General features: G+C 57.4%; 55 protein-coding genes (1 of these 55 cut by a window edge). 24 read left to right on the top strand and 31 right to left on the bottom strand.

Features of this window, described 5'->3' with window-relative positions; translation table 11 throughout:
* Positions 1 to 26: 26 nt before the first annotated feature.
* Genes dnaA through gyrB form a run of 4 tightly spaced genes read left to right on the top strand, consistent with a single transcriptional unit; the run spans position 27 to position 6232 of the window.
* On the top strand, positions 27 to 1544 hold the full coding sequence (gene dnaA, locus K3169_RS00005; RefSeq protein ID WP_099270342.1) for a chromosomal replication initiator protein DnaA: 1518 nt from the start codon (positions 27 to 29) through the stop codon (positions 1542 to 1544).
* Between the two features lie 38 nt (positions 1545 to 1582).
* Positions 1583 to 2686 carry a DNA polymerase III subunit beta gene (gene dnaN, locus K3169_RS00010; RefSeq protein ID WP_027901577.1) on the top strand — a complete coding sequence of 368 codons (1104 nt, stop codon included), beginning with the start codon at positions 1583 to 1585 and terminating at the stop codon, positions 2684 to 2686.
* 20 nt (positions 2687 to 2706) lie between these two features.
* Positions 2707 to 3810 carry a DNA replication/repair protein RecF gene (gene recF / locus K3169_RS00015; RefSeq protein ID WP_122708562.1) on the top strand — a complete coding sequence of 368 codons (1104 nt, stop codon included), beginning with the start codon at positions 2707 to 2709 and terminating at the stop codon, positions 3808 to 3810.
* Between the two features lie 4 nt (positions 3811 to 3814).
* Positions 3815 to 6232: a DNA topoisomerase (ATP-hydrolyzing) subunit B gene (gene gyrB / locus K3169_RS00020; protein ID WP_255876950.1), complete on the top strand. Its 2418-nt coding sequence runs from the start codon at positions 3815 to 3817 to the stop codon at positions 6230 to 6232.
* A 69-nt stretch (positions 6233 to 6301) separates the two neighbouring features.
* On the opposite strand, the gene K3169_RS00025 is transcribed toward gyrB, so the two are convergent.
* A complete protein-coding gene (locus K3169_RS00025) occupies positions 6302 to 7273 on the bottom strand; it encodes an AraC family transcriptional regulator (protein WP_263269404.1) in 972 nt (323 codons plus the stop codon).
* A 106-nt stretch (positions 7274 to 7379) separates the two neighbouring features.
* On the opposite strand from K3169_RS00025, the gene K3169_RS00030 reads away from it, so the two are divergent.
* On the top strand, positions 7380 to 8291 hold the full coding sequence (locus tag K3169_RS00030) for an alpha/beta fold hydrolase (RefSeq protein WP_263269405.1): 912 nt from the start codon (positions 7380 to 7382) through the stop codon (positions 8289 to 8291).
* 351 nt (positions 8292 to 8642) lie between these two features.
* Here the strand turns inward: K3169_RS00030 and K3169_RS00035 are convergent, their stop codons facing one another.
* The 4 genes from K3169_RS00035 to glyQ are packed head-to-tail and all read right to left on the bottom strand — an operon-like array spanning position 8643 to position 13030.
* Positions 8643 to 9413, bottom strand: a complete 771-nt coding sequence (locus K3169_RS00035; protein ID WP_122708559.1) for a lysophospholipid acyltransferase family protein — start codon at positions 9411 to 9413, stop codon at positions 8643 to 8645.
* A 46-nt stretch (positions 9414 to 9459) separates the two neighbouring features.
* Positions 9460 to 10011, bottom strand: coding sequence for a D-glycero-beta-D-manno-heptose 1,7-bisphosphate 7-phosphatase (gene gmhB / locus K3169_RS00040; protein WP_122708558.1), 552 nt, complete (start codon positions 10009 to 10011; stop codon positions 9460 to 9462).
* A 14-nt stretch (positions 10012 to 10025) separates the two neighbouring features.
* Positions 10026 to 12080, bottom strand: a complete 2055-nt coding sequence (glyS, locus tag K3169_RS00045; protein WP_027901571.1) for a glycine--tRNA ligase subunit beta — start codon at positions 12078 to 12080, stop codon at positions 10026 to 10028.
* A complete protein-coding gene (glyQ, locus tag K3169_RS00050) occupies positions 12077 to 13030 on the bottom strand; it encodes a glycine--tRNA ligase subunit alpha (RefSeq protein ID WP_020292021.1) in 954 nt (317 codons plus the stop codon). Before glyQ ends, glyS begins: the two co-directional genes overlap by 4 nt.
* A gap of 80 nt (positions 13031 to 13110) precedes the next feature.
* Here glyQ and K3169_RS00055 point away from each other — a divergent pair, with 80 nt between their 5' ends.
* Positions 13111 to 13662, top strand: coding sequence for a DNA-3-methyladenine glycosylase I (locus tag K3169_RS00055; protein ID WP_027901570.1), 552 nt, complete (start codon positions 13111 to 13113; stop codon positions 13660 to 13662).
* A 38-nt stretch (positions 13663 to 13700) separates the two neighbouring features.
* Entirely contained in the window at positions 13701 to 14588 is an 888-nt protein-coding gene (locus K3169_RS00060; RefSeq protein ID WP_087269473.1) for a lysophospholipid acyltransferase, read from the top strand.
* Between the two features lie 111 nt (positions 14589 to 14699).
* On the opposite strand, the gene trkA is transcribed toward K3169_RS00060, so the two are convergent.
* From trkA to def, 4 genes are all read right to left on the bottom strand, one after another.
* Entirely contained in the window at positions 14700 to 16073 is a 1374-nt protein-coding gene (gene trkA, locus K3169_RS00065) for a Trk system potassium transporter TrkA (RefSeq protein WP_027901568.1), read from the bottom strand.
* A gap of 175 nt (positions 16074 to 16248) precedes the next feature.
* Complete coding sequence (gene rsmB, locus K3169_RS00070) at positions 16249 to 17565, bottom strand: 16S rRNA (cytosine(967)-C(5))-methyltransferase RsmB (RefSeq protein WP_263269410.1); 1317 nt, start codon at positions 17563 to 17565, stop codon at positions 16249 to 16251.
* Entirely contained in the window at positions 17562 to 18521 is a 960-nt protein-coding gene (gene fmt / locus K3169_RS00075; RefSeq protein ID WP_263269411.1) for a methionyl-tRNA formyltransferase, read from the bottom strand. Before fmt ends, rsmB begins: the two co-directional genes overlap by 4 nt.
* A 138-nt stretch (positions 18522 to 18659) precedes the next feature.
* On the bottom strand, positions 18660 to 19166 hold the full coding sequence (gene def / locus K3169_RS00080) for a peptide deformylase (protein ID WP_027901565.1): 507 nt from the start codon (positions 19164 to 19166) through the stop codon (positions 18660 to 18662).
* Positions 19167 to 19305: 139 nt separating this feature from the next.
* On the opposite strand from def, the gene K3169_RS00085 reads away from it, so the two are divergent.
* From K3169_RS00085 to K3169_RS00095, 3 genes are all read left to right on the top strand, one after another.
* Positions 19306 to 20331, top strand: a complete 1026-nt coding sequence (locus K3169_RS00085) for a LysM peptidoglycan-binding domain-containing protein (RefSeq protein WP_263269412.1) — start codon at positions 19306 to 19308, stop codon at positions 20329 to 20331.
* A gap of 123 nt (positions 20332 to 20454) precedes the next feature.
* Positions 20455 to 21567, top strand: coding sequence for a DNA-processing protein DprA (dprA, locus tag K3169_RS00090; protein WP_263269413.1), 1113 nt, complete (start codon positions 20455 to 20457; stop codon positions 21565 to 21567).
* A gap of 37 nt (positions 21568 to 21604) precedes the next feature.
* On the top strand, positions 21605 to 22162 hold the full coding sequence (locus tag K3169_RS00095; RefSeq protein WP_231674865.1) for an L-threonylcarbamoyladenylate synthase: 558 nt from the start codon (positions 21605 to 21607) through the stop codon (positions 22160 to 22162).
* Between the two features lie 336 nt (positions 22163 to 22498).
* Here K3169_RS00095 and K3169_RS00100 read toward each other — a convergent pair whose 3' ends face one another.
* Positions 22499 to 23476 carry an NADPH:quinone reductase gene (locus tag K3169_RS00100; protein WP_263269414.1) on the bottom strand — a complete coding sequence of 326 codons (978 nt, stop codon included), beginning with the start codon at positions 23474 to 23476 and terminating at the stop codon, positions 22499 to 22501.
* Between the two features lie 173 nt (positions 23477 to 23649).
* Between K3169_RS00100 and hemF the strand changes: the two genes are divergently transcribed.
* Both hemF and aroE read left to right on the top strand, forming a co-directional pair.
* Positions 23650 to 24567, top strand: a complete 918-nt coding sequence (gene hemF / locus K3169_RS00105; protein ID WP_099270209.1) for an oxygen-dependent coproporphyrinogen oxidase — start codon at positions 23650 to 23652, stop codon at positions 24565 to 24567.
* A gap of 163 nt (positions 24568 to 24730) precedes the next feature.
* Positions 24731 to 25552, top strand: a complete 822-nt coding sequence (gene aroE, locus K3169_RS00110; protein WP_231674863.1) for a shikimate dehydrogenase — start codon at positions 24731 to 24733, stop codon at positions 25550 to 25552.
* Here the strand turns inward: aroE and K3169_RS00115 are convergent.
* The 3 genes from K3169_RS00115 to betC all read right to left on the bottom strand — a co-directional run bounded on the left by K3169_RS00115 (position 25549) and on the right by betC (position 29888).
* Entirely contained in the window at positions 25549 to 27117 is a 1569-nt protein-coding gene (locus tag K3169_RS00115; protein ID WP_263269415.1) for a SulP family inorganic anion transporter, read from the bottom strand. The two genes, aroE and K3169_RS00115, sit on opposite strands and share 4 nt — an antisense overlap.
* Before the next feature lie 304 nt (positions 27118 to 27421).
* Positions 27422 to 28348: a choline ABC transporter substrate-binding protein gene (gene choX / locus K3169_RS00120; RefSeq protein WP_231674861.1), complete on the bottom strand. Its 927-nt coding sequence runs from the start codon at positions 28346 to 28348 to the stop codon at positions 27422 to 27424.
* 34 nt (positions 28349 to 28382) lie between these two features.
* Positions 28383 to 29888 (bottom strand): choline-sulfatase, encoded by a 1506-nt coding sequence (gene betC, locus K3169_RS00125; protein ID WP_263269417.1) that lies wholly within the window; start codon positions 29886 to 29888, stop codon positions 28383 to 28385.
* Between the two features lie 115 nt (positions 29889 to 30003).
* Here betC and K3169_RS00130 point away from each other — a divergent pair, with 115 nt between their 5' ends.
* Both K3169_RS00130 and K3169_RS00135 read left to right on the top strand, forming a co-directional pair.
* The gene (locus tag K3169_RS00130; RefSeq protein WP_099270213.1) at positions 30004 to 30954 is read left to right on the top strand and encodes a choline sulfate utilization transcriptional regulator; all 951 of its coding nucleotides are present in this window, start codon (positions 30004 to 30006) and stop codon (positions 30952 to 30954) included.
* Between the two features lie 216 nt (positions 30955 to 31170).
* Positions 31171 to 31503, top strand: coding sequence for a DOPA 4,5-dioxygenase family protein (locus tag K3169_RS00135; protein ID WP_122708552.1), 333 nt, complete (start codon positions 31171 to 31173; stop codon positions 31501 to 31503).
* 163 nt (positions 31504 to 31666) lie between these two features.
* Here the strand turns inward: K3169_RS00135 and K3169_RS00140 are convergent, their stop codons facing one another.
* The 3 genes from K3169_RS00140 to trpB form a co-directional block, all read right to left on the bottom strand.
* The gene (locus K3169_RS00140; RefSeq protein WP_263269419.1) at positions 31667 to 32176 is read right to left on the bottom strand and encodes an RcnB family protein; all 510 of its coding nucleotides are present in this window, start codon (positions 32174 to 32176) and stop codon (positions 31667 to 31669) included.
* A gap of 123 nt (positions 32177 to 32299) precedes the next feature.
* A complete protein-coding gene (gene trpA / locus K3169_RS00145; protein ID WP_027901552.1) occupies positions 32300 to 33112 on the bottom strand; it encodes a tryptophan synthase subunit alpha in 813 nt (270 codons plus the stop codon).
* The gene (gene trpB, locus K3169_RS00150; protein ID WP_027901551.1) at positions 33109 to 34338 is read right to left on the bottom strand and encodes a tryptophan synthase subunit beta; all 1230 of its coding nucleotides are present in this window, start codon (positions 34336 to 34338) and stop codon (positions 33109 to 33111) included. Before trpB ends, trpA begins: the two co-directional genes overlap by 4 nt.
* A gap of 124 nt (positions 34339 to 34462) precedes the next feature.
* Here trpB and K3169_RS00155 point away from each other — a divergent pair, with 124 nt between their 5' ends.
* On the top strand, positions 34463 to 35362 hold the full coding sequence (locus tag K3169_RS00155) for a LysR family transcriptional regulator (protein ID WP_263269422.1): 900 nt from the start codon (positions 34463 to 34465) through the stop codon (positions 35360 to 35362).
* A 16-nt stretch (positions 35363 to 35378) separates the two neighbouring features.
* Here K3169_RS00155 and K3169_RS00160 read toward each other — a convergent pair whose 3' ends face one another.
* Entirely contained in the window at positions 35379 to 35705 is a 327-nt protein-coding gene (locus tag K3169_RS00160; RefSeq protein WP_027901549.1) for a YqjD family protein, read from the bottom strand.
* A gap of 166 nt (positions 35706 to 35871) precedes the next feature.
* On the opposite strand from K3169_RS00160, the gene K3169_RS00165 reads away from it, so the two are divergent.
* Together K3169_RS00165 and K3169_RS00170 are read left to right on the top strand one after the other, a co-directional pair.
* Entirely contained in the window at positions 35872 to 36087 is a 216-nt protein-coding gene (locus K3169_RS00165) for a dodecin (protein WP_263269424.1), read from the top strand.
* Positions 36088 to 36236: 149 nt separating this feature from the next.
* Complete coding sequence (locus K3169_RS00170; protein WP_027901547.1) at positions 36237 to 36461, top strand: DUF1161 domain-containing protein; 225 nt, start codon at positions 36237 to 36239, stop codon at positions 36459 to 36461.
* A gap of 191 nt (positions 36462 to 36652) precedes the next feature.
* Here K3169_RS00170 and K3169_RS00175 read toward each other — a convergent pair whose 3' ends face one another.
* On the bottom strand, positions 36653 to 37654 hold the full coding sequence (locus K3169_RS00175; RefSeq protein WP_231674856.1) for an LLM class flavin-dependent oxidoreductase: 1002 nt from the start codon (positions 37652 to 37654) through the stop codon (positions 36653 to 36655).
* 244 nt (positions 37655 to 37898) lie between these two features.
* Here K3169_RS00175 and K3169_RS00180 point away from each other — a divergent pair, with 244 nt between their 5' ends.
* A complete protein-coding gene (locus K3169_RS00180; protein ID WP_231674855.1) occupies positions 37899 to 38330 on the top strand; it encodes an OsmC family protein in 432 nt (143 codons plus the stop codon).
* 122 nt (positions 38331 to 38452) lie between these two features.
* Here the strand turns inward: K3169_RS00180 and K3169_RS00185 are convergent, their stop codons facing one another.
* Positions 38453 to 39112, bottom strand: a complete 660-nt coding sequence (locus K3169_RS00185) for a hypothetical protein (RefSeq protein WP_176560676.1) — start codon at positions 39110 to 39112, stop codon at positions 38453 to 38455.
* A 171-nt stretch (positions 39113 to 39283) separates the two neighbouring features.
* Here K3169_RS00185 and K3169_RS00190 point away from each other — a divergent pair, with 171 nt between their 5' ends.
* On the top strand, positions 39284 to 39517 hold the full coding sequence (locus K3169_RS00190) for a DUF1161 domain-containing protein (protein ID WP_027901543.1): 234 nt from the start codon (positions 39284 to 39286) through the stop codon (positions 39515 to 39517).
* A 3-nt stretch (positions 39518 to 39520) separates the two neighbouring features.
* Here the strand turns inward: K3169_RS00190 and K3169_RS00195 are convergent, their stop codons facing one another.
* Positions 39521 to 39877 (bottom strand): hypothetical protein, encoded by a 357-nt coding sequence (locus tag K3169_RS00195; protein WP_176560683.1) that lies wholly within the window; start codon positions 39875 to 39877, stop codon positions 39521 to 39523.
* A 150-nt stretch (positions 39878 to 40027) separates the two neighbouring features.
* Between K3169_RS00195 and K3169_RS00200 the strand changes: the two genes are divergently transcribed.
* Positions 40028 to 41092, top strand: a complete 1065-nt coding sequence (locus K3169_RS00200; protein ID WP_263269425.1) for an aminopeptidase — start codon at positions 40028 to 40030, stop codon at positions 41090 to 41092.
* A 103-nt stretch (positions 41093 to 41195) separates the two neighbouring features.
* Here K3169_RS00200 and K3169_RS00205 read toward each other — a convergent pair whose 3' ends face one another.
* The 5 genes from K3169_RS00205 to dadA all read right to left on the bottom strand — a co-directional run bounded on the left by K3169_RS00205 (position 41196) and on the right by dadA (position 45430).
* A complete protein-coding gene (locus K3169_RS00205) occupies positions 41196 to 41618 on the bottom strand; it encodes a c-type cytochrome (RefSeq protein ID WP_263269426.1) in 423 nt (140 codons plus the stop codon).
* 171 nt (positions 41619 to 41789) lie between these two features.
* Complete coding sequence (locus K3169_RS00210) at positions 41790 to 42338, bottom strand: cupin domain-containing protein (RefSeq protein ID WP_027901539.1); 549 nt, start codon at positions 42336 to 42338, stop codon at positions 41790 to 41792.
* A 270-nt stretch (positions 42339 to 42608) separates the two neighbouring features.
* A complete protein-coding gene (gene alr, locus K3169_RS00215) occupies positions 42609 to 43679 on the bottom strand; it encodes an alanine racemase (RefSeq protein ID WP_263269427.1) in 1071 nt (356 codons plus the stop codon).
* Positions 43680 to 43803: 124 nt separating this feature from the next.
* Complete coding sequence (locus K3169_RS00220; RefSeq protein WP_122395700.1) at positions 43804 to 44157, bottom strand: RidA family protein; 354 nt, start codon at positions 44155 to 44157, stop codon at positions 43804 to 43806.
* Positions 44129 to 45430, bottom strand: a complete 1302-nt coding sequence (gene dadA, locus K3169_RS00225; RefSeq protein ID WP_263269428.1) for a D-amino acid dehydrogenase — start codon at positions 45428 to 45430, stop codon at positions 44129 to 44131. Before dadA ends, K3169_RS00220 begins: the two co-directional genes overlap by 29 nt.
* Before the next feature lie 157 nt (positions 45431 to 45587).
* On the opposite strand from dadA, the gene K3169_RS00230 reads away from it, so the two are divergent.
* Positions 45588 to 46076 (top strand): Lrp/AsnC ligand binding domain-containing protein, encoded by a 489-nt coding sequence (locus tag K3169_RS00230; protein WP_027901535.1) that lies wholly within the window; start codon positions 45588 to 45590, stop codon positions 46074 to 46076.
* Positions 46077 to 46186: 110 nt separating this feature from the next.
* Here the strand turns inward: K3169_RS00230 and K3169_RS00235 are convergent, their stop codons facing one another.
* Both K3169_RS00235 and K3169_RS00240 read right to left on the bottom strand, forming a co-directional pair.
* Positions 46187 to 47182, bottom strand: a complete 996-nt coding sequence (locus K3169_RS00235) for an IS110 family transposase (RefSeq protein ID WP_122808477.1) — start codon at positions 47180 to 47182, stop codon at positions 46187 to 46189.
* A 514-nt stretch (positions 47183 to 47696) separates the two neighbouring features.
* Positions 47697 to 48050, bottom strand: a complete 354-nt coding sequence (locus K3169_RS00240) for a YkgJ family cysteine cluster protein (RefSeq protein ID WP_231674851.1) — start codon at positions 48048 to 48050, stop codon at positions 47697 to 47699.
* A gap of 144 nt (positions 48051 to 48194) precedes the next feature.
* Between K3169_RS00240 and K3169_RS00245 the strand changes: the two genes are divergently transcribed.
* Positions 48195 to 49508, top strand: a complete 1314-nt coding sequence (locus K3169_RS00245) for an NAD(P)/FAD-dependent oxidoreductase (RefSeq protein ID WP_263269431.1) — start codon at positions 48195 to 48197, stop codon at positions 49506 to 49508.
* A 161-nt stretch (positions 49509 to 49669) separates the two neighbouring features.
* On the opposite strand, the gene K3169_RS00250 is transcribed toward K3169_RS00245, so the two are convergent.
* Positions 49670 to 49903 (bottom strand): DUF1127 domain-containing protein, encoded by a 234-nt coding sequence (locus K3169_RS00250; RefSeq protein ID WP_099270222.1) that lies wholly within the window; start codon positions 49901 to 49903, stop codon positions 49670 to 49672.
* A gap of 174 nt (positions 49904 to 50077) precedes the next feature.
* Between K3169_RS00250 and K3169_RS00255 the strand changes: the two genes are divergently transcribed.
* On the top strand, positions 50078 to 51496 hold the full coding sequence (locus tag K3169_RS00255) for a PLP-dependent aminotransferase family protein (protein ID WP_095093169.1): 1419 nt from the start codon (positions 50078 to 50080) through the stop codon (positions 51494 to 51496).
* A gap of 95 nt (positions 51497 to 51591) precedes the next feature.
* Here K3169_RS00255 and K3169_RS00260 read toward each other — a convergent pair whose 3' ends face one another.
* Positions 51592 to 51825: a DUF1127 domain-containing protein gene (locus K3169_RS00260; protein WP_263269433.1), complete on the bottom strand. Its 234-nt coding sequence runs from the start codon at positions 51823 to 51825 to the stop codon at positions 51592 to 51594.
* 270 nt (positions 51826 to 52095) lie between these two features.
* Here K3169_RS00260 and K3169_RS00265 point away from each other — a divergent pair, with 270 nt between their 5' ends.
* A complete protein-coding gene (locus tag K3169_RS00265) occupies positions 52096 to 53682 on the top strand; it encodes a phospholipase D family protein (RefSeq protein WP_263269434.1) in 1587 nt (528 codons plus the stop codon).
* Here K3169_RS00265 and K3169_RS00270 read toward each other — a convergent pair.
* Positions 53679 to 54827, bottom strand: a complete 1149-nt coding sequence (locus K3169_RS00270) for an MFS transporter (protein ID WP_122395706.1) — start codon at positions 54825 to 54827, stop codon at positions 53679 to 53681. The two genes, K3169_RS00265 and K3169_RS00270, sit on opposite strands and share 4 nt — an antisense overlap.
* Before the next feature lie 301 nt (positions 54828 to 55128).
* Positions 55129 to 56209, bottom strand: the 3' portion of a protein-coding gene (locus tag K3169_RS00275; protein WP_263269435.1) for an aldehyde dehydrogenase. Its footprint extends 413 nt past the window's final position; 1081 of the gene's 1494 nt are visible here — the last part of the coding sequence; its start codon lies off the right edge, out of view; the stop codon is at positions 55129 to 55131.

Genomic DNA, 56209 nt, shown 5'->3' on the forward strand with positions numbered 1-56209 from the left:
ACCGGCTTTTAACCTAGGGGATGTCCGTGTCATTGGAACTTTGGCAGCAGTGCGTAGAGCTTTTGCGCGATGAGCTGCCTGCCCAGCAATTCAACACTTGGATCCGTCCGCTACAGGTTGAAGCCGAAGGCGACGAGTTGCGTGTCTATGCACCGAACCGTTTTGTTCTCGACTGGGTAAACGAAAAGTACCTCGGTCGTTTGCTTGAACTGTTAGGTGAGCACGGTCAGGGGATGGCGCCTGCGCTTTCTCTATTAATAGGCAGCAAGCGCAGTTCAGCTCCCCGCGCAGCCCCGAACGCCCCATTGGCTGCAGCGGCTTCGCAGGCAATGGCCGCGAGCCAGCCTGTTAGCCAGGCTCCTGCACCCGCTCAAGTGGCTGCTCCAGCGCCGGTACAGCAGCCATCACAGATTAACGACGAACCCTCTCGTGACAGTTTCGATCCAATGGCGGGTGCCAGTTCCCAACAGGCCCCTGCTCGTGCTGAACAGCGCACGGTTCAGGTAGAAGGCGCGCTAAAGCACACCAGCTATCTGAATCGCACCTTCACGTTCGAGAACTTCGTTGAGGGTAAGTCCAACCAACTGGCCCGGGCTGCGGCCTGGCAGGTAGCTGACAACCCCAAGCATGGTTACAACCCGCTCTTCCTTTATGGTGGCGTTGGTCTGGGTAAAACTCACTTGATGCACGCTGTGGGTAATCATCTTCTAAAGAAGAACCCGAACGCGAAGGTTGTGTACCTGCATTCGGAGCGTTTTGTGGCCGACATGGTCAAAGCGTTGCAGTTGAACGCTATCAACGAGTTCAAACGTTTCTATCGCTCAGTCGATGCGTTGCTGATCGACGATATTCAGTTCTTTGCCCGCAAGGAACGGTCCCAGGAAGAGTTTTTCCACACCTTCAATGCTCTGCTCGAAGGCGGTCAGCAGGTCATTCTGACCAGCGACCGTTATCCGAAGGAAATTGAGGGGCTTGAGGAGCGCCTGAAGTCGCGATTCGGCTGGGGCCTGACAGTTGCTGTCGAACCTCCGGAGCTTGAAACCCGCGTCGCGATCCTGATGAAAAAAGCGGATCAGGCAAAGGTAGATCTGCCTCATGATGCAGCGTTCTTCATTGCACAACGCATTCGCTCCAACGTGCGTGAGCTTGAAGGCGCGCTAAAGCGTGTTATCGCTCACTCGCACTTCATGGGTCGTGATATCACTATCGAGCTGATCCGCGAGTCGTTGAAGGACCTGTTGGCATTGCAGGACAAACTGGTGAGTGTGGATAACATTCAGCGCACCGTTGCCGAGTATTACAAGATCAAGATATCCGACCTGTTGTCCAAGCGTCGTTCTAGATCTGTGGCCCGGCCGCGCCAGGTGGCGATGGCATTGTCGAAGGAACTGACTAACCACAGTCTGCCGGAAATCGGCGATGTGTTTGGTGGCCGTGATCACACAACTGTTTTGCACGCCTGCCGAAAGATTAATGAATTGAAGGAATCCGACGCGGATATTCGCGAGGACTACAAGAACCTGCTGCGTACACTGACCACTTGATGACATCAGCGCAGCTTATTAAGGCAAGGGACTAGACCATGCATTTCACCATTCAACGCGAAGCCCTGTTGAAACCCCTGCAGTTGGTCGCCGGCGTTGTTGAACGCCGCCAGACCCTGCCGGTGCTCTCCAACGTGCTTCTGGTCGTCGAAGGGCAGCAGCTCTCGTTGACCGGCACTGATCTTGAAGTCGAACTCGTTGGTCGTGTTCAACTTGAAGAACCTGCTGAACCGGGCGAGATCACTGTCCCTGCCCGCAAGCTGATGGACATTTGCAAAAGCCTGCCAAACGACGTGCTGATCGATATCAAGGTTGATGATGCAAAATTGATCGTCAAGGCTGGTCGTAGCCGCTTCACGTTGTCGACATTGCCAGCCAATGACTTCCCGACTGTTGAAGAAGGTCCTGGTTCGCTGACCTTTAACTTAGTTCAAAGCAAGCTGCGTCGTTTGATCGAGCGCACTAGCTTCGCCATGGCTCAGCAGGATGTTCGTTATTACCTCAACGGTATGCTGCTGGAAGTTAGCGCGGGTGTGCTTCGCGCCGTCGCTACCGACGGTCACCGTTTGGCCATGTGCTCCATGACCGCTGATATCGAACAGGCTGATCGTCACCAGGTAATCGTGCCGCGTAAAGGCATTCTGGAAATGGCTCGCCTGCTGACTGAGCAAGATGGCATCGTGAGTATCGTCCTGGGTCAGCATCACATTCGTGCGACCACTGGCGAGTTCACGTTCACCTCCAAGCTGGTTGACGGTAAATTCCCGGACTACGAGCGTGTGCTGCCCAAGGGTGGCGACAAGCTTGTATTGGGTGATCGTCAGGCATTGCGTGAGGCGTTCAGCCGTACGGCGATTCTGTCCAACGAGAAATACCGCGGAATCCGTCTGCAACTGGCCAGCGGTCAGCTGAAAATCCAGGCGAACAACCCTGAACAGGAAGAAGCTGAAGAAGAGATCAGCGTCGACTATAACGGCGCTTCGCTGGAGATCGGTTTTAACGTCAGCTATCTGCTCGACGTACTGGGCGTGATGACTACCGAGCAGGTTCGTTTGATTCTGTCTGACTCCAACAGCAGCGCGTTGGTACAGGAATCGGATAATGACGACTCCGCTTACGTAGTTATGCCGATGCGCCTGTAACCATGTTCAGCAGAAGCTAGATGTCTCTTAGTCGCGTCTCGGTCACCGGGGTGCGCAATCTGCACCCGGTGACCTTCTCCCCCTCCCCCCGTATCAACATCCTTCACGGCGATAATGGCAGTGGCAAAACCAGCGTGCTGGAAGCCATCCATTTGCTTGGCCTCGCCCGTTCATTTCGCAGCGCTCGACTGTTACCGGTTATCCAGTACGAACAACCCGCGTGTACGGTTTTTGGTCAGGTCGATCTGGTTGAAGGTGGGCAAAGCAATCTGGGTGTTTCCCGTGATAGGCAGGGGGATTTTCAAATACGTATAGATGGGCAGAACGCTCGTAGCGCTGCGCAACTTGCTGAAACTCTGCCTCTGCAACTTATCAACCCGGACAGTTTCCGTCTTCTCGAAGGCGCGCCGAAGATTCGCAGGCAGTTTCTGGACTGGGGAGTGTTCCACGTGGAACCTCGTTTTATGGCCACTTGGCAGCGCCTCCAGAAGGCCCTCAAGCAGCGTAACTCGTGGCTTCGGCATGGTACACTTGACGGCGCTTCGCAAGCGGCATGGGACCGGGAGCTGTGCCTGGCCAGCGATGAAATTGATGAGTATCGGCGGTCATACATCAAGGCCTTAAAACCCGTTTTCGAACAGACTCTAAGTGAGCTGGTTGAACTCGAAGGTTTGACCCTGAGTTACTACCGTGGATGGGACAAGGAAAAAGACTTGAGCACTGTGCTCGCCTCTTCCCTCCATCGCGATCAACAGATGGGCCATACGCAAGCAGGACCACAGCGAGCTGATTTGCGACTTAGATTAGGCGCGCATAATGCGGCAGATATCTTGTCGCGTGGTCAGCAGAAACTGGTGGTGTGCGCACTGCGTATTGCTCAAGGGCATCTCGTTAGCCAGGCTCGTCGTGGCCAATGTATTTACCTGGTTGACGATCTACCGTCTGAACTGGATGACCAGCATCGCCGCGCGCTTTGCCGCTTGCTTGAAGACTTACGCTGCCAGGTTTTTATCACCTGTGTAGACCACGAATTATTGAGGGACGGCTGGCAAACGGAAACGCCAGTCGCTTTGTTCCACGTGGAACAAGGCCGTATCACCCAGACCCACGATCATCGGGAGTGATTGCATGAGCGAAAACCAAACGTACGACTCCTCCAGTATCAAGGTACTGAAAGGACTAGATGCCGTACGCAAGCGTCCCGGAATGTACATCGGTGACACTGACGATGGCAGCGGTCTTCACCACATGGTGTTTGAGGTTGTTGATAACTCGATCGACGAAGCACTGGCTGGCCACTGCGATGACATCACTATCACCATCCACCCGGACGAATCCATTACGGTCCGCGACAACGGTCGCGGTATTCCGGTAGACGTGCACAAAGAAGAAGGCGTGTCGGCAGCAGAGGTCATCATGACCGTGCTCCACGCTGGTGGTAAGTTCGACGACAACTCCTACAAAGTATCCGGCGGCCTGCACGGCGTGGGTGTTTCTGTAGTTAACGCCTTGTCCGAATTACTGCTGTTGACTGTGCGTCGTAGCGGCAAGATCTGGGAGCAAACTTACGTTCACGGTGTTCCACAGGAGCCGATGCGTATTGTGGGTGACAGCGACACGACCGGCACCGAGATCCACTTCAAGCCTTCCGCTGAAACCTTCAAGAACATCCACTTCAGCTGGGATATTCTGGCCAAGCGGATTCGTGAGCTCTCCTTCCTGAACTCCGGTGTTGGCATCGTCCTTCGAGACGAGCGCAGCGGCAAGGAAGAGCTGTTCAAGTATGAAGGTGGTTTGCGTGCTTTCGTTGAATACCTGAACACCAACAAGACTGCGGTCAATCAGGTATTCCACTTCAATATTCAGCGCGACGACGGCATTGGCGTCGAGATCGCTTTGCAGTGGAACGACAGCTTCAACGAGAACCTGTTGTGCTTCACCAACAACATCCCACAGCGTGACGGCGGTACTCACCTGGTGGGATTCCGCTCCGCGCTGACGCGTAACCTCAACGCCTACATTGAGCAGGAAGGTCTGGCCAAGAAGCACAAGGTGGCGACCACTGGTGACGATGCGCGCGAAGGTTTGACTGCGATCATTTCGGTGAAAGTACCGGATCCGAAGTTCAGCTCGCAGACCAAAGACAAGCTGGTTTCTTCCGAGGTTAAAACTGCAGTAGAGCAAGAGATGGGTAAATACTTCTCTGACTTCCTGCTGGAAAACCCGAACGAAGCCAAGGCCGTGGTTGGCAAGATGATCGACGCTGCACGCGCGCGTGAAGCTGCTCGTAAAGCTCGCGAAATGACCCGTCGTAAAGGCGCACTGGATATTGCGGGTCTCCCCGGCAAACTTGCTGACTGCCAGGAAAAAGACCCTGCCCTTTCCGAACTGTACCTCGTGGAAGGTGACTCTGCTGGCGGTTCAGCCAAGCAGGGACGTAACCGTAAAACCCAAGCGATTCTGCCACTCAAGGGTAAGATCCTTAACGTCGAGAAAGCACGTTTCGACAAGATGATCTCGTCGCAAGAAGTAGGTACTTTGATCACCGCCCTGGGCTGTGGTATCGGCCGCGATGAGTACAACATCGACAAGCTGCGTTATCACAACATCATCATCATGACCGATGCTGACGTCGACGGTTCGCACATCCGTACGCTGCTGCTGACCTTCTTCTTCCGTCAGCTCCCAGAACTGATCGAGCGTGGCTATATCTACATCGCCCAGCCGCCGCTGTACAAGGTCAAGAAAGGCAAGCAAGAGCAATACATCAAAGACGACGAGGCCATGGAAGAATACATGACCCAGTCGGCTCTTGAAGATGCGAGCCTGCACCTGAATGAGTCTGCACCTGGTATTTCCGGCGAATCGCTGGAGCGTCTGGTCAACGATTTCCGGATGGTGATGAAGACCCTGAAGCGCCTGTCGCGCTTGTATCCTCAGGAACTGACTGAGCACTTCGTGTACCTGCCTCCTGTCACTCTTGAGCAGCTGTCTGACCATGAAGGCATGCAAGCCTGGTTGGCACTGTTTGACGCCCGTCTGCGTGTTGGTGAGAAGTCGGGTCTGGTTTACAAAGCCAGCCTGCGTGAAGATCGCGAACGTAATGTCTGGCTGCCAGAGGTCGAACTGATCTCCCACGGTCTGTCCAACTACGTGACCTTCAACCGTGACTTCTTTGGCAGTAACGACTACAAGACCGTAACCGCACTGGGCCTGCAGATCAGTACGCTGCTGGAAGAAGGTGCTTACGTTCAACGTGGCGAGCGCAAGAAACAGGTCAGCGAGTTCAAGGAAGCCTTGGCCTGGTTGATGGCTGAAAGCACCAAGCGCCACACCATCCAGCGATACAAAGGTCTGGGTGAGATGAACCCTGATCAGCTGTGGGAGACCACGATGGATCCGTCGGTTCGCCGGATGCTCAAGGTCACTATTGAAGACGCTATCGGTGCAGACCAGATCTTCAATACCTTGATGGGTGATGCAGTAGAACCTCGCCGTGACTTCATCGAGAGCAATGCTCTGGCGGTTTCCAACCTGGATTTCTAAATCAGGTTGTGGCCGGAAACGGCCGTTTTCACTACTCCACGAAAAAGCCAACCTCCGGGTTGGCTTTTTTTATGGCGTTTTATTGGTTGGATGTTCAGGCGGGTTTAGAGCAACAGTTGAGGCGCGGATCGTACCTGGAGACACGCCCACCGAGCGTTTGAACGCACGGCTAAAGGCGGCCAGTGAACCGTAACCTAACTGGCTTGCGATAGTTTCTATTGGCTGCCGCTCGCGACTCAGACTAAGCAGAGCCAGGCGCATCCTCAAATCCGTGAGGTAGCGAAGCGGAGAAACACCAGTAGCATGAAGAAAACTCTGGGCAAAGACAGAGCGTGACTGCCCCGCTTCGCTCGCCAGAGAGGCTACTGTCCAGCTTCTACCGGGGTGTTTGTGCATCATTACAAGGGTTTTACTCAGCCGAGGATCCTGTAACGCACCTAACCATCCTGCTGCACCACCGCATCCATCTGCCACCCAATCCCTTATCACAAGTGCAGCAACCACTTCGGCCAGGCGCACCAGAATCCCCAAGTGGCCGGCTTTTAACATCAATGACTCACGCTCCATAGCGTCCAGCATGGGGCAGATCTCGGGTGACCCCTGTGACAGTGTGCTCGCCAGTAGTACCTCTGGCATGGCAGCGACCAGCGGCTGCATGCCGCCCAGTTCCAACTCCATACAGCAGCTGAAAATAACCGGACCTTGGCAAGCACTACCCTGCTCTCCGCTAAAAGAGTCAAAGGCGAACGGCTTTACGTTGGATACAGGCGTTCTCTCTGAAGACAAAATCGCATGAGGTCCGCCATGAGGTATCAGGACTGCGGTCCCCGTATCCATCCGATACAGGTTGTTGTCAGGGCTACGCAGCCAGACAGGCCCGCGTCCTACGAAGTGAAACTGCGCTCGACCCACTGCGTTAGTGAAACCCACCCCCGGAAAGTCTCGGACTTCTATCCTGCGAAACTGTACGCCCACAAGACGCATGCCTGATAACAATTCGCTGATCAGATCACTTGGATCAGGTTGAATAGGCAAAGCCATTATCACTCCAGGACGATTGATCAATATCTACAGAGCTCAGATCATAGACCGTCCTGTGCGCCCTACCTAGACTCCAATGCTCAACTTTGAGCATTGGAGTCATTTCATGAGTCACCGTTTTTGTGGTCGATTACTAGGCAACGCTTGGGCGATAGTGTTATTGGCAGCACTTTCATCTTTATCTATCGCAGCCGAGAAAAGCTACACGGTAACCGCTCCGGACGGCGTCAGGATCGCCGTTCAGGAGGCAGGTAATCCCGACGGCCCAGCGATCATCTTTATTCATGGTTTACTCGGTAGCCGCCTGAATTGGGAAAAGCAGACGAGCAGTCCGGAGCTGCAACGCTACCGTATGGTGACCTATGACCTGCGAGGCCATGGCCTTTCCGACAAGCCTGACGATTCCAACGCGTATCTCATAGGGCGTCGATCCGCAGATGATCTGGCTGCTGTTCTCAAGGCGACTGGTAGCAAGCACCCGGTGCTCGTTGGCTGGTCGTTGGGGGGAGTGGTTATATCCAATTACCTGGCGGCTTATGGTGACGCTGATCTCGGTGGCATCATGTATGTCGATGGCGTGATCGAGCTTAACGCTGCGTTGATTACCTCACACCCGGAGGTGTATGCAGGGCTGGCGTCTGATGATCTCAAGACACACCTGGAGGCCATACGAACATTCCTTGCCCTATGCTTCCACACCCAACCGGATGCCCCCACTTTCGAATTGTTGCTATCGAATGCTGCGATGGCGTCCTGGACAATGACACGCGCCACTCCGTCCATGACTGTGGCCGCTGCAGAAGGGTTACCCAAGGCGAAGGTGCCCGTCTTGATGCTGTATGGCGCAAAGGACCAACTCGTCAATGCTCAACCTTCTATGGCGCGCGCAAAGCAGTTGAATCCTCGCGTTCAGACAAAGGTATATGAGAACTCAGGCCATGCTCCGTTCCTGGAAGAAGCGTCACGTTTCAATCACGATTTATCGACGTTCATGGCGTCGCCGACATCGAGTAAGTGACGGCATTTAAACCGCAGTCATGGATGGCTTCGCGGCTGGTGCGATCCTCAAGCCAAGGCTTGTATGAGGATATGTTCCACGTGGAACGTGTATTTAGTAGGGACAGTGATTTAGCCGAGAGGGATCGCTTGATAGGGTATGGTCCATCAGAGCCGCGTCAAAAGTCCCTATGAGATGTACCCAAAACCGGACATAAAAAAACCGACCCCAAGAGGTCGGTTCTAGAAGCTCATAAAAACTTATGCACGTTTTTGGCTTTTTAATGAGCATCGGAAATAAGCAGTGAATCCAATGGTTTGCCGCCGTTTTTTGCGAAAAAATCAAAAACAGTGCACAGGTTATCCACAAAAATCAGATAACGGCTTCTTCCTTGCTCGACACCGGTGCGGTGATTGAACCCAAGGCTTTTTGAGTCTCTTCGTTCCAGGTCTGAACTCGATCGTTGAGCGCTGCGATGGCGCGTGGACCTTCGCCCTCTGCATACATCGGTTCGCCGATAACGACCTGAATAGTGCCTGGCTTTTTCGCCCAGCCTTCCTTCGGCCAGTACTTGCCGGCGTTGTGTGCAACAGGCAGCACGGGCAGGTTTGCATTGACCGCCAACGCAGTGCCACCGCGAGAAAACTTGCCGACCTGGCCAAACGGAACACGGGTACCTTCTGGGAAGATCAGTACCCAGACGCCATCCTTGAGCAACTCATCGCCCTTCTTGGCGATTTGTTTGAGTGCTGCTTTTGGGTTCTCACGATCAATTGCGATAGGACGCAGCATGGCCATTGCCCAGCCAAAGAACGGGACATACAGAAGTTCACGCTTGAGCACCTGGCTTAGCGGCGAGAAGTACTGTGACAGGAAGAACGTTTCCCACGTGCTCTGGTGGTTGGAGATGATCACGCAGGGCGTCTTGGGGACATTTTCTGCGCCGGTCACTTCAACCCGGATGTTGAGGAATACGCGCGTCAACCAGATTGCGCAGCGGCACCAGTAAACGTTGATGAAACGATAGCGAGCCTTGAAGGGCAGGAACGGTGCGATAAAGAAGCTTAACGTGCACCACAGCAAAGAGCTGGTGCCTAGCAACAGGTAGAAGAGAACGGTCCTGATTGCCTGGATGATCGACATAGTTGCATTTACCGTACGGGCAAGTGCCCGTTCATCAAGCGTACCGCTAGTTGTTTTGCGGAGCGCTATTGTGGATAAGTTCTGCGGCAACGGCCGCGAGATCGTCAAAAACCAACGTACTGGCGGGCAGCGAACCGGCCAGTGTTTTCTCACCTTTGCCGGTCTTTACCAAAACCGGTTGTGAGTCGACGGCCAGTGCGGCCTTGAGGTCACTGCTGCTGTCACCTACAAACCATAGTCCCGCCAGCTCCACCTGGTAGTGCCGGGCGATGGTCTGCAGCATGCCCGGTTTCGGCTTGCGGCAATCGCAGCCTTCATCGGGCCCATGTGGGCAATAGACGATCAAACCGACCTCGCCCCCCTGCTCCGCCACCAACGCACGTAGACGAGCGTGCATGGCATCCAGAGTCGCGAGGTCGTAATAACCCCGGGCGATGCCGGACTGGTTGGTTGCGACTGCAACCGTCCAGCCGGCCTTACTCAGTTGCGCAATGGCCTCGATCGAGCCGGGAATCGGAATCCACTCCCCCACCGACCTTATGTAAGCGTCGGAGTCATGGTTGATGACTCCGTCCCGATCAAGGATCAGCAACTTCACGATGCGCCCCTTCCTCAGCCCAGCAACGAGATGTCGGCGACACCCAGGAACAAGCCACGCAGACGCGCCAGCAGCGCATATCGGTTGGCCCGTACATTGGCGTCCTCGGCGTTGACCATTACAGCCTCGAAGAAGGCATCAACCGGTTCACGCAGGGCTGCCAGACGCGCGAGGGTTTCGCTGTACTGACGCGCTTCTGCCATTGGCTGCACATCTTGATCTGCTTGCTTGATCGCCGAATAGAGCGAGAACTCGTTAGCGTTATCGAAGTATTTTGGCTCGACGGTCTGGGCAATGTTGCCCTCAGCCTTGCTCAACAGATTCGAAACGCGCTTGTTCACTGCGGCCAACGCGGCAGCTTCCGGCAGTTTGCGAAACGCCTGAACGGCTTGAACACGTTGATCGAAATCCAGCGCCGAGCCTGGTTGCAGGGCACGAACCGACAGATAAACCGCCACTTCAACGCCTTCGTCTTCGTAACGCGCACGCAGGCGGTCGAAGATGAATTCCAGTACCTGATCGGACAGACCGGCAGCTTTGACCTTGGCACCGAACTGACCCACCGCAAATTTCACGGTTTCGATCAGGTCCAGGTCCAGCTGCTTCTCGATCAGAATGCGCAGGATGCCCAGCGCGGCACGACGCAGCGCGTACGGGTCTTTACTGCCGGTTGGCAGCATGCCAATACCGAAGATACCGACCAGAGTGTCCAGCTTGTCAGCGATGGCCACTGCCGAACCGGTCAAGGTCGTTGGCAGTTCAGCGCCAGCACCGCGCGGCATGTACTGCTCGTTCAGCGCCAGAGCTACATCGTCGGTTTCGCCGTCAGCCTTGGCGTAGTAGTAACCAGCGATACCCTGCATCTCAGGGAATTCGCCAACCATTTCCGTGGCCAGGTCGCACTTGGACAACAGACCGGCACGGGCTGCACGTTGAGCGTCGCCACCAATACGTGGAGCAATGAACGCAGCGAGTTTCGAAACACGTTCAGCTTTGTCGAAAACGCTGCCCAACTGAGCCTGGAACACGACGTTCTGCAGACGCTGGTTGAAGGTTTCCAGCTTCTGCTTCTTGTCCTGCTTGAAGAAGAACTCGGCGTCGGTCAGACGTGGACGAACAACTTTCTCGTTACCCAGCACGATCTGCTGCGGGTCTTTGCTTTCGATGTTCGCGACGGTAATGAAGCGCGGCAGCAACTTGCCGTCGGCATCCAGCAGGCAGAAGTACTTCTGGTTGTCCTGCATGGTGGTGATCAGGGCTTCTTGCGGCACTTCCAGGAAGCGCTCTTCGAACGAACACACCAGCGGAACAGGCCACTCAACCAGCGAAGTCACTTCGTCCAGCAGGCTTGGCGGCACGATGGCAGTGCCTTCGTGCTGGGTCGCGAGCTCGTCGACGCGTTTGGTGATCAGTTGGCGACGTTCGTTGAAGTCAGCCAATACGTACGCATTGCGCAGATCGCTCAGGTAGCTGGCTGGCGAGGTGATGCGAACGCTTTCCGGATGGTGGAAGCGGTGACCACGTGATTCCCGGCCTGCGGTTTGAGCCAGGATTGTGCAGTCGATGACCTGATCGCCGAACAGCATGACCAGCCACTGGGTTGGACGCACGAACTCTTCCTTGCGAGCCCCCCAGCGCATGCGCTTGGGGATCGGCAGGTCGTTCAGGGAGTCTTCAACGATAGTCGGCAGCAGGCTCGCGGTGGGTTTGCCTGCGATGCTCTGGCTGTAACGCAGCTTGGGGCCGCTCTGATCAATTTCGCTCAGATCAACGCCGCACTTCTTGGCAAAACCCAGGGCAGCCTGAGTCGGGTTGCCTTCAGCATCGAAAGCCGCCTGACGTGGCGGACCGTCAAGGTTGATGCTGCGATCCGGCTGTTGCGTGGACAGGTCGGTGATCAATACAGCCAGACGACGAGGTGCGCCATACACCTGCTTGGCGCTGTACGTCAGGCCTGCAGACTGCAGGCCTTTTTCGATACCGGCCAGGAAGGCGTCAGCCAACGTGTTGAGCGCTTTTGGCGGCAGCTCTTCGGTGCCCAGTTCAACCAGAAAATCTTGAGCACTCATTGTTGCGCCTCCAGCTTGGCCAGCACTTCATCACGTAAATCAGGTGGAGCCATCGGGAAGCCCAGCTTGGCGCGAGCCATCAGATAAGCCTGGGCAACCGAACGAGCCAGGGTACGAACGCGCAGGATGTACTGCTGACGAGCAGTTACCGAGATAGCGCGACGGGCATCCAGCAGGTTGAAGGTATGGGAAGCCTTCAGAACCATTTCGTAGCTTGGCAGCGGCAACGGCTGATCCAGTTCGATCAGGCGCTTGGCCTCGCTTTCGTAGAAATCAAACAGTTCGAACAGCTTGTCGACGTTCGCGTGCTCGAAGTTGTAAGTCGATTGCTCCACTTCGTTCTGGTGGAACACATCGCCGTAAGTCACGCGGCCGAATGGACCGTCAGCCCACACCAGGTCATAGACCGAGTCAACGTTCTGCAGGTACATCGCCAGACGTTCAAGGCCGTAGGTGATCTCACCGGTCACCGGATAGCATTCGATGCCGCCCGCTTGCTGGAAGTAAGTGAACTGCGACACTTCCATGCCGTTGAGCCATATCTCCCAGCCCAGACCCCAGGCGCCGAGCGTTGGCGATTCCCAGTTGTCTTCAACGAACCGCACGTCGTGGACCAGAGGGTCCAGACCGACATGCTTCAACGAGCCCAGATACAACTCCTGGAAGTTGTCCGGGTTTGGCTTGAGGACTACCTGAAACTGATAGTAGTGCTGCAGGCGGTTCGGGTTTTCACCATACCGGCCGTCAGTCGGACGGCGGCTTGGCTGTACGTAGGCTGCGTTCCAGGTTTCCGGGCCTACGGCGCGCAGAAACGTGGCGGTGTGGAAAGTGCCGGCGCCTACTTCCATATCGTAGGGCTGAAGTACCACACAACCTTGCTCGGCCCAGTATTGCTGGAGGGCGAGGATCAAGTCTTGGAAGGTACGCACGGCTGGCGTAGGCTGGCTCACGAAATTCACCTGTACTGGGGCTGCGATTTAAAGAGCGGGAGTATACCCGATTCAGCAGCACCTCCACCCTTGGAAGCCCTATGCCACGCTGCTATTGGTGCAACGAAGAGCCGATTTACATCGATTATCACGATCACGAGTGGGGCGTGCCGTTGCGCGACGCGCAGAAGCTCTTCGAGTTGCTTTTGCTCGAAGGGTTCCAGGCCGGTCTTTCATGGATCACCGTTTTGAAAAAGCGCGCGCGCTATCGCGAGGTGATGTTCGGTTTTGATGTGCATCGAATCGCGGCCATGACCGACGCTGATATCGAAGTCCTGATGCAGGAGCCAGGCATCATCCGTAACCGTCTCAAGCTCAATGCCGCCCGGCGCAATGCGCAGGCCTGGTTGAAGCTGGACGACCCGGTGGAATTCCTCTGGTCGTTTGTGGGCGGTGAACGGAAGATCAACCACCGCAAGGACCGCAGCGAAGTCCCGGCTATCACGCCAGAGGCCGAGGCCATGAGCAAGGCGTTGAAGAAAGCCGGGTTTACCTTTGTCGGGCCGACCATCTGTTATGCCTACATGCAGTCGAGCGGCATGGTCATGGACCACACCGTGGATTGTGATCGATACGCGGATTTGGTCCGCTGACGGTTACAATGGCCGCCTTGAGTTTTGGGGAGTGATCTGTGGAAAAGTTTAAAGGTGCCCTTATGGTGGGCGCGTTGCGACTGTTTGCCTTGTTGCCCTGGCGCGTTGTGCAGTGGGTGGGTGCGGGCATCGGCTGGTTGATGTGGAAACTGCCGAACCGTTCGCGTGAGGTCGCGCGCATCAACCTGGCTAAATGCTTTCCGGAAATGGACCCTGCCGAGCGCGAGCGTCTGGTCGGTCGTAGCTTGATGGATATCGGCAAGACCCTCACGGAAAGCGCCTGCGCCTGGATCTGGCCTGCTCAGAAGTCGATCGATCTGGTGCGCGAAGTCGAAGGCCTCGACGTACTCAAGGATGCCTTGGCGTCCGGCAAGGGCGTCGTTGGCATCACCAGCCACCTGGGTAACTGGGAAGTGCTGAACCACTTCTACTGCAGCCAGTGCAAACCGATCATTTTCTACCGCCCGCCCAAGCTCAAAGCGGTCGATGACCTGCTGCGCAAACAGCGCGTGCAACTGGGTAACCGCGTGGCGGCCTCCACCAAGGAAGGCATTCTCAGTGTCATCAAGGAAGTGCGAAAAGGCGGCTCGGTGGGTATTCCGGCCGATCCCGAGCCAGCAGAATCAGCAGGGATCTTCGTGCCGTTTTTTGCCACCACGGCCCTGACCAGCAAGTTTGTGCCCAACATGCTGGCCGGTGGAAAGGCGGTCGGCGTGTTCCTGCATGCCATGCGCCTGCCAGACGGTTCGGGTTACAAAGTGGTGCTGGAAGCTGCGCCCGAGGCCATGTACAGCACCGACACCGCGACCTCTGCGGCGGCCATGAGTCAGGTAGTGGAGAAGTATGTGCGGGCGTATCCAAGCCAGTACATGTGGACCATGAAGCGCTTCAAGAAGCGCCCTGCCGGAGAGGCTCGCTGGTATTGATGGGCTAGATGCAATACCGGTAGGAGCGAACTTGTTCGCGAGACGATATTCCTGATTGCACAGCACTATTGCTCGCGAACAAGTTCGCTCCTACCGGGGCTGTGTACCTGCTTAAAAAAAGCTCAACCCCACCTGGAACAGCCGCTCCACATCGCGGATGTACTTTTTATCCACAAGAAACATGATCACGTGGTCGCCGGTTTCGATCACGGTCGCGTCGTGGGCGATAAGTACTTCGTCGGCACGGATGATCGCGCCAATTGTGGTGCCCGACGGCAGCGCGATGTCCTTGATGGCTTTGCCGATGACCTTGCTGGACTTGGTGTCGCCGTGAGCAACCACTTCGATGGCCTCGGCTGCACCGCGACGCAGTGAGTGCACGCTGACGATGTCGCCGCGGCGTACGTGGGCCAGCAAGGTGCCGATGGTTGCCAGTTGCGGGCTGACCGCGATATCGATTTCGCCGCCCTGGACCAGATCGACATACGCCGCGTTGTTGATGATGGTTATCACCTTACGCGCGCCCATGCGCTTGGCCAGCAACGACGACATGATGTTGGCTTCGTCGTCGTTGGTCAGGGCCAGGAACAGATCGGTGTTGGCGATGTTCTCTTCCAGCAGGAGATCACGGTCTGATGCGCTGCCTTGCAGCACTACCGTGCTGTTCAGCGACTCCGAGAGGTGACGGCAGCGTGCAGGATTCATCTCGATGATCTTGACCTGATAGCGGCTCTCGATCGCTTCCGCCAGGCGCTCGCCGATATGCCCGCCGCCCGCGATGACAATGCGTTTGTAGTTCTCGTCCAGACGGCGCATCTCGCTCATGACGGCACGAATGTCTGCCTTGGCGGCGATGAAGAATACCTCATCGTCCGCTTCGATGACCGTGTCGCCTTGCGGCAGGATCGGCCGATCACGACGGAAAATAGCCGCCACACGCATGTCGACATTGGGCATGTGTTCACGCAACTGGCGCAGTTGCTGACCGACCAGCGGTCCGCCGTAATAGGCTTTCACTGCAACCAGTTGTGCTTTGCCGCCTGCAAAATCGATCACCTGCAGTGAGCCGGGGTATTCGATCAGACGCTTGATGTAGTTGGTGACGACCTGCTCGGGGCTGATCAGCACGTCAACGGGAATGGCATCGTTGTCGAACAGACCTGCACGGGTCAGATAGGCCGCTTCCCGCACTCGAGCAATCTTGGTGGGCGTGTGGAACAGCGTGTAGGCGACTTGGCAGGCAACCATGTTGGTTTCGTCGCTGTTGGTCACTGCCACCAGCATGTCAGCGTCATCTGCACCGGCCTGACGGAGTACGGTCGGGAACGAGCCACGGCCCTGCACCGTGCGAATATCCAGACGATCGCCCAGATCACGCAACCGGTCGCCATCGGTGTCGACCACGGTGATGTCGTTGGCTTCGCTGGCGAGGTGCTCAGCCAGCGTACCGCCAACCTGCCCTGCGCCGAGGATGATGATTTTCAATCAGTAATTCCTTGAAAGTTAATCGCAGGGATCTGTGGGTGATAGAAATACTGTGGGAGCGAATTTATTCGCGAAGAGGCCAGTACATTCGGCAAATATTTATCGCCTTCAACATAGCATTCGCGAATGAATTCGCTCCCACACAGTCTGCACAGGTCTTACGACGTTGAAGCAGTCAAGCAGCGATCTTGATCAGTTTGGCGTAATAGAACCCGTCATGCCCGCCTTCCTGCGCGAGCAACTGGCGACCGTGTGGCTGTTTCAGGCCCGGTGGTTGCTGGCCGAGCTGACCGGCGATGTCCAGCTCGCGAGCGCCGGAGGTACGGGCCAGAAACGCCTCGATGACTTTGGTGTTCTCCATGGGCAGTGTCGAGCAGGTAGCGTAAAGCAGAATGCCGCCGACTTGCAGGGTCGGCCAAAGGGCATCGAGCAACTCGCCTTGCAGGGTTGCCAAGGCCGGGATGTCATCAGCCTGACGGGTCAGCTTGATGTCGGGATGACGACGGATCACGCCGGTTGCCGAGCACGGCGCATCGAGCAGGATGCGCTGGAACGGCTTGCCGTCCCACCATTGTGCGGTTTCCCGGGCATCGGCAGCGATCAACTCGGCACTCAGCCCAAGGCGCTCCAGGTTTTCGCGCACCCGTACGAGACGCTTGGCCTCCAGATCCACCGCCACTACGCCTGCCAGCGCAGGCTGCACTTCCAGCAAGTGACAGGTTTTACCGCCAGGGGCGCAACAGGCGTCCAGCACCCGTTGGCCTGGAGCCAGTTCCAGCAGATCGGCAGCCAGTTGCGCGGCTTCGTCCTGCACGCTGATCCAGCCTTCGGCGAAGCCCGGCAGGCTGCGTACATCGCAAGGTTCAGTCAGAAGAATACCGTCCTGACTGAACGTACAGCCGCCTGCTTCAATGCCAGCCTTGGCCAGTAGTTCGAGGTATTGATCGCGGCTGTTGTGCCGACGATTGACCCGCAGAATCATCGGCGGATGCGCGTTATTGGCGGCGCAGATGGCTTCCCACTGTTCCGGCCAGGCGGCTTTCAGCGCTTTTTGCAGCCAGCGTGGGTGCGATGTACGCACCACCGGATCATGTTCCAGCTCGGCCAACAATGCTTCGCTTTCACGCTGGGCACGGCGCAGCACGGCGTTGAGCAGCGCCTTGGCCCAGGGCTTTTTCAGTTTGTCTGCACACCCTACGGTTTCGCCGATGGCGGCATGAGCCGGGATACGCGAATACAGAAGTTGATACAAGCCCACCAAAAGCAACGCCTCGACGTCAGCATCGGCGGCCTTGAAAGGCTTTTGCAACAGTTTTGCCGCCAGCGCAGAAAGACGCGGTTGCCAGCGGGCGGTGCCGAACGCCAGATCCTGAGTCAGGCCGCGATCACGAACTTCAACTTTGTCCATCTGCGTCGGCAGCGAACTGTTGAGCGAAGCTTTGCCGCTGAGCACAGCAGCCAGTGCCTTGGCGGCGGCCAGACGCGGGTTCATTGCCCCGTTACCGGTTGGCCCAGCACGGTGCCAATGGCGAACTTCTCGCGACGGCTGTTGAACAGGTCAGTGAAATTCAGAGGCTTGCCGCCGGGTAATTGCAGACGAGTCAGACGCAGCGCACCCTGGCCACACGCGACAATCAGACCGTCCTTGCTTGCTTCGAGAATGACGCCCGGCTCGCCCTGCCCTTCAGCGAGGCTGGCGGCGAGGACTTTCAGGGCTTCGCCGTTCAGCGTGCTGTGGCAGATCGGCCATGGATTGAATGCACGAACCAGACGCTCCAGCTTTTCGGCCGGACGGGTCCAGTCGATACGCGCTTCGTCCTTGTTGAGCTTGTGAGCGTAAGTGGCGAGGCTGTCATCCTGCACCTCACCGATCAGTGTGCCATCGGCCAGACCGGCAATCGCTTGCAATACAGCAGGCGGGCCCAGTTCAGCCAAGCGGTCATGCAAAGAGCCCCCGGTGTCTTCTGCGGTGATGGGCGTGACGGCCTTGAGCAGCATCGGGCCGGTGTCCAGGCCCAGTTCCATGCGCATGACCGTGACGCCGCTTTCGGCATCGCCTGCTTCTACGGCGCGTTGAATCGGCGCCGCACCACGCCAGCGTGGCAGCAGCGATGCGTGGCTGTTGATGCAGCCCAGACGCGGGATATCCAGCACCACTTGCGGGAGGATCAGACCGTAAGCGACCACCACCAGCAAGTCAGGCTTGAGCGCAGCCAGTTCGGCCTGGGCCGCGGCATCGCGCAGGGTTGGCGGTTGCAGCACCGGAATATCATGTTGCACAGCCAGTTGCTTGACCGGGCTCGGCATCAGCTTTTGTCCACGACCGGCCGGGCGATCAGGCTGGGTGTAGACCGCGATGATCTGGTGAGGGCTGTCGAGCAAGGCCTTGAGGTGTTCAGCGGCGAACTCTGGGGTGCCGGCGAAGACGATGCGCAGTGGCTCAGTCATGGGCTTCTCGTTGGGAAAGGATGGGGGCGGGATGGGCGCTCTGCGCTGCGAGATCTTTCGTAGGAGCGGCTTTAGCCGCGAGCCGTAGAATGCCCTCCCGGCTAAAGCCGGTCCTACGAGGTTGTGGTCGTTACTGAATCAAGCGTTCTGCTTGTGCAGTTTTTCGAGCTTTTTCTTGATCCGGTCGCGCTTGAGGTTGGACAGGTAATCGACGAACAGCTTGCCGTTCAGGTGATCACACTCATGCTGGATACACACAGCAAGCAGGCCTTCGGCGATTTCTTCGTAAGCCTTGCCGTCACGGTCCAGTGCCTTGATACGCACTTTTTGCGGGCGATCCACGTTTTCGTAGAAGCCTGGAACGGAGAGACAGCCTTCCTGATACTGATCCATTTCGTCGGTCAGCATTTCGATCTCGGGGTTGATGAAAACCCGAGGCTCGCTGCGGTCTTCGCTGAGGTCCATGACCACGACACGCTTATGGACGTTGACCTGGGTTGCAGCCAGCCCGATACCTGGCGCCTCATACATGGTTTCAAACATGTCATCGACCAACTGACGAATGTCGGCGTCTACTACGGCCACCGGCTTGGCGATGGTGCGCAGGCGCGAATCGGGAAACTCGAGGATGTTTAGAATAGCCATATACGTAAGAGCTGCACTTGTAGGGTAAAGTCAAAATCGGCTGCTAGGCTTTGGACGTTCAAGCGGGGCAACCATTTTCACACCGAGCCGGATAGGACTCTATGTTCACGCGAAGCAACATGATAAAGGGATTCACTGCATGAGGAAATCACTACTCGCCCTGCTGCTGTTGGCCGCGACCGGTCTTGTGCAGGCGCAAGTGCAACTCAGGGAAGGCCATCCCCAGCGTTATACCGTCGTTGCTGGTGACACGCTTTGGGACATTTCAGGCAAGTTTCTCAGTGAGCCCTGGAAATGGCAGGAAATCTGGCGCGCCAACCCGCAGGTCCATGACCCTGATCTGATCTATCCCGGCGATACCTTGACGCTGAGTTATGTGGACGGACAGCCCCGCGTCACCCTCAATCGCGGCGCATCTCGCGGCACCGTCAAGCTGTCACCGCAGGTGCGCAGTACGCCGATGATCGAAGCGGTGCCGAGTATTCCCTTGGGCGCAATCAATGCTTTTCTGCTCAGCAACCGCATTGTAGACACTCCCGAGCAATTCGACAGAGCGCCGTACATCGTGGCTGGCAATGCCGAGCGGGTGCTGAGCGGGATCGGCGACCGTATCTATGCCCGAGGTGCTCTGGACCCTGCGCATTCGGTTTACGGCATCTTCCGCCAAGGCAAAACCTACACCGATCCGGTCACTCAGGAGGTACTGGGGATTAACGCTGACGAGATTGGCGGAGGCGAAATTGTCGCGACCGAAGGTGATATCTCCACGTTGATGCTGCAACGCTCGAATCAGGAAGTGCGCCTGGGCGATCGATTGTTCGCCAGCGAAGAGCGGGCAATCAACTCCAGCTTCCTGCCAAGCGAGCCAGGTAACCCGATCAACGGCTTGATCATCGACGTTCCACGGGGTGTGAATCAGATCGGTGTCATGGATGTGGTCACAGTGGATCGTGGCAGGCGAGACGGCCTGATCGAAGGCAACGTGCTGGCGATCTACAAAACTGGCGAGACTGTCCGTGATCGCATCACCGGTGAACAAGTCAAAATTCCTGACGAACGTTCGGGTCTTCTGATGATTTTCCGTACTTACGACAAACTCAGCTACGCGCTGGTTCTGAATGCCAATCGTTCTCTGGCGGTGATGGATAAGGTCAGAAATCCTTAACGTCATGTTGCAGAATTAATACAGATTCCTGTCGTTGCTTCACCAGTTATCAAATTGTTGTTAACAGAGTTATCCACAGGATTGGCCACCAATTTTGGTGCGCTGCAGATCAAGGAAGATCTTATGCCACTGTTTGAAAAAGCTGCCCCTTCGCCTGCCGAACAGGAAGCGCGTTTGCGCCTGCATTGCTTGCCGGAGGTGGGGCCAAAGCGATTCTTCAAGTTGATCAATGCGTTCGGCAGCGCTTCTGCTGCGCTCAGTGCACCGGCTAGCGCATGGCGTTCTCTGGGGTTGCCGACGGCGTGCGCAGAGGCTCGACGTGATCCGGATGTACGCGATGGTGCGAGTGCCGCACTGGTCTGGTTAGAGCGTCCGGACCAGCATTTGCTGATGTGGGACGATCCGCAGTATCCGGCATTGCTGGCGGAAATCCCCGATCCACCTCCTCTTCTGTTTGTCGCAGGTAACGCTTCGATTCTTGACCGGCCGCAGTTGGGCATGGTCGGCAGCCGCCGCGCTTCACGTCCGGGCCTGGATACCGCGGCAGCCTTTTCGAAAAGTCTTGCGGGTGCCGGATTTGTCATCACCAGCGGACTGGCGTTGGGCATTGATGGCGCTGCGCATCAGGCCGCTCTGGACGTCGGCGGCTCTACAATCGGCGTCCTCGGCACTGGTATCGAAAAACTTTATCCACAGCGCCACCGAGCGTTGGCGGCGCGGATGATTGCCGAAGGAAGTGCAGTGGTTTCCGAGTTCCCGCTGGATGCAGGTCCTACTGCCAGCAACTTCCCGCGTCGCAACCGAATCATCAGTGGCTTGTCCCTGGGTGTGCTTGTGGTCGAGGCCAGCGTTGCCAGCGGTTCGCTGATCACGGCTCGTTTGGCTGCCGAACAGGGCCGCGAGGTGTACGCCATCCCGGGTTCGATTCATCACCCCGGCGCGCGTGGCTGTCATCAGTTGATTCGCGATGGCGCAGTACTGGTCGAGACGGTGCATCACATTCTCGAAGCTTTGCGTGGCTGGCAGGTGGTGGCACCCACTGAAACGGTGCAGACAACCGAAGTCGCTATCGACCATCCGCTGCTGGCTTTGCTGCATGCAGCGCCACACACCAGTGAAGCGTTGGCGCACTCCATTGGCTGGGCGTTGCCGAAAGTGCTCGCTGCGTTGACCGAACTGGAGCTGGACGGACGCATTACCTGTGAAGCAGGACGATGGTTTGCGCGCGCAGCCTGAGGTTAAACTGCCGACAATGTTTTAGTGGAGAGTGAAAATGGTCAGCAGTTGGCGAGTGCAACAAGCCGCCCGAGATATTCGTGCCGGTGCGGTCATTGCCTATCCAACCGAAGCGGTGTGGGGGCTGGGGTGTGATCCGTGGGATGAAGAAGCGGTTTACCGCCTGCTGGCGATCAAATCGCGGCCTGTGGAGAAAGGGCTGATTCTGATCGCTGACAACATTCGTCAGTTCGACTTCCTGTTCGAAGATTTCCCGGAGCTGTGGATTGATCGTATGGCCAGCACCTGGCCGGGTCCCAACACGTGGCTGGTGCCTCACCAGAATCTCTTACCTCAATGGATTACAGGCATTCACGAGACGGTGGCGTTGCGCGTCAGCGATCACCCAACGGTGCGTGAGCTGTGTGCATTGGTCGGGCCGCTGATTTCTACCTCGGCCAACCCGGCGGGCCGCCCTGCTGCCCGCTCACGTCTGAGGGTCGAGCAGTATTTCCGTGGGCAGATCGATGGCGTGCTCAGCGGCAGCCTGGGTGGCCGCCGTAACCCGAGCGTGATTCGCGATATCGCTACGGCAGAGGTTGTTCGAGCGGGGTAATTCGGTCCTTCGGGGTCGAACATGATCTCGGGCTCATGATGGACCTGTGCAGACTGTGTGAAAACTACTGCGCTCGGCAATACTGCGTTAAAAACAGGCGAAAAATGCTCATTTAGAACACCTAGACTCCGCTTTTTCGCCCGTTTTTGCCTTGTCTTGCCGTCGCTCGCTACGTTTTCACACAGTCTGTGTGGGACCGAATTTATTCGGGAAGGCGGTGTTTCAGTCGACACATAAGTGGCGGATGTAACTGCCCCTTCGCGAATGAATTCGCTCCCACAGGGAATTGAGCTAGCAGGCCCTCAAAGAATCTCCTTCAGGTGTTTGCATTTCAAATCAAGGAATCAAAATAGTTGAGCCAGTGGTGCGTCGGCCCGACAGTTCGATCTGCGCTTTGCCCGCATCCTTGAGGGCGAATTGCTGGATGTTATCCACCTTGATCTTGCCGCTGGCGAGCATGTCGAACAGTTCGTCGGCCATGCTTTGCAGGTTCTGTGGCGTGTTGGCGTAGCTGCCGAGGGTTGGGCGCGTGACGTACAACGAACCTTTGCTCGCCAGAATTCCCAGGTTCACGCCTGCAACCGGCCCGGATGCATTTCCGAAACTGACCAACAGGCCGCGCGGGGCAACGCAATCCAGCGAAGTGGTCCAGGTGTCCTGCCCAACGCCGTCATAAACCACCGGGCATTTCTGGCCGTCGGTCAATTCCAGCACGCGTTTCGCCACATCGTCCTTGCTGTAATCGATCACTTCCCAGGCACCCAGCGCCTTGGCGTGAGCGGCTTTCTCGGCGGAACTGACAGTGCCGATCAGCTTCGCGCCCAGCGCCTTGGCCCATTGGCAGGCCAGGGAGCCTACGCCACCGGCTGCGGCGTGAAACAGGATTGTTTCACCCGGTTTAACGACGTAGGTCTGACGCAGTAAGTACTGCACGGTCAGGCCTTTGAGCATGATGGCGGCGGCCTGCTCAAAGCTGATCGCTTCCGGCAGATGCACCAGATTGGCTTCCGGCAAGGTATGCAGCTCGCTGTAGCTACCGAGCGGACCGGTGCCGTATGCCACGCGGTCGCCGACTTTGAAGCGGCTGACTTCGCTGCCCACGGCATCGACGATGCCCGCGCCTTCGTTACCCAGCCCCGACGGAAAGGACGGCACCGGGTACAGGCCGCTGCGGAAGTAGGTTTCGATGAAATTCAGGCCGATGGCCTTGTTGCGCACACGTACCTGTTGCGGGCCAGGCGGGGCCGGTTCGAAGTCCACATACTCAAGAACTTCCGGGCCACCGGTCGTGCTGAACTGGATACGCTTTGCCATTTGTTCTCTCCATGATCAATCGAAACAGGAATGTGAAAGCGCTCTATCGGACTCCTTCGTTTGCGCTTCGTCAACTGCGGTCGATTGCCAGCGGGTGTTATGCTACGCGCCAATTTCGCTGCCGCCCTTGAAGTCCGGGGGCCAGCCGTCTGAAGTCAGTTTAAGAGGTCGCCATGTCTTCTAGCCGCACTGAGGCCGTCAAAGCCTATCTGCTCGATCTGCAAGACCGGATCTGTACCGCTCTGGAACAGGAAGACGGTGATGCCCGTTTCTTTGAAGACGCCTGGACTCGCCCCGCAGGTGGCGGTGGGCGTACGCGGGTTGCCGAGAATGGCGCGATGATCGAGAAAGGCGGCGTCAACTTCTCTCATGTGTTCGGCACCAGCCTGCCGCCTTCTGCCAGTGCCCATCGGCCTGAGCTGGCCGGACGTGGTTTCGAGGCGCTGGGCGTGTCGCTGGTGATCCATCCGCACAACCCGCATGTGCCGACGTCTCACGCTAACGTACGGTTTTTCATCGCAGAAAAAGAAGGCGAGGAAGCGGTCTGGTGGTTCGGCGGTGGTTTCGATCTGACGCCTTACTACGGCGTCGAAGAAGACTGCGTGCATTGGCACCGGGTTGCCGAGCAAGCGTGTGCGCCGTTTGGTGCTGACGTCTATCCACGCTACAAGGCGTGGTGCGACAGTTACTTCCACCTCAAGCATCGCAACGAGCCACGCGGTGTTGGCGGCTTGTTCTTTGACGACCTGAACCAGTGGGATTTCGACACTAGCTTTGCCTTCATGCGCGCGATTGGCGATGCCTTTATCGACGCTTATCTGCCCATTGTGCGTCGTCGCAAAGCAGACGCTTATACCGCGCAGCAACGCGAGTTTCAGGAATTCCGTCGCGGGCGCTATGTGGAATTCAACCTCGTTTACGACCGCGGTACGCTGTTCGGTCTGCAATCGGGAGGCCGTACCGAGTCGATCCTCATGTCGCTGCCGCCGCAAGTGCGCTGGGGCTATGACTGGAAAGCGGTGCCAGGCAGCGAAGAAGCGCGCCTGACCGAGTATTTCCTGCAGGATCGGGATTGGTTGGCGTTGGGGTAAGACTTTGTAGCTATCTTAATTTGAAATGCATCTCCCTTGTGGGAGCTGGGCTTGCCCGCGATAAGACTGGACGGGGTTTACTTCAGATCGCGTCGCCCCTATCGCGGGCAAGCCCAGCTCCCACAGGGTTCAGTATTCACAAGCTCGGCTTTCAGGAAACCCAATGGATCACTACGCCGTCTTCGGCAACCCCATCGGTCATAGCAAGTCACCGCTTATCCATGGACTGTTCGCCGAGCAGACCGGTCAGCAGTTGGATTACCGCACGGCTCTCGCGCCGCTGGATGACTTCACGGCATTCGCGATGGCTTTCTTCAGCGAAGGCCGTGGAGCCAACGTGACGGTGCCGTTCAAGGAGCAGGCTTATCGCATGGTCGACAGTCTGACCGAACGCGCCCGGCGTGCAGGCGCGGTCAACACCTTGAGCAAGCTGGCTGACGGCACCCTGTTGGGCGATAACACGGATGGCGCGGGGCTGGTGCGGGATCTGACGGTTAACTGTGGCGTAAGCCTTCGCGGCAAACGCATATTGCTGCTCGGTGCAGGTGGCGCAGTGCGCGGTGCGCTTGAGCCCCTGTTGGCCGAGCGTCCGTCGGTATTGGTGATCGCTAATCGAACCGTAGAAAAAGCCGAGCTGCTCGCCCAGCAATTCGCTGATCTGGGGCCGGTGTTTGCCAGCGGCTTCGATTGGCTGGAAGAGTCCGTTGACGTGATCATCAACGCAACCTCCGCGAGCCTGGCCGGAGAGCTTCCGCCAATTTCCCCGAGCCTGATCGAGCCCGGTAAAACCTTCTGCTACGACATGATGTACGGCAGCGAGCCTACGGCGTTTTGTCGATGGGCCGCCGAGCACGGCGCAGCGCAATCCGTGGATGGCTTGGGCATGCTGGTTGAACAAGCGGCAGAAGCCTTTCTGCTATGGCGCGGCGTGCGACCGGACTCTGCGCCAGTGCTGGCCGAATTGCGCAGGCAACTCGGCGCTTAATCTTCGAACCGGATCGGGCATTTCTCCTCCCCTTCCAGCTTGCGCAATTCTTCGATCACCTGCGGCCTGGCCCGACGCAACGTCAGGGTTCGGCCGTGATCACGCAAGCGTCGCGCTTCCTGATGAAGCATCTCGACGCCGGAGTAATCGATGAAGTTGATGTGCTGCGCCTCAATGACCACGTGTTTGCCTTCAGTGCGCTGCAGTCTTGTCTGTAAATAGTGGCTGGCACCAAAAAAGATCGAGCCGCCCACACGCATGATGTCTTCGTCGCCGTCGCGCCACTGCTGCACGACTGGCTGTGAGGTGCGCTTGAGGTAGAAGAACAACGACGCCAGCACCCCTGCGTAAATCGCGGTTTGCAGTTCGAGTAGCAACGTCGCGACGCAGGTCAGGCCCATGACCAGAAACTCGGAGCGACTGACCCGGTACAAGGCACGAATACCCCGCCGGTCCACCAGCCCCCAACAAATCAGCAGAATTGAAGCCGCCATGGCCGGAATCGGAATGTGCGCGATCAACGATGCTCCGGCGACGGCAAACAGCGCCACCCATAACGCGGAAAATATGCCGGCCAAGGGTGATTTGGCGCCCGCTTCAAAACTCAGTGCCGAGCGCGTAAACGAACCCGCTGACAGAAACCCTGAGAACAGGCTGCCACCCATGTTCGACAGCCCTTGGGCGCGGACTTCCTGATTGGCGTCGATCAGTTGCTGGGAGCGGGTGGACAGCGAGCGGGAAATCGACAGGCTGTTAACCAGCCCGAGCATGCCCACCGCCACGGCGGAGGGCAGCAGTTTGAGGATCAGTTCCGGGTCCAGCGGCAGCGGGCTCAACGGCGGTAGATGGCCGACGAATGCGGAAACCACGCGCACATGGCCAAACATCGCAGGCCAGAGCCAGACCAGCAGACTGGAGGCGATCAGGGTGATCAACAAAGTTGGCCAGCGCGGTACCAGCAGCTTCAGCACTATGCCGAGCACCAGCGTCAGCAAACCCAGAATGAGTGACGGCGTGTCCAGCTCACCTCGATGTTCCAGCACTGCAACCAGGCTTTTCAGGGCTGTAGTCTGGCTGGGTAAATCAATACCGATCAGGTTGGGCATCTGCCCCAAGGCAATCACTACGGCAGCACCCAGGGTGAAGCCGAGCACTACCGAATGTGAGACGAAGTTCACCAGCGCGCCGAAACGCACCATACCGAGCAATAGCTGGAACAGCCCGGCAATGAACGTCAGCAATAGAATCAGGGTGATGTAATCCTGACTGGCGGGGACCGCCAGCGGGCTGATACTGGCGTAAAGCACGACTGAAATTGCCGCCGTTGGCCCGCAGATCAGATGCCAGGACGAACCCCACAAACAGGCGATCATGACCGGCACTATCGCCGCGTATAAACCGTACTCGGCAGGCAGGCCGGCGATCAGGGCGTAAGCGATGGATTGCGGCAAGGCCAGAATCGCCCCGCTCAACCCTACTATCGCATCACGACCCACGGTGGCACGAGTCTGTCGTGGGAGCCAGGCAAGAAACGGCAGGAATTTATGGCGATTTAGCCAACCCATGAAACGCTCTTCGAAGGATTGCGGAAGGGTAAGGGTGAAGGGTCGACCGCTGTGGTGCAACTGTTGGAGCGGGCGGGGATCCGACTGCCCGCGAAGCAGTCGGCGCGCAGAAACAGACATACCACATCATCGTTCATCGCGAGCAAGCTCAGCTCCCACAGGAGGATGCGATTTCATGTGGGAGCGAGGCTTGCCCGCGATGAGGGCGACTCGGTATGGCAGCCGACCGCATCATTGTTCATCGTCGGAGTGCCGCCCAGACCAAGCCCAGCCCCCACAGGTAATGCGCAGATCTCAGGATTTATTAAAGCTTCGCCTTCACCGCCGCCAGTGCATCTTTGTCATCGATGGTCTTCACGCCATCCAGCCATTTATCCAGCACGGCCGGGTTTGATTTGATCCAGGCTTTCGCCGCGGCAGCATTGGTGACTTTGTTGTTGGTCACGTCGGCCATGATGCTGTTTTCCATCTCCTGAGTGAACGTCAGGTTGGTCAGCAGCTTGCCTACATTCGGGCATGCTTCGGCGTAACCTTTACGGGTAAGGGTGTGCACGGTGCCGGTGTCGCCGAAGTATTTCTCGCCGCCTTTGAGGTAATGCAGGCCTTTGATCTGCACGTTCATCGGGTGCGGCGTCCAGCCGAGGAACACCACGAACTGGTCTTTTTTCACCCGGCGATTCACTTCCGCCAACATTGCTTGCTCACTGGACTCGACGAGCTTCCAGCTGCCCAGATCGAATTCGTTTTCCTTGATGATTTTCTGAATCGACAAGTTGGCGGGCGCGCCGGAGCCAATCCCGTAAACCTTCTTCTCGAACTTGTCGGCGAATTTGTTCAGGTCGGCAAAGTTATGCACACCCGCGTCCCAGACGTAATCCGGTACGGCCAGGGTGAATTCGGTGCCGTCCAGGTTCTTCGCCAACTGGGTGACATCCCCGGTTGCGACGAACTTGTCATAGAAACCCTGCTGCGCTGGCATCCAGTTGCCGAGGAAGACGTCCAGCTTGCCATCCTTGAGGCCGCCGTAGGCAATCGGCACCGCCAGGGTGTCGACCTTGGCCTTGTAGCCCATCCCGTCCAGCAGGAAGCCGGCAATGGCGTTGGTTGCAGCAATGTCGCTCCAGCCCGGATCGGCCATTCTGACCGTGCTGCAACTCTGCTCGGCAGCCTGTACCGCAAGGCTGCTCAACGCCATGACCCCAATCACGAGTGTTTTGGATAACGTCTTCATTAACTTCCCCTAGTTTTTTGATTTTTTGGCAGGGTCAAGGTTGTGGATAACGTGCCTTGCGCTCCAGATCGTCCAGATCAATATGGTTGCGCATGTACTGCTGACTGGCGTCTACCAGCGGCTGGTGATCCCAACTCTTCAGCTTGCCGAGTGCCAGAGATTCAGCGACAAAGCGCCTTCTGCGCTGGCTGGCGAGCACCTGGTGGTGTATCGCCGGTATATCCCACTTGGCTCGTGCTTCAGCCAGGAATTCAGTAAACAGTTGCTGGTGAGTGTCCGACTGGCTCAGCTCTTCCAGCTCCTGTGGATCGTTATGGACATCGAACAGCAGGCATGGGTCCTGCTCCGAATAAATGAATTTGTACGCGCCGCGCCGGATCATCATCAGCGGGCTGTTAGTGCCCTCGGCCATGTACTCGCCAAACACTTCGTCATGACCTCCCTCACCCAGAAGATGCGGCATCAGTGATTGACCGTCCAGTGGCAGGCCATCCACCAGTTCCCCTTCTGCCATGGCGACAAATGTTGGCAGCAAATCAGCTGTGGAAACTGCGGCACCAACACGTCCGGCCTTGTAATGACCTGGCGCATAAACCAGCAATGGCACTCTAGCCGCCATTTCAAACCAGTGCATTTTGTACCAGAGACCACGTTCGCCTAGCATGTCGCCATGATCGCCGGAGAACACAATGATGGTGTCGTCCGCCAGGCCGATGTCTTCCAGCGTCTGCATCAGCTTGCCGACGTTGCTGTCGATGTAGCTGCACGCGCCGAAATAAGCACGCCGTGCATCGCGGATTTTCTCCTCGGGTAACGGCTTGTCCCAGAGATCATAGACTTTCATCAGGCGTTGGGAGTGCGGATCCTGATCGGCCTGATCCGGCTGATGACGAGGCATCGGGATTTCGTCGTCGCTGTACAGATCCCAGAACGGTTTCGGGATGGTGTACGGATCGTGCGGATGAGTCATGGAAACCGTCAGGCAGAACGGTTGATCGCCGTCGTTGCGCACGTGATCGAACAGGTATTGCTGGGCTTTGAAGACCACTTCTTCATCGAAGTCCAGCTGGTTGGTGCGCACGCATGTGCCAGCCTGCAGCACCGACGCCATGTTGTGATACCAGGTCGGACGCACATCCGGCGCGTCCCAATTGACGGACCAGCCATAGTCGGCGGGGTAGATATCACTGGTCAGGCGCTCTTCGTAGCCATGCAACTGGTCAGGCCCGCAGAAGTGCATCTTGCCCGACAGCGCAGTCTTGTAGCCCAGGCGGCGCAGATAGTGCGCGTAAGTCGGGATGTCTGCCGGGAATTCCGCGGCATTGTCGTAAGCGCCGATCTTGCTGGGCAACTGCCCGCTGACCAGCGTGAAACGCGATGGCGCGCACAGTGGGCTGTTGCAGTAAGCGGCATCGAACACCACACCTTCAGCGGCGAGGCGGCTTAAGTGGGGCATCTTGATGGGAGATGAGGCGTAGAACGGCAACATCGGCGCGGCCATTTGATCGGCCATGATGAAAAGAATATTTTTGCGCTTCATGTATTTCGCGGCATCCCATAGTGAATATTTATGCGAAAGTGCTGCGATTGAGGATGGGACCCATGGGATTTAAGGTAAAGCCCATGCAAGGCAATGCCTAGGATAAGTACAGCTTATGTTTGAATCGCTCGGTGATATCTCGCTGGATCTGCTGCGGGCATTTGAGTCCGCAGCGCGCCTGCGCAGTTTTACAGCCGCAGCCATTGAGCTGGGCACCACTCAGCCAGCCGTGAGCCAGCAGATCAAACGCCTGGAAGAACAACTGGCCACCCGGTTGTTTGACCGGATCTACCGTGGCATCGAGCTGACGGATGCAGGCGACATTCTTTTCAGCCATGTGCAGACCGGCTTGCAGTCGATGGACGCAGGTTTGATCGCGATCACCCATCAGCATCAACACGAAGTGCTGCAGGTCGCCACCGACTTTGCTTTCGCCGCCTACTGGCTGATGCCTCGCCTGCATCGTTTTCACGAAGCTCATCCGGACGTGGACGTCAGCCTCGTCACCAGCGAGCGCAGTCATAGCATGCTGCGCGCCGATATTGACGTCGCCGTCCTGTTCGGAGATGGGCGTTTCAAGCAGGGCGAGAGCCGCTGGTTGTTCAGCGAGGAAGTCTTCCCGGTGTGCAGCCCGCAGTTACTGGCCGGACGAGAGCCGCCCTTGCCCACTGACGTCTTGCGTGAATTCCCGCTGCTGCATTTGCGAGGCGAAGGCAGCGCCAACTGGTTTGATTGGGGCGGCGTGTTTCGAGCCTTGAACATCCATCAGGCCCCTGCTCCCGGACAGCTGCGCTTCGACAACTACACCTTGCTGATTCAGGCAGCCATTGCGGGCCAGGGCGTCGCCATCGGCTGGCGTCATCTCGTGGACGCCCTGCTCGATCAAGGTTTGCTATGTCGCCCTGTGGATGCAACAGCAGTCTCCGCTTATGGCTATTACGTTGTGCTGCCGCAACGTAAACGGCGGGTGCAGATCGTTCAGCAGTTTGTGGATTGGCTGGCGAGTGAGCAGGCGCAGAGCGGGACTTCGTTGACGGGCAGGCCATTGCCGTCGATTGCGGTTTGAATAGAGATGTTTTCCTGCGGCAATACATAAATGGCAGACACCCCTTTCCGTAGGACTGGCTTTAGCCGGGAGAGGGTCAGCAAAGGCGCTGGATATTCTTCGTCAGAAATAACGTCCTCCCGGCTAAAGCCAGTCCTACAAATATCCATTGTTGCGAGAAAGAACGGCGTCAAAGATAGAAAATGCATAACTGTAGCCAAAGGAGCACTTACGCCCATGTCAGAGATTCAGGGTTATCACGCCCACGTTTACTTCGATGCTGACACTATCGAGCAGGCACGTGCCTTGTGTGAGGCGGCGGTCGAGAAGTTTGGCTTGGCGATGGGCAGGGTTCACGAGCGGCCGGTTGGTCCGCATACCGACTGGAGTTGTCAGTTGGGATTCGATCATCAGCAGTTTGCCGATGTGATGCTTTGGCTGGCGCTGAATCGCAATGGTCTGGTGGTGTTTACCCATCCGCTGACTGGCGATGAGCTGGCGGATCATACCGAGCATGCGATCTGGATGGGGGCGGTTCGGCCTTTGAATCTAGGGATGTTCAGGCGCTAATGCGAAATAAATCAGAACCTGTGGCTCTGACACCGCGCTGTCTTGCAGTAGACATTGGATCTGTAGGAGTGAGCTTGCTCGCGATGGCGTCAGTTCAGGCGATCAATTCGTCGGCCAAGAGACCCAATCGCGAGCAAGCTCACTCCTACAGTCAGGTTTTTTGTTAATTCAAAACACCATCCAGAATCGCGTAGACAATCCCGGTGCCCACGGCGATCAGTACCACGTCGCTCCCCAGACGGCGCCATTCGTAGCCATCGTAATGAGGCAGGTGTTGCAGCGAGCGCGAGTCCAGGCGTTTGCCGTAACCCGGTGGCAATGGGTGGCCTTTGACCACATGAATGTTCGGCGGCAGCGGCTGACCACGGCCGATCACGTCGCGGTGCTGCTGAATGGTATTACGCACGCTATCAAAATTCTCCGGTGGACGATTGCCGCCACGGCTATCCTGATGCGCTTGCTGTTGCGGACGGTTGTCATTGCCTGGGCCCGGGTTTTGACCCTGTCTGCCCTGCTCATGACCACCTTTGCTCTGCGGACCTGGACCTTGTTGCTGACCTTGACGGTTATCGTCAGGGCCGCCGCGCTGATCTTGTGGCGCTGCTTGCAACAGCGGACTGGCGCTGATCATCAAGATACCCAGCCCGGCAATCAAACGGTTCGGCAGTTTCATGTGTTGCTCCTGAAAAATTCAATGCAGCAAAAAGGGGTTCAAGGCATGAACCCTGAACCCCTTTGCCTGACTACTTAGTACAGGTGTTTGCGCTTTGATTCCTCTGTATCAGGAACTTTACCTTCAGCTCACACGAGCTTTACGTACGCCCTCAGCCAAGGCTGCACACAGGCTCAACACATCATCGACGCCCTGCTCTGGCGAGGCGGCATTGGCGATCTTGTCCACCAGTGCCGAACCCACAACTACACCGTCTGCGAGGCGAGCGATGGCTGCCGCCTGCTCCGGGGTGCGAATGCCAAAACCGACACAGATCGGCAGGCTGGTGTGGCGATGCAGACGCTCGATTGCGCCTTCAACGTGCTCCATCGTCGCCGAACCCGCACCGGTCACACCCGCAACCGAAACGTAGTAGACGAAGCCGGAACTGCGCTCAAGAACACGCGGCAGACGCGCATCGTCAGTGGTCGGCGTGGTCAAGCGGATGAAGTCGATGCCGGAAGCCTGAGCAGGCGTCGCCAGTTCGGCGTCATGCTCGGGTGGCAAGTCGACGATGATCAAGCCATCAACGCCCGCTTCGCTGGCAGCGGCGACGAATTTCTCAACACCATAACGATGGATCGGGTTGTAGTAACCCATCAGCACGATCGGCGTGGTTTGATCGTCGACGCGGAACTCGCTGACCATCTGCAGGGTTTTCAGCAGCGTCTGCCCGGCATCCAGAGCACGCAGGGTGGCAAGTTGAATTGCCACGCCATCGGCCATTGGGTCGGTGAACGGCATGCCCAGTTCGATGACATCGGCACCGGCTGCTGGCAGGCCCTTGAGCACTTTCAGCGAGGTGTCATAACCCGGATCGCCTGCGGTGACGAAGGTCACCAGTGCCGCGCGGCCTTCGGTTTTCAGCTGGGCGAAACGTTGTTCGAGGCGGCTCATACCAGCATCTCCTTATTCTGTTCGGCGGCGGCCATGTGGTTCATGACGGTTTGCATGTCTTTGTCACCGCGACCCGAGAGGCATACGACCATCAGGTGATCATCGCGCAGGTTGGTGGCGCGCTTCATGGCTTCGGCCAGGGCGTGAGCGGTTTCCAGTGCCGGGATGATGCCTTCCAGCAGGCAGCAATGGTGGAAGGCTTCCAGCGCTTCTTCGTCGGTGATGCTGACGTATTCGACGCGCTTCACTTCGTGCAGGTAAGCGTGCTCCGGGCCAATGCCAGGGTAGTCCAGACCGGCAGAGATCGAATGCGCGTCAGTGATCTGACCATCGTTATCCTGCAGCAAGTACGTGCGGTTACCGTGCAGTACGCCTGGTACACCACCGTTGAGGCTGGCGGCATGCTTGTCGGTCTCGACGCCATGACCACCGGCTTCGACACCGATGATTTCCACGCTGTTGTCATCCAGGAATGGATGGAACAGGCCCATGGCGTTGGAGCCGCCACCGACGCAAGCGATCAGGCTATCGGGCAGACGACCTTCTTTCTCTTGCATCTGAACCTTGGTTTCCTTGCCGATGACCGACTGGAAGTCACGAACCATCGCCGGATACGGGTGTGGGCCTGCCACGGTGCCGATCAGGTAGAAGGTGTCATCGACGTTGGTTACCCAGTCACGCAGAGCTTCGTTCATCGCGTCTTTCAGGGTGCCGGTACCGGAGGTGACCGGGACGATTTCAGCACCCAACAACTTCATGCGGAATACGTTGGCTTGCTGACGCTCGATATCGGTGGCGCCCATGTAGATCACACATGGCAGGCCAAAACGTGCAGCGACGGTGGCCGTCGCTACACCGTGCATGCCGGCGCCGGTTTCGGCGATCAGGCGCTTTTTGCCCATGCGCTTGGCCAGCAGGACCTGGCCGATGCAGTTATTGATCTTGTGCGCGCCGGTGTGATTCAGTTCTTCGCGCTTAAAGTAGATTTTTGCGCCGCCGCAGAACTCGGTCAGACGCTCAGCGAAGTACAGAGGGTTTGGACGACCGATGTAATCACGCTGGAAATAGGTCATTTGCTCGACAAATTCCGGGTCGGCTTTGGCAGCTTCGTACTCGCGATTCAGGTCGAGAACCAATGGCATCAAGGTTTCGGCAACGTAGCGGCCGCCGAATGAGCCGAACAAGCCGTTGGCGTCTGGGCCGCTGCTGAAGTTGGTCTGGGTCATGTGACCTCCAGGGTCGATAAGCGAATGAGTTAGCCGGATCGGCAATGGACACACTTTAACCAGCGCCAACCCATCTGAAAACCGATAAGATCGCCGCGACCTGTCAGGAAAACTCACAGATACCATGAGCCACGACCTTCCTCCACTAAATGCATTAAGAGCCTTCGAAGCCACGGCACGCTTGAACAGCGTCAGTCAGGCGGCTGAACAGCTGCACGTGACTCACGGTGCAGTGAGTCGGCAACTGAAGGTGCTTGAAGAGCACCTGGGTGTCGCCTTGTTCGTCAAGGAGGGGCGTGGCCTTAAACTCACAGATGCAGGCATTCGCCTTCGAGACGCCAGCGGCGATGCATTCGACCGCCTGCGCGCGGTGTGTGCCGAGCTCAGCCAGAGCATTGAAGACGCTCCCTTTGTATTGGGCTGTTCCGGAAGCTTGCTGGCGCGCTGGTTCATTCCTCGTCTGGGACGGCTGAATGCGGACTTGCCCGATCTGCGCCTGCACTTGTCAGCGGGTGAAGGGGATCTGGATCCCCGTCGTCCCGGGCTGGACGCGCTGCTGGTGTTCGCCGAGCCGCCATGGCCGGCGGACATGCAGGTTTTCGAGTTGGCGAGTGAGCGAATTGGCCCCGTGTTAAGCCCGCACTTTTCCCGTTATGCACAGTTGCAGCAGGCGTCGGTGGAAGAGTTGCTCAACGAAACCCTTCTGCAAACCACTTCACGGCCGCAAGCCTGGCCCAGTTGGGCGCAACAAAACGGCATCGACCCTAAGGCGCTGCAGTATGGGCAGGGTTTTGAGCATTTGTATTATTTGCTGGAGGCTGCCGTGGCTGGCCTGGGTGTTGCGATTGCGCCTGAGCCGTTGGTGGCAGATGACCTGCGGGCTGGTCGCCTGGTTGCGCCATGGGGTTTCAGCGAAACCCCGGCGCAACTGGCGCTCTGGGTTCCCAAACGTGCCGCTGACGGGCGCGCTCAATCATTAGCCAACTGGTTAAAAAATGAGCTGAAACGTTCGGGAAGGCCCTGAGCTGATTAGACTTTAATCAGTTGCCGCGTTTGAACAGCAGGTAGGCAGCCAGCAGGCCAACCGCGCCCACTGCAACACCGGCGGTAGTCCAAGGGTGCTCTTGCGCGTAGTCGCGAGTGGCAACGCTGGTTTCGCGGGTTTTGACTTTGACGTCTTCATACACATCGCTCAGCAGGCTGCGCGAGTGGCTGAGCGCGCTTTCAGCGTTGGCTTTCAAATTTTTGAGGGTCTTGCGCGACTCGTCCGACGCATCGGATTTCAAGCCTTCAAGTGATTTCAACAGACTTTCGATTTCCGCTTCCATGCTTTGAAGCGAGGCTTTACGTAGTGAAGTGCTAGCCATGATGTTTCTCCTGCGATGGTGAGTGGCGTGTGTTGTTTCCGACTACGGGCTTTTCAGAAAGTGCGTTTGGGTTTTTGTAAAATGCTGAACTTTTATGTCGCTTTTCCCCACAGAGGTAGGGAGCGTGCCCACTGCTGCGCTCGTAATGACCCTTAGGAGAACTGCCATGACTGATCATCACACTTACAAGAAGGTTGAGCTGGTTGGCTCGTCTACCACCACCATCGAAGACGCGATCAACAACGCGTTGGCCGAGGCCAGCAAGAGCATCAATCATCTGGAATGGTTCGAAGTGACTGAGACCCGTGGTCATATTGAAGGCGGCAAGGTTGCGCACTTCCAGGTCACCCTGAAAGTAGGCTTTCGGATTGCCAACAGCTGATCATTGCTGAACTTTCGCACTGGCTGATTGCCATATCCTCCGCTACACAGATAGAGCCCGCTGTTGCGAACAATCGTCGGCGTGGTTAATTCTTTCAGGTCGTTTGCCCCGTAAATGACCTGATTTGGCCTGACGAAGGAGTTTGACCAATGAAGAAGTTTCTATTGGCGGTAGGTTTGCTGAGCATTGCCGGGACCACCCTGGCGGCTGGCAAGCCGTGCGAAGAGTTGAAAGCTGAAATTGACGCAAAGCTGCAGGCTAAAGGCGCTTCGTCCTACACGCTTGAAGTCGTCGACAAAGGCAGCGTGACCGACAAGAAAGTTGTCGGCAGCTGTGAAGGCGGCGCCAAGGAAATCGTGTATCAGCGCGGCTGATCAGATTGCAGATACAAAAAAACCGACTCGTTGAAGTCGGTTTTTTTGTGGGCTTTCTCGACCGCAGATACCTGTGGGACCGAATTCATTCGGGAAGGCGGCATTCCTGACGACGCAGATGTTGTGAATGTCCCGGCCCCTTCGCGAATGAATTCGCTCCCACAGGTTCAGTTGCGGTTCTGAAACTGATATTAGCCTCTTGCTGCCTCAGCCAGAATTTCATACGAGCGCAAGCGATCGTCATGCTCATACATGTCGCAGGTGAAGATCAGTTCATCTGCGTCTGTCTGCTCCAGCAAGACATCCAGCCGTGCACGGATTTTTTCTTTGCTGCCGACCATGGCCAGGCCGAGGAAATCGCTCACCGCTTCACGTTCATGAGGCAACCACAGCCCTTCCATGCTTTTCACAGGCGGCTTCTGCATCAATGTCTGGCCGCGCATCAGCGAAAGAATCCGCTGATACAGCGATGTCGCCAGATACTCTGCATGCTCGTCCGTATCGGCGGCCACTAGCGGCACACCGAGCATCACGTAGGGCTTGTCCAGCACCGCTGAAGGTTCGAAGTGATTACGATAAACCCGGATGGCTTCATGCATGTAGCGCGGCGCGAAGTGCGACGCGAATGCATAAGGCAACCCGCGTTGCCCGGCCAGTTGGGCACTGAACAGGCTTGAGCCCAGTAACCAGATCGGCACATTGGTGCCAGTGCCCGGAACGGCGATGACTCGCTGATCAGGCGTGCGTGGGCCAAGGTAGGCCATCAGCTCAGCCACATCTTCGGGGAAGTCATCAGCGCTGCCAGAGCGCTCCCGGCGCAAGGCCCGGGCGGTCATTTGATCGGAACCCGGTGCGCGACCCAGACCCAGGTCGATCCGGCCCGGATACAGACTTGCCAGGGTGCCGAACTGTTCGGCGATCACCAGTGGTGCATGGTTGGGCAGCATGATCCCACCGGAACCGACGCGAATGGTCGATGTGCCGCCCGCCAGATAGCCAAGCAGCACTGAAGTGGCCGAACTGGCGATGCCATCCATGTTGTGATGTTCGGCCACCCAGAAGCGGTTGTAGCCCAGTTTTTCGACGTGTTGCGCCAGGTCAAGCGAGTTGCGCAGGGACTGAGCAGGACCTGAGTCGTGGCGTACGGGTACCAGATCAAGCGTGGAAATCTTCACATCAGCTAAACGTTTCATAGGTCGTCAACGATCCTCGAAAGTGTTTTGCAGGCTTGGCGCATGACCCGTCAGATGGAGAAAACGCTAATGACCGAAACCCGCGGTTGCTTAAGAGGATAAGGGCATATGCTCCAGATTCAATCCCTAAAGTAGAAAAATGCTACTTTATTTTCGGATCGTTCCTACAGTTGAACTTTCCAGACCGAGCTATCCTCAGAACCCTTAACCCCGTGCGAAACGCACTTATCCATGAGGAGACACCATGAGCATTGTCAAAAAAGCATCGGCCCACTGGGAAGGCGACCTGAAGACTGGCATCGGCAGCATCTCCACTGAAACCGGCGTACTGCGTGAAGCGCCTTACGGCTTCAAGGCTCGTTTTGAAGGCGGCAAAGGCACCAACCCAGAAGAGTTGATTGGCGCAGCGCACGCAGGCTGTTTCTCCATGGCGCTGTCGATGATACTGGGCGGCGAAAACCTCACCGCTGAAAGCATCGATACGACTGCAGACGTCACTCTGGATCAGGTGGACGGCGGCTTCGCGATCACAGCAGTTCATTTGACGCTGAAGGCCAAAGTGCCAGGCGCGACTCAAGAGCAGTTCGACAAGCTGACCTCTATGGCCAAAGAAGGCTGCCCGGTCTCGAAAGTCCTGAATGCAAAAATCACTCTGGACGCTACGCTGCTTAGCTGATCGGTTCAGGGCATATGATTGACCTGTAGGAGCTGCCGAAGGCTGCGATAGCGGTGTCTCAGGACTATCGCTTTCGCAGCCTTCGGCAGCTCCTACAGTGTTCGGCGTAGGGTCGACTCTCTCTACCCCTCCACATCCAGCATCCACTGCCGACGTACCTTGCGACGGTGCCACGCGGAGTTGTACTGCAAGCTTTCCCGTGACTGCGCGATCAACTGGCAGCCATCCTCCTCAGCATTACTGAGCTCAAATCCCCGGCTTGCACCAATGGCGTGCTTGTCAGAGCCGTAGAATGCGATCACTCGCACTTCCAGGCTGGAAAACTTCCACTCTTGCGCTGGCTTTTGACCCTGCATGGGGATCGCGTGAAGCAGCGCCAGACGCTGGATGAGCGAAGCGAAAGAGCCGATATGCGTGAAGTCGCCCGTGCCCAATGGCCCTTGGCGGGTCGCGTTGTGCAGAATCAGATCCTGTTCGATCTCACCTTTGCTTTCTTCCCGGATGTCCGTGACATCGCAGCACAGCTGGCCTTGGTTGGTGTTGAGCACCAGCACGATCTGATTGATGAAGATGGGCTCGGCGCTCATGTTGCTGATCAGGCACAGCGAGCCGATGCCCTTACCCGCGCCCCGGTTGATGATGATCCGCGGTCGACGCTGGCGGCGGTAATTGTTCAACAGCAGTTGTGCGTAGAGCACCCAGACGATCAGCGTACCGATGCTGATCAGGACCGTCAGGGCGTCCTTGTACTGGATAACCCATTGGATGAAAGGTGCGTTCATACATCACTCAGTCAGTTAATCGTCAGGATGTGATGAGTCGCTCACAAAGAAGTTCGACCCGACTGACGAGTGCCGAACTTGCTGGGACCGGGTAATGTCTATGGAAAGGAGCGGCGCAGGCGCGGGAATCATTCTGGCGCGTGCTGCTCTAGTGGTATCGAGGAGTCGAGCATGAAACGTTTTGCATTAGCCGTACTGGGTCTATCGCTGGCCACCAGCGCCCTCGCCGCGCCTAAAGATTGTGAAGAGTTGAAAGCCGAGATCGAAGCCAAGATTCAGGCCAACAATGTCAGTTCCTACACTCTGGAAATCGTCACCAATGACGAGGCCCAAGACCAGAACATGGTAGTGGGCACCTGCGATAACGGCACACGCAAAATCATCTACCAGAAAAACGATCGCTGATCGTCAGATGCAGGTGACATGGTCCTGTTCCGCCAGAACGTTACGCTGGGCATCCAGCAGTTCGGCGGTCACATCGTTGGTCAGTGATCGGACCTCGATCATATAGCGCTGCCCGGCGGCGAAGTTCGCGTAGTGCAGTTCGACGTAGCACGTCAGCTCGGTGTACTCGTCGCCCATGGCGGTAAAGCCACCGTAGTGGACTTCATAGTCATAACGGACCTGAAGCCGGTGACTGCCTGGCGATATCTGGAAGTAACGGCCGTCATAGGTCGTCTTGCCGTCCACCTTGTCAGCCATGACCAGCTTGCCGGTCATGGTCCGCATATCGACCCAGGCTTGAGCCGGGTCCACGGCAGGCATGGGGCCTGCACAGCCAGCCAGTGAGGCAAGGGCTAAGAGCATCAATAAAGGGCGCATGGTCAGCTCGGCTTCAAAGGATCTCGATAGTAGTTGCGAAATGCCCTCGCTGTCCGGCATAACGCGCCATGTGTGCAACTTTAAAGGCTGTCCATGCCGAGTCTCAACGCTTCATGCCTTTGGCGCAGTTGGCCGCTGTTGGCGATTTTGCTGCTCAGCGGTTGTTCCAGCCTTAGCTATTACGACCAGTTGGTGAGCGGCCAGTTTCAGCTGCTACGTGCTCGTGAGCCGGTCGAGGATGTGATCGCTGATCAGACCCGTGATCCGAAACTTCGCCAGCGTCTGGCTTTTTCCCGGCAAGCACGCGACTTTGCCAGCAGCCAGTTGCACCTTCCTGACAATAAAAGCTACCGGCTTTATGCCGATCTCGGACGCCCGTACGTGGTCTGGAATGTGTTCGCCACGGACGAGTTTTCTCTTGAGCCGATCACCCATTGTTTCCCCATCGCCGGGTGCGTGGCCTATCGCGGCTATTACAGCATCGGCGGTGCCAGAGGCGCTGCAGCGTTACAGCGCCAGGAGGGAAAAGACGTCTATGTAAGCGGTGTGGAAGCCTATTCCACACTGGGCTGGTTCAATGATCCGATTCTCAGCTCTATGCTGGGCTGGGGTGACGAGCGTTTAGCGACGTTGATCTTTCATGAGTTGGCGCACCAGCGTTTCTATGTGAAGGATGACACTGAGTTCAATGAGTCCTACGCCAGCTTCGTCGAGCAGGAAGGCACCCGACAATGGCGCATTGCGCGCGGGCTTGCTCCTGAGCATTTAACGCAATCAAAACAGCGAGATGACCTTACACGGCTGGTACTGGCTACCCGCGAGCGACTCATGCAGCTTTACCGCCAACCCTTGAGCGCCGAGCTGATGCGCCAGTGCAAGGCGGCGGAATTTGAAAGGCTGCGCAGCGAGTACCGGCTATTGCGTGATCAGCAATGGTCGGGTGACAAGCGTTATGACGCCTGGATCAACGCGCCGATGAACAACGCCAGGTTGTTGCCCTTTGGGCTCTACGACCAATGGGTGCCTGCCTTTGAAGCGCTGTTCAGAAACGTGAACAGAGACTGGCAGGCGTTTTATGCGCAAGTGGAGAGTCTGGGCGCGTTGCCAATTGCGCAGCGCCGGGCTGAGTTGCAGAGGTTGATGGGTAGATCTGAGTGAACATAATTCCCTGTAGGAGCTGCCGAAGGCTGCGAAAGCACTTGACCTGAAATACCGCGATTCGCAGCCTTCGGCAGCTCCTACAAGTGATAGGTCTGGTCGTTTACTTCAACCCCGACATCTTCTGAATGGCGCTCTTGAGTTCGTCGTCAGTGCAGTCGCCGCAGGTGCCTTTGGCGGGCATGGCGTTGAGCCCGGTGATCGCCTTGGCCAGCAGGCCATCCAGGCCGCCTTGCTGATCGGCGCGCTCTTTCCAGGCGGCGGTATCACCGATTTTCGGTGCGTTCAGCAAGCCGATGCTGTGGCAGGCAGTACAGTGCTTGGCGATGATGTCGTCGGGGTTTTTGGCAGCACCGCTGCCTGCGGATACGACGACTCCCATTCCTGCACATTCCTTGCCCTGAATGCAGACCTGGCCGACCGGCTCCAGCCGTTTGGCAATCTCTTCACTGGTCGCTGCCTGAGCGCTGAACGCCCAAAAAGCCAGCGCTGCGGCAATGGCCAGAATCTTGTTGGTCAGGTTCACGCTTCCACCCTCATGGAGACTATTCACGCACACCTGCCACGGTTTAGCAGGCGGCGAGAGTATATCCCCTGCCCTGAACGTCCGAAACAACCCTGCAATAAGAAAGGTTATTGGGCTGCGAATCGACGTTGAAGGGCTTGCGCTGCAGCCCTTGATTATCGGGCCTTTGGCTTAGAAGTTAGCCGGAGTGGCTGCGCTGATTAGTCGCGCTGGCACGTCAAACGGGTTACGAAAGCGGTGCGGCTTGGTGCTCTCGAAGTAATAGCTGTCGCCCTCTTCGAGAATGTAAGTGTCGAGCCCGACGACCAGCTCCAGACGACCTTCGACCAGGATGCCGGTCTCCTCACCTTCGTGCACCAGCATCTCGATACCGGTATCGGCACCAGGCGGGTACACCTCGTTGAGGAATGCGATTGAGCGGCTCGGATGCGCCTTGCCCACCAGTTTCATGGTCACCGCGCCGTCGGAGATATCAATCAGCTCGCTGGCCTTGTAAACCACCTGAGTCGGGTTCTGCTGCTCGAGCTCTTCAGAGAAGAACTCCACCATGGACATGGGAATCCCGCCGAGCACTTTCCGGAGTGAACTGATCGAGGGGCTGACGCTGTTTTTTTCGATCATGGAAATGGTGCTGTTGGTCACGCCTGCTCGTTTGGCAAGCTCGCGTTGGGACAGACCTTTGAGTTTACGAATGGATTGCAGTCGTTCACCGACGTCCAATGCGGCAGTCCTCCTAGATATAGATCAGGCAAGGTCGAGTTGAGCGCCATCATGGCAATAGCGTTCAGTATTTACAACACTTGGACCTGTTACGGAATATCTAGGGAACTGGCTGGCAAGCGCCGCGCTGTCGAGCGGCTAACCATTACCCCCTGTAGGAGCGCATGAGCACCGCGAGGCCGCGATGGCGGAGTATCAGAAAGACTGCTATCGCTGCCTCGCGGTACCCGTGAGCTCACAGAAAAAAGTACCTCGATTCAGATAAGTATCTTAAGCCTGATAAACCCTTGGCACCCGGCGCAGATTGCAAAAGATGCGATACGGAATGGTGCCTGCTCGAGACGCCAGGTCGCTGGCCAGGACGTTCTTGCCCCACAGCTCGACCCGGCTGCCCAGACCCGCATTCGGCAAGTGACTCAGGTCGACACACAGCATGTCCATCGACACGCGGCCCAGCAGTTGGCTCGGCTGGCCGTCGATCAACACCGGCGTACCGGTCGGTGCCTCTCGGGGATAGCCATCGGCATAACCCATGGCGACCACGCCAACGCGGCTGGCCCGCTCGGTAATGAACGTTGCGCCGTAGCCCACCGCTTCGCCTGCAGGCAAATCGCGTACGCAGATGACTTTCGATTCCAGGGTCATCACCGGTTGCAACTGATCAGCCACCGCTTGCGGCCGATCGAATGGCGTGGCGCCGTAAAGCATGATGCCGGGGCGCACCCAATCGCTGGGAACATCAGGCCAGCCCATTACTGCTGGGGAATTGCGCAGGCTTATTTCGGCGTTCATGCCTTGGCGGGCTGCTTCGAAAACCGCAACTTGCTCGGCGCTGGACGGACAGTCCAGTTCATCGGCGCGGGCAAAATGGCTCATGAGTACGATTTTCGCCACTTTACCGCTTGCCTGAAGGCGTTGATAAGCGGCCTGAAAGTCCTGCGGATGCAAGCCGACGCGATGCATGCCTGAATCGAGCTTAAGCCAGACAGTCAGCGGCTTGTGCAGACGGGCTTGTTCGATGGCCTCCAGTTGCCACAGTGAATGCACCACGCACCAGAAGTCGTGCTCGACGATCAGGTCTAGCTCATCGGCTTCGAAGAAACCTTCCAGCAGCAAAACGGGAGCGCGAATACCGGCGGCGCGTAACTCCAGCGCCTCTTCAATACAGGCCACGGCGAAACCATTGGCCTCGGCTTCAAGTGCCTGAGCGACTTGCACAGCGCCATGGCCATAGGCGTCGGCCTTGATCACCGCAAGGGCTTTCGCGCCGGTAGTGTCACGGGCCAGGCGGTAGTTATGACGCAGGGCTTGAAGATCGATAATCGCGCGAGCTGGACGCATGGTGGGATTCTGATGGCAAAGGAATAGAACTGTAGGAGCTGCCGAAGGCTGCGAAAGGTCTTGGTCGCTGAGGCGACTTCAAGAGTGTTCGCAGCCTTCGGCAGCTCCTACAGGGGATACGTTGTTAAGGAAGCGCTGCCACAACCGACAGCTCAACCAGTATTTCCGGTTCGCACAGCTTGGCTTCAACGGTGGCACGCGCAGGCGCTACACCTTTTGGCAGCCATTTGTCCCAGACGCTGTTCATTCCGGCAAAGTGAGCGTCGATGTCTTTCAGGTAAATCGTTACTGAAAGGAGACGGCTTTTGTCAGTACCGGCCAACTCCAGCAAGCGTTCAACGCTGTGAAGGGTCTCGCGGGTCTGCTGCTCAATCCCGGCAGCCATGTCGTCGCCGACCTGGCCTGCGAGGTACACAGTGCCGTTATGGACGACGATCTGGCTCATGCGCTCATTGGTGAGCTGGCGCTGGATGGACATTTTTTGCGATCTCCTTGGAGCTGCCGTAGCGAGAAATATCGAGGCCTTCGGCGCTGATCTGAGGTTTCTGGCGAGCAATCAGGTCCGCCAGCAAACGACCCGAACCGCAGGCCATGGTCCAGCCCAATGTACCGTGGCCGGTATTCAGGAACAGGTTACGGTATGGCGTTGCACCGACAATTGGTGTGCCGTCAGGCGTGGTCGGGCGCAGACCGGTCCAGAAACTGGCCTGGCTCAAGTCACCGCCGCGAGGATAAAGATCGTTGACGATCATCTCCAGCGTTTCACGTCGACGCGGGTTCAGCGACAGATCAAAACCGGCAATCTCGGCCATGCCGCCGACCCGGATGCGGTTGTCGAAACGGGTGATCGCCACTTTGAACGTCTCGTCGAGAATGGTCGACGTCGGGGCCATCGCCGGATCAGTGATCGGCACCGTCAGCGAATAGCCCTTGAGCGGATATACCGGGGCCTTGATGCCCAGCGGCTTGAGCAACTGCGGCGAGTAGCTGCCGAGTGCCAGAACGTAACGGTCGGCGGTTTCCAGCTTGCCGTCGATCCACACGCCATTGATGCGGTCGCCAGCGAAATCGATGCGCTCGATGGACTGGTTGTAGCGGAATTCAACGCCCAACTGCACAGCCATCTCGGCCAGGCGAGTGGTGAACATCTGGCAATCGCCGGTCTGGTCGTTGGGCAGCCGCAGGGCGCCCGCAAGAATATTGGTCACGCCCGCCAACGCCGGTTCAACCCGGGCAATGTCGTCGCGATTCAGCAGCTCGAATGGCACGCCGGATTGCTCAAGGACAGCGATGTCCTTGGCGGCGTTATCCAGTTGCTCCTGAGTGCGGAACAGCTGAGTCGTACCCAGCGTACGGCCTTCATAGGCAATGCCGGTTTCGGCACGTAATTCGTCAAGGCAATCGCGGCTGTATTCGGACAGGCGAACCATGCGCTCTTTGTTCACAGCGTAGCGGTCGGCCGTGCAGTTGCGCAGCATCTGCGCCATCCATAGGTACTGGTCGATATCGGCAGTGGCTTTGATCGCCAGTGGCGCGTGGCGTTGGAGCAGCCATTTGATCGCTTTGAGTGGCACACCGGGCGCTGCCCACGGCGATGCATAGCCCGGCGAAACCTGGCCTGCGTTGGCAAAGCTGGTTTCCATGGCCACCGCTGGCTGGCGATCCACGACCGTAACCTGCATGCCTGCCCGTGCCAGATAATAGGCACTGGTCGTGCCGATCACACCACTACCAAGGACCAGAACGCGCATGTCGATTTACCTCATCGCGGATATCCGCTGACGTTTTCAAGTTTTAAGCAAGGATGTGCGCAGTATATGCAGCTAAGGGCAGTGCTTTTCACTGTATAAGTGCCTATATTTGGCGGGATTTCCCGGCAAAGAAGCCTTTGGTAGAGGGGGTTTACCCATGCGTACCCAAACCCAGTCCAAACGTGAACTGGACAAGATCGACCGCAACATCCTGCGCATCCTTCAGGCCGACGGCCGAATCTCCTTCACCGAGCTGGGTGAGCGCGTCGGTTTGTCTACGACGCCCTGTACAGAGCGGGTCCGTCGGCTTGAGCGCGAAGGCATCATCATGGGTTACAACGCACGCCTTAATCCGCAAAGTCTCAAGGCTAGCCTATTGGTGTTCGTCGAGATCAGCCTGGACTACAAATCTGGCGACACCTTCGAAGAATTCCGCCGCGCGGTGCTGAAGCTGCCCCACGTGCTGGAGTGTCATCTGGTTTCAGGCGACTTCGATTACCTGGTCAAGGCGCGCATCTCGGAAATGGCCTCGTACCGCAAACTGTTGGGCGACATCTTGCTCAAACTGCCCCATGTACGGGAGTCCAAGAGCTATATCGTGATGGAAGAGGTGAAAGAGAGCCTGAATCTGCCGATTGCGGATTGAGACCAGGCCATTCCCAAAGGATGGCGCAGCTCTTGTGGGAGCCGCCCCGGTGTCCCTGACACCACGCTGTCGCGCAGCAAACACGGACCCTGTAGATACTCTGTTGCCGGTCAAGCTTTCACGAAGTGTTTTTCGCTGAATAGCTTGGCCGTATCAAAATCCTCTCCCGAGCGCATGCATGCCCAGAGTCCGGTCAGGTACTTGCGCATCACGGCGCAGATCGCCTGCATTTTTCTCTTGCCGCGACTCACTAGCGCCTCGAAAAACGCCTTCACGTAAGGATCGCAACGCACCGCTGTCATAGAGGGCATAAACATCGCAGACCTCAAATAGGCGTTCCCAGCCTTGCTCATACGACCAGGCTTATTGATGCTGGTCCCGGACTGCGTCAGCCTCACATCAAGTCCCGCATGACGACTCACCTGAGATGATTTCAGCGTTGTGGGCAACGTGGTTAGCTCAGCCAATGCCGCAAACACTGAAACTTCCCCCATCCCCGGCGCCGCTATCATGTGCTTGAATTGCGCACTCAGTGTGGGGCATGTCGAGATCAACTCACGGCCCGCAACCCTGAAGCGTTCAATTCGTTTGTCGAACATAGCAATCGCCTCTTCCTCATCCTCGATGAGCAGCGCCATTGAGGTTTCAGTCGCCTGCAACGCATGCAGCTCGTTCTTTGCCCGAGTGCGGTGGCAGGTCAGGCGGTTGATATGGCGACCAATGGCCCGTAGTTCCAGCTGGATCGGCGTAGGAGCAACCCACAATCGGGGTGTCATGCGCTCGCCATACTCGGCCAATAACTGCGCATCGATTCCGTCAGTCTTACTGGTTGTCAGCGTAAGTTTGGCGAAGTTATGGAAGCTTTTCGGATTAATGACCGAGACCGGCAAACCCGCTGCGGCCAGCTCAATAGCCAGATCCAGGTAATAAACTCCAGTCGCCTCCATGACCACCGCGACGGGTTTGAGGGACAACAGCTTTTTCACGGCTGCCTTACGCCCCTTCGGCGTCTGGATAATGTCCCAAGAACCTGCCACACGGCCCTTGTCCCTCCAGCTCATGGCGCAACTGCGAGACCCAACGTCGATACCGATATACAACCCCATGCTTTCAACTCCAGAGAAATCAGGTAAAAATGTCTCCGGTTCCCCCGACCTCGAACTTCATGCCACTGCAACCTTGTAATGCGAAGTCCGACTTGTCGGCTTCTCGATACTCTTCGTGGTGGGCAATGAGGCGGGGGGGCCTCTCTACAGACAAGGTCAGGACTTGGTCCTGCCTTCAGGAGCGATCGGCCTCCCCCAGAAACGTATTTCTCGTATGTCACACCTTAGAGACTAACCCTTCTCCTTGGTGCAGGAGCAACATATAAGGAGTGAGCTTGCTCGCGATTCGGCCTGTCAGTCGATGAATATATTGCCTGTACTGGAGCTATCGCGAGCAATGTGGATCGCCACCCCGGTCACTCCTACAGTAAAAAGCATTCCAAATCAGATAGTTATATTTTGTTTGATAGGAGCCGAGCTTGCTCGCGATGAAGGCAACTGGTTTTATCTGCAAGATTGCAGCGCCTGCATCGCGGGCAAGCCCGGCTCCGACAATTGGAATCTCTTCCGGCTTTTAAACCAACACCTGCCGCGTCGACGCCATGTACTCATGAATCTGCTTTTCGACCCGCGGATGAATCATCTCCACCGGTCGACGGCCGTTGGGGCATGGCAGGGTTGGCGTCGTGCCGAACAGGCGACAGATCAGAGGGCGTTCGTCGTAGACCGTACAGCCACTGGGCCCAAGGTGCACACAATTCAGTTCGTCCATGGCCGCATCCTGCTCGGCCGCTGTCTTGCGTGGCAGGCGGGACATTTCTTCCGGCGATGTGGTCACCGGGCCACAGCAGTCGTGGCAGCCTGGGACGCATTCGAAAGAAGGGATCTGCTGGCGTAACGCACGAATTTTCTGACTGTTGCAGCTCATTGAAACTTACCCGCTGTTAATGGGCGTGATTTTGCCTCAGTCCAGCGGTTCAAGACAGCACAGTCTGGATCGCGCCTTGCCCGTCGCCGAACCTGCGGCTTATCCTCGGGAATGTTTTTCAGACGCCAGCAACGGGATCCCGCCATGAACGCCCGCGTTCAACCATCGACTGCCACCGATCAGCACCCCCCTTCTTATTACGCCGCCAGCAGCCATCCGCAGCCCGATTATCCACCGCTGCAAGGTCAGGTTCAGGTTGACGTCTGCGTGGTGGGCGGCGGTTTTTCCGGCCTGAATACGGCGATTGAACTGGCCGAGCGCGGCTTGAGCGTGGTGCTGCTGGAGGCGCGAAAAATTGGCTGGGGCGCCAGCGGGCGCAATGGCGGGCAGTTAATTCGGGGCGTGGGTCACGGCCTTGAGCAATTCACGGGCGTGGTCGGTGCGGAGGGCGTGCGGCAGTTGAAGCTGATGGGCATTGAGGCGGTCGAAATCGTGCGTCAACGCGTTGAGCGTTATGGCATCGATTGCGATTTGACCTGGGGTTATTGCGACCTGGCCAACAAGCCTCGGGATCTTGTCGGGCTGGCGTCAGATGCTGACGAGCTGCGCGATTTGGGTTATCGCCATTCGTTAAAACTGCTGCAGGCCGGCGAGATGCGTAGCGTGGTAGGTTCGGACCGCTATGTGGGCGGCCTTATCGACATGGGATCGGGACATTTGCACCCGCTGAACCTTGCCTTGGGCGAAGCCGCTGTCGCGAAGTCGCTGGGCGTGCAAGTGTTCGAGCATTCGGCGGTGAGCCGCATCGAATATGGCCCGCAGGTCAAAGTACATACTGCTCAGGGCCTGGTTCAGGCCAAGACATTGGTGCTGGGTTGTAACGCTTACCTGAATGATCTCAACCCGCAACTCAGCGGCAAGGTCTTACCCGCCGGTAGCTACATCATCGCCACCGAGCCGTTGAGTGAAGACCTGGCGACACAGTTGCTGCCTCAGAATATGGCCGTGTGTGATCAGCGCGTCACGGTGGACTACTTCCGGCTTTCGGCGGATCGGCGTCTGTTGTTTGGTGGAGCTTGTCACTATTCGGGGCGTGACCCGCAAGACATCGCGGCGTATATGCAGCCTAAAATGCTCAAGGTGTTCCCGCAGTTGGCGGCTGTGAAGATCGATTATCAGTGGGGCGGCATGATTGGCATCGGTGCCAACCGCTTGCCTCAGATCGGTCGCTTGAAGGACCAGCCCAACGTGTTCTACGCCCAGGCCTATTCCGGACACGGCCTGAACGCAACCCATCTGGCTGGAAAGCTGCTCGGTGAAGCCATTGCCGGGCAACACAGCAATGGCTTCGAGCTGTTCGCCAAAGTCCCGCACATCACCTTCCCTGGCGGCAAGCATCTGCGCTCGCCATTGCTGGCGCTGGGGATGCTTTGGCATCGGTTGAAGGAATTGCGTTGAGGCTGAAACTGGCTGATGAACGACTGTGGTCTAACAAGAAACTGCGGTCTCCTGTGGGAGCTGGGCTTGCCCGCGATAAGGCTGGACGCTATCTAAAGTGAACCGCGTCCAGCCTTATCGCGGGCAAGCCCAGCTCCCACAGGTGTCACAGGGCCTGGTAATCACTCCCGCCAAAACGGCTTCAACCCTTCGCGCATGGCCTGAGCGGAGCTCAGGCCAATATCGCGCAATTGCTCTTCAGTCAGATTCAGCAGCCCCCGGCGTGACATCCAGCGATGGCGATACAGCGCCCAGCGGCCTAGCTTCGGTCCGCTTGCTGTCTTGGCGACAACTGCTTTTCCGCTGCTCAGTTCCTGACTGTAAAGCGCCAACCTCACATCACTCAACCCGTTCATGTTCCCAACCCTCATTACGTTGTGGTGTGGGTACATGATGAATCGGCGCGACAAACCATTACAGATTCAAATAAATCTATTTATCTGCATACAGATGTTTTCTTTACGGCGCTGAATGCTGTATTTTTCTCCCATCTGTATGGTTAGCTCACTCAAAAAGCCGAGAGTATGCTCATGACACTCTACGTCAACCTCGCCGAGTTGCTCGGTACGCGTATCGAAAACGGGTTCTATCGCCCTGGCGACAGGCTGCCGTCGGTGCGGGCGTTGAGTGTTGAACACGGCGTCAGCCTGAGTACGGTGCAGCAGGCTTATCGCGTGCTGGAAGACAGCGGCCTTGCCCTGCCCAAACCCAAGTCCGGGTATTTTGTGCCGGTCAGCCGCGCTGTTCCGGCGCTGCCGGTCATTGGTCGTCCGGCGCAGCGTCCTGTGGACATCTCCCAGTGGGATCAGGTGCTGGACCTGATGCGGGTCAAGGCTTTGCCGAACCTCGTGCAACTGGGGCGTGGCATGCCCGACGTCAGTAGCCCGACGCTACGGCCGCTGATGCGCGCCCTTGGGCGGATCAGTCGTGACGAGCAAATGCCCGGTCTGTATTACGACAGCATTCAGGGTAACCAGACACTTCGCGAGCAAGTCGCTCGGTTGCTGCTGGATTCGGGCTGCAACCTGACCGCCAACGATTTGTTGATCACCACCGGTTGCCACGAAGCGCTTTCGGCCAGCGTTCGGGCCATCTGTGATCCAGGGGATATCGTCGCCGTAGACTCGCCGAGCTTTTTCGGCGCCATGCAGACGCTGAAAGGCCTGGGCATGAAAGCTCTGGAAATCCCTACCGATCCCGTGACTGGCATCAGCCTTGAAGCACTTGAGCTGGCGCTGGAGCAATGGCCGATCAAGGTCATACAGCTGACACCCAACTGCAACAACCCGTTGGGCTACGTCATGCCGGAAAACCGCAAGCGCGCCTTGCTAACCCTCGCTCAGCGCTTTGATGTGGCGATCATCGAAGACGATGTGTATGGCGATCTGGCGTTCAGTTATCCGCGGCCGCGGACGATCAAATCCTTCGACGAAGACGGCCGGGTTCTGCTGTGCAGCTCGTTCTCCAAGACGCTTGCGCCAGGGTTGCGCATTGGCTGGGTTGCGCCGGGCCGCTATCTGGAACGCGTGCTGCACATGAAGTACATCGGCACCGGTTCAACAGCGCCTCAGCCGCAACTGGCGATTGCCGAGTTTCTTGAGGGCGGACATTACGAGCCGCACCTGCGACGCATGCGCAGTCAGTATCAGCGTGGTCGCGAGCAAATGATCGACTGGGTCATGCGTTACTTTCCGGCAGGTACACGGGTCAGTCGTCCACAAGGTGGTTTCATGTTGTGGGTCGAGCTTGCCGAGGATTTCGATACGCTGCGTCTGAATCGTGCGCTGTTGACCAAGGGCGTACAGATTGCCGTGGGCAGTATTTTTTCTGCCTCTGGCAAATACCGTAATTGCCTGCGAATGAATTTCGCTGCCAAGCCGTCTCCAGAGGTCGAGAACGCGGTACGCACGGTCGGGAGTACGATTAAAGAGTTAATAGAAACAATTTAAATGGGTTTATGTACGGCTGTAGTCAGGGTGGGCAAGCCTTCCACTTTAAAGTTGCTCAAAAGGAAGGCCTGGGTCCTATTCATGACGGCCAGTGTTTACTCTCTCCAGAACGGCTTGAGTCCTTCCTCGCGGGCATATTGTGGATCGATCCCTGCATCTCTTAGTTGTGCCCTCGTTAATTTCAGAAGTTGTTCACGATTGGTCCAGCGCCTTAGGTACAAGGCCAGCAGGCCCTCACCGGTTTTTTGTGGCATCGTTACCGCGTGCTTGTATTCTGCGTTCAACTCCTGGCTTTTCAGTGTTAAACGCACATCGCTAATACCGCTCATTCCCGACTTCCTGTCGAATTAATTGGGCCGCGATAATGTTGGTTTTTTATTCGATTTTAAACACTCAGATGGTGTTGAGTTTTTTCAAGATGTTGGGTCGTTCAACAAGCTTACAGTCCAGCGATGGCACACGCCCGTACTTGAGCGGTTCCATGCTTATGAGCGGCTCCTGTAGGTAGAGATAAGAGCGCCAGTGCTTACATTCTGTGCGACTTTATCTAAAAGCTGCGGTCATACACACCATGCCGTAACGCCCTTGGGGTAGTGAATTTGAAGAACACATGGGCGATGCCCTTCTGCCTGTTGTCGGCGCTGTGCTTCAGTGGTTGTGCTCATATCAATGTCCCTAACGAACCGAGTCAGGCGTTGCCGCCGACGGATTCGGCGTTTGGCCGTTCTGTGCAGGCGATGGCTCAGCCTCATGAGGGGCGTTCGGGTTTTCGCCTGCTGTCCAACAGCACAGAAGCCTTCATGGCGCGTGCCGAACTGATCCGCAATGCCCGCACCAGTCTGGACTTGCAGTACTACATCGTCCATGACGGTTTGAGCACCCGCGCCTTGATTGATGAGTTGCTCAAAGCGGCTGATCGCGGTGTTCGCGTGCGCATCCTGCTGGACGACACCACCAGCGACGGGCTTGATCACTCCATCGCCACTCTGGCTGCACACCCCAACATTCAGATTCGACTATTCAACCCCCAGAGTCTAGGGCGCGAGACCGGCGTGACCCGCAGTGTGGGGCGGCTTTTAAATCTGTCGCGCCAGCATCGGCGCATGCACAACAAGCTGTGGCTGGCCGACGGCAGCGTGGCCATCGTGGGTGGGCGCAATCTGGGTGATGAATACTTCGATGCCGAAGAAAGCCTGAATTTCACCGACATCGACATGCTCAGCGTCGGTCCGGTGGCCGAGCAACTCGGGCACAGTTTTGATCAATACTGGAACAGCACACTGAGCAAACCCATCGCCGAGTTCATGTATTTCCTGCCGACGACTCGTGATCTGGCCAAGGCGCGCAAACGGCTGGAGGCATCGCTCGTAGAGTCGCAGCACAAACACAAGGCGCTGTACGACCGCCTGATGGCGTACCAGAAAAACCCACGTCTCAAGATCTGGTTCAACGAATTGATCTGGGCGCATAACAAGGCCTTGTGGGATGCGCCGACCAAAGTGCTGGCTCGTGGCGAACCTGACCCGCATCTGCTGCTGACCACGCAGTTGGCCCCTGAGCTGCTCAATGCAAACAAGGAACTGATACTGGTTTCCGCCTACTTCGTGCCGGGTGAAGAAGGTTTGCTCTACCTGACCGGGCGTGCCGATGCCGGGGTTTCGGTCAGTTTGCTGACCAACTCCCTTGAGGCGACTGACGTGCCTGCGGTACACGGCGGTTATGCGCCTTATCGCAAGGCGTTGCTGGAGCATGGTGTGAAACTGTTCGAAATGCGCCGCCAGCCGGGTGATCCCGGCAGTGACAGCGGGGGCAGCGGCCCTCATCTGTTCAGTAAAAGCGGAACGTTTGGCGGTGGTTCGGATTCCAGTCTGCACAGCAAGGCGATGACGTTTGATCGTCGAAAAGTGTTCGTGGGCTCCTTCAACTTCGACCCGCGCTCGGTATTGTGGAACACCGAAGTCGGCGTGTTGGTAGACAGCCCCGAATTGACCGAAGCGCTGCGCGAACTGGCCTTGCAAGGCATGCAGCCGACCCTGAGTTATGAGGCGAAGCTGGAAGACGGCAAAGTGGTGTGGGTCACCGAAGACAACGGCAAAATCCACACCTTGTACAAAGAGCCCGGCGATACCTGGCGGCGCTTGAACGCGTGGTTCAGCCGGGTCGTGGGCCTGGAGAAAATGCTCTAGGCCGTTGCCGCCGGTTGAACCCCGAATGCCCCGCGTCGGGATGACAGGATCACCAGGCCAAACGCACCCGCCGCCATCAACAGCGGCAGTGCCTGACCGCTGACCCACTGGCTGCCTGCGCCGGCCGCCAGTGGCCCCAGCAAACAACCGATCCCCCACAGCTGCGCCACATGCGCGTTCGCGCGAACCAGTGCGTCATCGCGAAAGCGCTCTCCAATCAGAATCAGCGAAAGGGTGAACAAGCCGCCTGCGCTGGCCCCGAACAGCACCCACAGCGGCCAGATCAGCACGGTATTCACCAGCAGCGGCACCAGCAGGCTTGAAACCATCAATGCCACGGCACAGCTCGAAAACAGCGTGCGCCGCGAAACCTTGTCGGCCAGTGCGCCAATCGGCAACTGCAGAAGCGCGTCGCCCACTACCACGGTGCTGATCATCGCCAAGGCGATTTCCGGCGTGAAGCCCTGACGCAGGCAATAGATTGGCAGCAAGGTCAGGATCAGCGCCTCGAATGCGGCGAACAGTGCCACCGCCCAGGCGATCGCGGGCATGGAGCGACAGAAAGCGAACAGGTCGATGAAGGTGACGCGGCATGCATCGGCGTTTGGCGCACCGCTTCTGCCCAGCAGCAAAAACGGCGAAATGATCAGCAGCGCCACGCCCACCCAGAAGCCTGTGTCGTGCTCGGTGCCCAATGCGCCAAGCAGCAGCGGCCCGGCCAGTTGGCACAAGGCGTAAGTGCTGCCATAGAGCGCGACAAGACGGCCACGCCATTTTTCGACGACCAGTTGGTTGATCCAGCTTTCACCGAGGATGAAGACGATGGTCAGGATCACGCCGAGCGTCAGCCGCAGTACCAGCCACACCGTGTAATACGGCAGCAGCGCCAGCAGGCCTACGGACAGCGCCCCAGCCCACAGGCAGCGGCGCATCAGCGCGGCAGTACCGAAACGTGCAGCGAGGCCGCTGGCCAGGCTTGCGCCGAGCAGAACGCCAATCGCGGGCATTGCAGCCATTACGCCAATGGCGAACGAGCCGTAACCCCAGCTTTCCAGTCGCAAGGACACCAGCGGCATGCTGACACCCAATGCCAGCCCGACCGAGAGCACCGACGCCAGCACCGCGAAATAAGTACCCCAACGCATTCCCACGCTCCTGTGGATCAAAAGGCCAAGACGAAACAGCCGGGCTGTCCCAAGGGAAGCCCGGCTGTTTTCAATGTTCGGTCAGGCGCGGATTAACTTTTGTGGGAGCTGAGCTTGCTCGCGATAGGCGCGGATGCGATTTTCCTGATATCCGCGGCGCTCTTATCGCGAGCAAGCTCTGCTCCCACAGAATCCAGGCAATCTCGTAGGACCGGCTTCAGCCGGAACATTCGCTGAATCTCCTTCGCCTGAAATGCTGCCCTACCGGTTAAAGCCGGTCCTGCGGACCAATCGACGGCGGTTACAACTTAATCCACGTCGATTTCAGTTCGGTGTACTTGTCGAACGCATGCAGCGACTTGTCGCGGCCGTTGCCGGATTGCTTGAAGCCACCAAATGGCGCGGTCATGTCACCGCCATCGTACTGATTGACCCACACGCTACCCGCACGCAACGCTTTGGCGGTCAGGTGAGCCTTAGACAGGTTTGCAGTCCAGACGGCAGCAGCGAGGCCGTACGGCGTGTCGTTGGCGATCTGAATCGCCTCCTCGGCTGTATCAAACGTCAATACCGACAGAACCGGGCCGAAGATTTCTTCCTGAGCGATTTTCATGGCATTGGTCACACCGTCGAAAATCGTCGGCTCGACATAAGTACCACCGGTTTCCTGCAAGATGCGCTTGCCGCCCACCACGAGTTTTGCGCCGTCGGTATGTCCTGCTTCGATGTAAGACAGCACGGTGTTCATCTGTTGAGTGTCGACCAGCGCGCCAACGGTTGTGGCCGGGTCCAGCGGGTTGCCCGGCTTCCAGCTCTTGAGCGCTTCGATGACCATGGGCAGGAATTTGTCCTTGATCGAACGCTCCACCAGCAGGCGCGAACCTGCGGTGCAGACTTCGCCCTGGTTAAACGCGATAGCGCTGGCGGCGGATTCAGCGGCGGCCTGCAAGTCAGGCGCGTCGGCAAAGACGATGTTCGGGCTTTTGCCGCCCGCTTCCAGCCAGATGCGCTTCATGTTCGATTCGCCGGAGTAAACCAGCAACTGCTTGGCGATTTTCGTCGAGCCAGTGAACACCGCAGTGTCGACATCCATGTGCAGGGCCAGCGCCTTGCCCACGGTATGACCATAACCTAGCAGCACATTGAGCACGCCAGCCGGAATGCCTGCCTCGATCGCCAGTTGGGCAATACGAATGGCCGTCAGCGGAGACTTTTCCGAAGGCTTGAGGATGACCGAGTTACCGCTGGAAAGCGCCGGGCCCAGTTTCCAGCTCGCCATCAGCAACGGGAAGTTCCACGGCACGATGGCGGCCACAACGCCTACAGGCTCGCGGGTCACCAGACCAAGCTGGTCATGAGGCGTGGCAGCTACTTCGTCATAC

This window comes from Pseudomonas phytophila (assembly GCF_025643095.1).
GTDB lineage: Bacteria > Pseudomonadota > Gammaproteobacteria > Pseudomonadales > Pseudomonadaceae > Aquipseudomonas > Aquipseudomonas quasicaspiana.

Bases quoted from the DNA above. Each gene is read 5' to 3' on its own strand.
- dnaN (WP_027901577.1), top strand. From the start codon at position 1,583: ATGCATTTCACCATTCAACGCGAAGCCCTGTTGAAACCCCTGCAGTTG.
- recF (WP_122708562.1), top strand. From the start codon at position 2,707: ATGTCTCTTAGTCGCGTCTCGGTCACCGGGGTGCGCAATCTGCACCCG.
- gyrB (WP_255876950.1), top strand. From the start codon at position 3,815: ATGAGCGAAAACCAAACGTACGACTCCTCCAGTATCAAGGTACTGAAA.
- K3169_RS00025 (WP_263269404.1), bottom strand. From the start codon at position 7,273: ATGGCTTTGCCTATTCAACCTGATCCAAGTGATCTGATCAGCGAATTG.
- K3169_RS00030 (WP_263269405.1), top strand. From the start codon at position 7,380: ATGAGTCACCGTTTTTGTGGTCGATTACTAGGCAACGCTTGGGCGATA.
- K3169_RS00035 (WP_122708559.1), bottom strand. From the start codon at position 9,413: ATGTCGATCATCCAGGCAATCAGGACCGTTCTCTTCTACCTGTTGCTA.
- glyS (WP_027901571.1), bottom strand. From the start codon at position 12,080: ATGAGTGCTCAAGATTTTCTGGTTGAACTGGGCACCGAAGAGCTGCCG.
- K3169_RS00055 (WP_027901570.1), top strand. From the start codon at position 13,111: ATGCCACGCTGCTATTGGTGCAACGAAGAGCCGATTTACATCGATTAT.
- rsmB (WP_263269410.1), bottom strand. From the start codon at position 17,565: ATGAACCCGCGTCTGGCCGCCGCCAAGGCACTGGCTGCTGTGCTCAGC.
- fmt (WP_263269411.1), bottom strand. From the start codon at position 18,521: ATGACTGAGCCACTGCGCATCGTCTTCGCCGGCACCCCAGAGTTCGCC.
- def (WP_027901565.1), bottom strand. From the start codon at position 19,166: ATGGCTATTCTAAACATCCTCGAGTTTCCCGATTCGCGCCTGCGCACC.
- K3169_RS00085 (WP_263269412.1), top strand. From the start codon at position 19,306: ATGAGGAAATCACTACTCGCCCTGCTGCTGTTGGCCGCGACCGGTCTT.
- dprA (WP_263269413.1), top strand. From the start codon at position 20,455: ATGCCACTGTTTGAAAAAGCTGCCCCTTCGCCTGCCGAACAGGAAGCG.
- K3169_RS00095 (WP_231674865.1), top strand. From the start codon at position 21,605: ATGGTCAGCAGTTGGCGAGTGCAACAAGCCGCCCGAGATATTCGTGCC.
- K3169_RS00100 (WP_263269414.1), bottom strand. From the start codon at position 23,476: ATGGCAAAGCGTATCCAGTTCAGCACGACCGGTGGCCCGGAAGTTCTT.
- hemF (WP_099270209.1), top strand. From the start codon at position 23,650: ATGTCTTCTAGCCGCACTGAGGCCGTCAAAGCCTATCTGCTCGATCTG.
- aroE (WP_231674863.1), top strand. From the start codon at position 24,731: ATGGATCACTACGCCGTCTTCGGCAACCCCATCGGTCATAGCAAGTCA.
- K3169_RS00115 (WP_263269415.1), bottom strand. From the start codon at position 27,117: ATGGGTTGGCTAAATCGCCATAAATTCCTGCCGTTTCTTGCCTGGCTC.
- choX (WP_231674861.1), bottom strand. From the start codon at position 28,348: ATGAAGACGTTATCCAAAACACTCGTGATTGGGGTCATGGCGTTGAGC.
- betC (WP_263269417.1), bottom strand. From the start codon at position 29,888: ATGAAGCGCAAAAATATTCTTTTCATCATGGCCGATCAAATGGCCGCG.
- K3169_RS00130 (WP_099270213.1), top strand. From the start codon at position 30,004: ATGTTTGAATCGCTCGGTGATATCTCGCTGGATCTGCTGCGGGCATTT.
- K3169_RS00135 (WP_122708552.1), top strand. From the start codon at position 31,171: ATGTCAGAGATTCAGGGTTATCACGCCCACGTTTACTTCGATGCTGAC.
- K3169_RS00140 (WP_263269419.1), bottom strand. From the start codon at position 32,176: ATGAAACTGCCGAACCGTTTGATTGCCGGGCTGGGTATCTTGATGATC.
- trpA (WP_027901552.1), bottom strand. From the start codon at position 33,112: ATGAGCCGCCTCGAACAACGTTTCGCCCAGCTGAAAACCGAAGGCCGC.
- trpB (WP_027901551.1), bottom strand. From the start codon at position 34,338: ATGACCCAGACCAACTTCAGCAGCGGCCCAGACGCCAACGGCTTGTTC.
- K3169_RS00155 (WP_263269422.1), top strand. From the start codon at position 34,463: ATGAGCCACGACCTTCCTCCACTAAATGCATTAAGAGCCTTCGAAGCC.
- K3169_RS00160 (WP_027901549.1), bottom strand. From the start codon at position 35,705: ATGGCTAGCACTTCACTACGTAAAGCCTCGCTTCAAAGCATGGAAGCG.
- K3169_RS00165 (WP_263269424.1), top strand. From the start codon at position 35,872: ATGACTGATCATCACACTTACAAGAAGGTTGAGCTGGTTGGCTCGTCT.
- K3169_RS00170 (WP_027901547.1), top strand. From the start codon at position 36,237: ATGAAGAAGTTTCTATTGGCGGTAGGTTTGCTGAGCATTGCCGGGACC.
- K3169_RS00175 (WP_231674856.1), bottom strand. From the start codon at position 37,654: ATGAAACGTTTAGCTGATGTGAAGATTTCCACGCTTGATCTGGTACCC.
- K3169_RS00180 (WP_231674855.1), top strand. From the start codon at position 37,899: ATGAGCATTGTCAAAAAAGCATCGGCCCACTGGGAAGGCGACCTGAAG.
- K3169_RS00185 (WP_176560676.1), bottom strand. From the start codon at position 39,112: ATGAACGCACCTTTCATCCAATGGGTTATCCAGTACAAGGACGCCCTG.
- K3169_RS00190 (WP_027901543.1), top strand. From the start codon at position 39,284: ATGAAACGTTTTGCATTAGCCGTACTGGGTCTATCGCTGGCCACCAGC.
- K3169_RS00195 (WP_176560683.1), bottom strand. From the start codon at position 39,877: ATGCCTGCCGTGGACCCGGCTCAAGCCTGGGTCGATATGCGGACCATG.
- K3169_RS00200 (WP_263269425.1), top strand. From the start codon at position 40,028: ATGCCGAGTCTCAACGCTTCATGCCTTTGGCGCAGTTGGCCGCTGTTG.
- alr (WP_263269427.1), bottom strand. From the start codon at position 43,679: ATGCGTCCAGCTCGCGCGATTATCGATCTTCAAGCCCTGCGTCATAAC.
- K3169_RS00220 (WP_122395700.1), bottom strand. From the start codon at position 44,157: ATGTCCATCCAGCGCCAGCTCACCAATGAGCGCATGAGCCAGATCGTC.
- dadA (WP_263269428.1), bottom strand. From the start codon at position 45,430: ATGCGCGTTCTGGTCCTTGGTAGTGGTGTGATCGGCACGACCAGTGCC.
- K3169_RS00230 (WP_027901535.1), top strand. From the start codon at position 45,588: ATGCGTACCCAAACCCAGTCCAAACGTGAACTGGACAAGATCGACCGC.
- K3169_RS00235 (WP_122808477.1), bottom strand. From the start codon at position 47,182: ATGGGGTTGTATATCGGTATCGACGTTGGGTCTCGCAGTTGCGCCATG.
- K3169_RS00240 (WP_231674851.1), bottom strand. From the start codon at position 48,050: ATGAGCTGCAACAGTCAGAAAATTCGTGCGTTACGCCAGCAGATCCCT.
- K3169_RS00245 (WP_263269431.1), top strand. From the start codon at position 48,195: ATGAACGCCCGCGTTCAACCATCGACTGCCACCGATCAGCACCCCCCT.
- K3169_RS00250 (WP_099270222.1), bottom strand. From the start codon at position 49,903: ATGAACGGGTTGAGTGATGTGAGGTTGGCGCTTTACAGTCAGGAACTG.
- K3169_RS00255 (WP_095093169.1), top strand. From the start codon at position 50,078: ATGACACTCTACGTCAACCTCGCCGAGTTGCTCGGTACGCGTATCGAA.
- K3169_RS00260 (WP_263269433.1), bottom strand. From the start codon at position 51,825: ATGAGCGGTATTAGCGATGTGCGTTTAACACTGAAAAGCCAGGAGTTG.
- K3169_RS00270 (WP_122395706.1), bottom strand. From the start codon at position 54,827: ATGCGTTGGGGTACTTATTTCGCGGTGCTGGCGTCGGTGCTCTCGGTC.